Annotated in this window: 63 protein-coding genes and 1 pseudogene (2 of these 64 only partly in view); 6 read left to right on the forward strand and 58 right to left on the reverse strand. The window is 63.9% G+C overall.

From position 1 onward, the window contains the following. The 37 genes and pseudogenes from secY to LZ536_RS05135 form a co-directional block, all read right to left on the reverse strand. Positions 1-980: the 5' portion of a preprotein translocase subunit SecY gene (gene secY, locus LZ536_RS04955; protein WP_249847188.1), read on the reverse strand. Its footprint begins 391 nt before the window's first position; the window shows 980 of its 1371 coding nt (coding positions 1-980); the start codon lies at positions 978-980; the stop codon falls past the left edge of the window. Positions 981-1057: 77 nt separating this feature from the next. After that, on the reverse strand, positions 1058-1603 hold the full coding sequence (gene rplO / locus LZ536_RS04960; RefSeq protein ID WP_249847189.1) for a 50S ribosomal protein L15: 546 nt from the start codon (positions 1601-1603) through the stop codon (positions 1058-1060). A gap of 54 nt (positions 1604-1657) precedes the next feature. Then, positions 1658-1834, reverse strand: coding sequence for a 50S ribosomal protein L30 (gene rpmD, locus LZ536_RS04965; RefSeq protein ID WP_249847190.1), 177 nt, complete (start codon positions 1832-1834; stop codon positions 1658-1660). Positions 1835-1839: 5 nt separating this feature from the next. Continuing rightward, the gene (gene rpsE / locus LZ536_RS04970) at positions 1840-2592 is read right to left on the reverse strand and encodes a 30S ribosomal protein S5 (protein WP_249847191.1); all 753 of its coding nucleotides are present in this window, start codon (positions 2590-2592) and stop codon (positions 1840-1842) included. Next, positions 2592-2945, reverse strand: coding sequence for a 50S ribosomal protein L18 (rplR, locus tag LZ536_RS04975; protein WP_249847192.1), 354 nt, complete (start codon positions 2943-2945; stop codon positions 2592-2594). The genes rpsE and rplR overlap by 1 nt, the downstream gene beginning before the upstream one ends. Positions 2946-2948: 3 nt before the next feature. Continuing rightward, entirely contained in the window at positions 2949-3485 is a 537-nt protein-coding gene (gene rplF / locus LZ536_RS04980) for a 50S ribosomal protein L6 (protein ID WP_249847193.1), read from the reverse strand. Position 3486: 1 nt separating this feature from the next. Beyond that, on the reverse strand, positions 3487-3882 hold the full coding sequence (gene rpsH / locus LZ536_RS04985; protein ID WP_249847194.1) for a 30S ribosomal protein S8: 396 nt from the start codon (positions 3880-3882) through the stop codon (positions 3487-3489). 9 nt (positions 3883-3891) lie between these two features. Further along, positions 3892-4197, reverse strand: coding sequence for a 30S ribosomal protein S14 (gene rpsN, locus LZ536_RS04990; protein ID WP_249847195.1), 306 nt, complete (start codon positions 4195-4197; stop codon positions 3892-3894). 23 nt (positions 4198-4220) lie between these two features. Then, the gene (gene rplE / locus LZ536_RS04995; RefSeq protein ID WP_249847196.1) at positions 4221-4799 is read right to left on the reverse strand and encodes a 50S ribosomal protein L5; all 579 of its coding nucleotides are present in this window, start codon (positions 4797-4799) and stop codon (positions 4221-4223) included. After that, the gene (rplX, locus tag LZ536_RS05000) at positions 4792-5115 is read right to left on the reverse strand and encodes a 50S ribosomal protein L24 (RefSeq protein WP_249847197.1); all 324 of its coding nucleotides are present in this window, start codon (positions 5113-5115) and stop codon (positions 4792-4794) included. The genes rplE and rplX overlap by 8 nt, the downstream gene beginning before the upstream one ends. 2 nt (positions 5116-5117) lie before the next feature. Beyond that, positions 5118-5486: a 50S ribosomal protein L14 gene (gene rplN / locus LZ536_RS05005; protein ID WP_192588030.1), complete on the reverse strand. Its 369-nt coding sequence runs from the start codon at positions 5484-5486 to the stop codon at positions 5118-5120. 174 nt (positions 5487-5660) lie between these two features. After that, positions 5661-5900, reverse strand: a pseudogene (rpsQ, locus tag LZ536_RS05010) (30S ribosomal protein S17); the annotation flags it as partial. Between the two features lie 12 nt (positions 5901-5912). Beyond that, the gene (rpmC, locus tag LZ536_RS05015; protein WP_249847198.1) at positions 5913-6119 is read right to left on the reverse strand and encodes a 50S ribosomal protein L29; all 207 of its coding nucleotides are present in this window, start codon (positions 6117-6119) and stop codon (positions 5913-5915) included. A 1-nt stretch (position 6120) separates the two neighbouring features. Beyond that, positions 6121-6552: a 50S ribosomal protein L16 gene (gene rplP / locus LZ536_RS05020; RefSeq protein WP_249847199.1), complete on the reverse strand. Its 432-nt coding sequence runs from the start codon at positions 6550-6552 to the stop codon at positions 6121-6123. An 11-nt stretch (positions 6553-6563) separates the two neighbouring features. Next, entirely contained in the window at positions 6564-7271 is a 708-nt protein-coding gene (rpsC, locus tag LZ536_RS05025; protein ID WP_249847200.1) for a 30S ribosomal protein S3, read from the reverse strand. Beyond that, complete coding sequence (rplV, locus tag LZ536_RS05030) at positions 7271-7648, reverse strand: 50S ribosomal protein L22 (RefSeq protein ID WP_249847201.1); 378 nt, start codon at positions 7646-7648, stop codon at positions 7271-7273. Before rplV ends, rpsC begins: the two co-directional genes overlap by 1 nt. Further along, entirely contained in the window at positions 7648-7923 is a 276-nt protein-coding gene (gene rpsS / locus LZ536_RS05035) for a 30S ribosomal protein S19 (protein WP_249847202.1), read from the reverse strand. The genes rplV and rpsS overlap by 1 nt, the downstream gene beginning before the upstream one ends. A gap of 3 nt (positions 7924-7926) precedes the next feature. Then, positions 7927-8763 carry a 50S ribosomal protein L2 gene (gene rplB, locus LZ536_RS05040; RefSeq protein WP_249847203.1) on the reverse strand — a complete coding sequence of 279 codons (837 nt, stop codon included), beginning with the start codon at positions 8761-8763 and terminating at the stop codon, positions 7927-7929. A 3-nt stretch (positions 8764-8766) separates the two neighbouring features. Continuing rightward, positions 8767-9081, reverse strand: coding sequence for a 50S ribosomal protein L23 (locus LZ536_RS05045; protein WP_249847204.1), 315 nt, complete (start codon positions 9079-9081; stop codon positions 8767-8769). Beyond that, positions 9074-9700 (reverse strand): 50S ribosomal protein L4, encoded by a 627-nt coding sequence (gene rplD, locus LZ536_RS05050; RefSeq protein WP_249847205.1) that lies wholly within the window; start codon positions 9698-9700, stop codon positions 9074-9076. The genes LZ536_RS05045 and rplD overlap by 8 nt, the downstream gene beginning before the upstream one ends. Positions 9701-9703: 3 nt before the next feature. Next, positions 9704-10615, reverse strand: a complete 912-nt coding sequence (rplC, locus tag LZ536_RS05055; protein ID WP_249847206.1) for a 50S ribosomal protein L3 — start codon at positions 10613-10615, stop codon at positions 9704-9706. 210 nt (positions 10616-10825) lie between these two features. Further along, a complete protein-coding gene (gene rpsJ / locus LZ536_RS05060) occupies positions 10826-11137 on the reverse strand; it encodes a 30S ribosomal protein S10 (RefSeq protein ID WP_028969184.1) in 312 nt (103 codons plus the stop codon). Between the two features lie 164 nt (positions 11138-11301). Then, the gene (tuf, locus tag LZ536_RS05065; protein ID WP_249847207.1) at positions 11302-12492 is read right to left on the reverse strand and encodes an elongation factor Tu; all 1191 of its coding nucleotides are present in this window, start codon (positions 12490-12492) and stop codon (positions 11302-11304) included. Positions 12493-12566: 74 nt separating this feature from the next. Continuing rightward, the gene (fusA, locus tag LZ536_RS05070) at positions 12567-14660 is read right to left on the reverse strand and encodes an elongation factor G (RefSeq protein WP_249847208.1); all 2094 of its coding nucleotides are present in this window, start codon (positions 14658-14660) and stop codon (positions 12567-12569) included. A gap of 62 nt (positions 14661-14722) precedes the next feature. After that, complete coding sequence (gene rpsG, locus LZ536_RS05075) at positions 14723-15193, reverse strand: 30S ribosomal protein S7 (protein ID WP_249847209.1); 471 nt, start codon at positions 15191-15193, stop codon at positions 14723-14725. Positions 15194-15258: 65 nt separating this feature from the next. Next, positions 15259-15630 carry a 30S ribosomal protein S12 gene (rpsL, locus tag LZ536_RS05080; protein ID WP_028969180.1) on the reverse strand — a complete coding sequence of 124 codons (372 nt, stop codon included), beginning with the start codon at positions 15628-15630 and terminating at the stop codon, positions 15259-15261. A 250-nt stretch (positions 15631-15880) separates the two neighbouring features. Continuing rightward, positions 15881-16642, reverse strand: coding sequence for a MerR family transcriptional regulator (locus LZ536_RS05085; protein WP_249847210.1), 762 nt, complete (start codon positions 16640-16642; stop codon positions 15881-15883). Between the two features lie 34 nt (positions 16643-16676). Further along, positions 16677-17405, reverse strand: coding sequence for a sulfotransferase-like domain-containing protein (locus LZ536_RS05090; protein ID WP_249847211.1), 729 nt, complete (start codon positions 17403-17405; stop codon positions 16677-16679). Further along, entirely contained in the window at positions 17402-18331 is a 930-nt protein-coding gene (locus LZ536_RS05095; RefSeq protein WP_249847212.1) for an aminotransferase class IV, read from the reverse strand. Before LZ536_RS05095 ends, LZ536_RS05090 begins: the two co-directional genes overlap by 4 nt. A gap of 72 nt (positions 18332-18403) precedes the next feature. Next, positions 18404-18994, reverse strand: a complete 591-nt coding sequence (locus tag LZ536_RS05100; RefSeq protein ID WP_249847213.1) for a hypothetical protein — start codon at positions 18992-18994, stop codon at positions 18404-18406. A 58-nt stretch (positions 18995-19052) separates the two neighbouring features. Continuing rightward, entirely contained in the window at positions 19053-19454 is a 402-nt protein-coding gene (locus LZ536_RS05105; protein WP_249847214.1) for a cupin domain-containing protein, read from the reverse strand. Then, positions 19455-19769, reverse strand: coding sequence for a DUF3140 domain-containing protein (locus tag LZ536_RS05110; RefSeq protein WP_249847215.1), 315 nt, complete (start codon positions 19767-19769; stop codon positions 19455-19457). 76 nt (positions 19770-19845) lie between these two features. Further along, positions 19846-20793: a cation diffusion facilitator family transporter gene (locus LZ536_RS05115; protein ID WP_249847216.1), complete on the reverse strand. Its 948-nt coding sequence runs from the start codon at positions 20791-20793 to the stop codon at positions 19846-19848. A gap of 3 nt (positions 20794-20796) precedes the next feature. After that, a complete protein-coding gene (locus LZ536_RS05120) occupies positions 20797-21132 on the reverse strand; it encodes a hypothetical protein (protein WP_249847217.1) in 336 nt (111 codons plus the stop codon). A 16-nt stretch (positions 21133-21148) separates the two neighbouring features. Then, positions 21149-22564, reverse strand: coding sequence for a dihydrolipoyl dehydrogenase (gene lpdA, locus LZ536_RS05125; protein ID WP_249847218.1), 1416 nt, complete (start codon positions 22562-22564; stop codon positions 21149-21151). Further along, positions 22557-22943 carry an acyl-CoA thioesterase gene (locus LZ536_RS05130; RefSeq protein ID WP_249847219.1) on the reverse strand — a complete coding sequence of 129 codons (387 nt, stop codon included), beginning with the start codon at positions 22941-22943 and terminating at the stop codon, positions 22557-22559. The genes lpdA (LZ536_RS05125) and LZ536_RS05130 overlap by 8 nt, the downstream gene beginning before the upstream one ends. A gap of 221 nt (positions 22944-23164) precedes the next feature. Further along, complete coding sequence (locus LZ536_RS05135) at positions 23165-24463, reverse strand: pyruvate dehydrogenase complex dihydrolipoamide acetyltransferase (RefSeq protein ID WP_249847220.1); 1299 nt, start codon at positions 24461-24463, stop codon at positions 23165-23167. 102 nt (positions 24464-24565) lie between these two features. Here LZ536_RS05135 and LZ536_RS05140 point away from each other — a divergent pair, with 102 nt between their 5' ends. Further along, the gene (locus tag LZ536_RS05140; protein WP_249847221.1) at positions 24566-25042 is read left to right on the forward strand and encodes a universal stress protein; all 477 of its coding nucleotides are present in this window, start codon (positions 24566-24568) and stop codon (positions 25040-25042) included. Here the strand turns inward: LZ536_RS05140 and LZ536_RS05145 are convergent. The 3 genes from LZ536_RS05145 to LZ536_RS05155 are packed head-to-tail and all read right to left on the reverse strand — an operon-like array spanning position 25039 to position 26574. Then, on the reverse strand, positions 25039-25518 hold the full coding sequence (locus LZ536_RS05145) for a GAF domain-containing protein (protein WP_283938386.1): 480 nt from the start codon (positions 25516-25518) through the stop codon (positions 25039-25041). The genes LZ536_RS05140 and LZ536_RS05145 overlap by 4 nt on opposite strands. Beyond that, a complete protein-coding gene (gene arfB, locus LZ536_RS05150; protein WP_249847222.1) occupies positions 25518-25928 on the reverse strand; it encodes an alternative ribosome rescue aminoacyl-tRNA hydrolase ArfB in 411 nt (136 codons plus the stop codon). Before arfB ends, LZ536_RS05145 begins: the two co-directional genes overlap by 1 nt. Next, positions 25918-26574: an RluA family pseudouridine synthase gene (locus LZ536_RS05155; RefSeq protein ID WP_249847223.1), complete on the reverse strand. Its 657-nt coding sequence runs from the start codon at positions 26572-26574 to the stop codon at positions 25918-25920. The genes arfB and LZ536_RS05155 overlap by 11 nt, the downstream gene beginning before the upstream one ends. 172 nt (positions 26575-26746) lie before the next feature. Here LZ536_RS05155 and ctrA point away from each other — a divergent pair, with 172 nt between their 5' ends. Beyond that, positions 26747-27460, forward strand: a complete 714-nt coding sequence (gene ctrA, locus LZ536_RS05160) for a response regulator transcription factor CtrA (protein WP_249848561.1) — start codon at positions 26747-26749, stop codon at positions 27458-27460. Between the two features lie 57 nt (positions 27461-27517). Here ctrA and LZ536_RS05165 read toward each other — a convergent pair whose 3' ends face one another. Both LZ536_RS05165 and LZ536_RS05170 read right to left on the reverse strand, forming a co-directional pair. Continuing rightward, entirely contained in the window at positions 27518-28321 is an 804-nt protein-coding gene (locus tag LZ536_RS05165) for an arginyltransferase (RefSeq protein ID WP_249847224.1), read from the reverse strand. Positions 28322-28450: 129 nt separating this feature from the next. Next, complete coding sequence (locus tag LZ536_RS05170; protein ID WP_249847225.1) at positions 28451-29680, reverse strand: threonine ammonia-lyase; 1230 nt, start codon at positions 29678-29680, stop codon at positions 28451-28453. Positions 29681-29734: 54 nt separating this feature from the next. Between LZ536_RS05170 and LZ536_RS05175 the strand changes: the two genes are divergently transcribed. Continuing rightward, positions 29735-31387: an amidohydrolase gene (locus LZ536_RS05175; protein WP_249847226.1), complete on the forward strand. Its 1653-nt coding sequence runs from the start codon at positions 29735-29737 to the stop codon at positions 31385-31387. Here LZ536_RS05175 and LZ536_RS05180 read toward each other — a convergent pair. Genes LZ536_RS05180 through LZ536_RS05200 form a run of 5 tightly spaced genes read right to left on the reverse strand, consistent with a single transcriptional unit; the run spans position 31356 to position 38895 of the window. Next, positions 31356-33341 (reverse strand): protein-disulfide reductase DsbD family protein, encoded by a 1986-nt coding sequence (locus tag LZ536_RS05180; RefSeq protein ID WP_249847227.1) that lies wholly within the window; start codon positions 33339-33341, stop codon positions 31356-31358. The genes LZ536_RS05175 and LZ536_RS05180 overlap by 32 nt on opposite strands. Before the next feature lie 28 nt (positions 33342-33369). Beyond that, positions 33370-35976, reverse strand: a complete 2607-nt coding sequence (metH, locus tag LZ536_RS05185) for a methionine synthase (protein WP_249847228.1) — start codon at positions 35974-35976, stop codon at positions 33370-33372. Next, positions 35973-37022 (reverse strand): homocysteine S-methyltransferase family protein, encoded by a 1050-nt coding sequence (locus LZ536_RS05190; RefSeq protein ID WP_249847229.1) that lies wholly within the window; start codon positions 37020-37022, stop codon positions 35973-35975. The genes metH and LZ536_RS05190 overlap by 4 nt, the downstream gene beginning before the upstream one ends. Beyond that, positions 37019-37936 (reverse strand): methylenetetrahydrofolate reductase [NAD(P)H], encoded by a 918-nt coding sequence (gene metF, locus LZ536_RS05195; RefSeq protein ID WP_249847230.1) that lies wholly within the window; start codon positions 37934-37936, stop codon positions 37019-37021. The genes LZ536_RS05190 and metF overlap by 4 nt, the downstream gene beginning before the upstream one ends. Next, a complete protein-coding gene (locus tag LZ536_RS05200; RefSeq protein ID WP_249847231.1) occupies positions 37936-38895 on the reverse strand; it encodes an ArsR/SmtB family transcription factor in 960 nt (319 codons plus the stop codon). The genes metF and LZ536_RS05200 overlap by 1 nt, the downstream gene beginning before the upstream one ends. A 197-nt stretch (positions 38896-39092) precedes the next feature. Here LZ536_RS05200 and LZ536_RS05205 point away from each other — a divergent pair, with 197 nt between their 5' ends. Both LZ536_RS05205 and LZ536_RS13035 read left to right on the forward strand, forming a co-directional pair. Then, positions 39093-39344 (forward strand): circumsporozoite protein, encoded by a 252-nt coding sequence (locus tag LZ536_RS05205; protein ID WP_249847232.1) that lies wholly within the window; start codon positions 39093-39095, stop codon positions 39342-39344. Between the two features lie 95 nt (positions 39345-39439). Next, the gene (locus LZ536_RS13035; protein WP_283938387.1) at positions 39440-39574 is read left to right on the forward strand and encodes a hypothetical protein; all 135 of its coding nucleotides are present in this window, start codon (positions 39440-39442) and stop codon (positions 39572-39574) included. Here the strand turns inward: LZ536_RS13035 and LZ536_RS05210 are convergent, their stop codons facing one another. The 4 genes from LZ536_RS05210 to LZ536_RS05225 form a co-directional block, all read right to left on the reverse strand. After that, positions 39575-40297, reverse strand: a complete 723-nt coding sequence (locus tag LZ536_RS05210; RefSeq protein WP_249847233.1) for a glutaminyl-peptide cyclotransferase — start codon at positions 40295-40297, stop codon at positions 39575-39577. Positions 40298-40516: 219 nt separating this feature from the next. Then, on the reverse strand, positions 40517-42157 hold the full coding sequence (gene groL / locus LZ536_RS05215; RefSeq protein ID WP_249847234.1) for a chaperonin GroEL: 1641 nt from the start codon (positions 42155-42157) through the stop codon (positions 40517-40519). Between the two features lie 82 nt (positions 42158-42239). Then, positions 42240-42527 (reverse strand): co-chaperone GroES, encoded by a 288-nt coding sequence (groES, locus tag LZ536_RS05220; RefSeq protein ID WP_249847235.1) that lies wholly within the window; start codon positions 42525-42527, stop codon positions 42240-42242. A 97-nt stretch (positions 42528-42624) separates the two neighbouring features. Then, the gene (locus LZ536_RS05225) at positions 42625-44037 is read right to left on the reverse strand and encodes an MATE family efflux transporter (protein ID WP_249847236.1); all 1413 of its coding nucleotides are present in this window, start codon (positions 44035-44037) and stop codon (positions 42625-42627) included. Positions 44038-44153: 116 nt separating this feature from the next. On the opposite strand from LZ536_RS05225, the gene sppA reads away from it, so the two are divergent. Beyond that, positions 44154-46016: a signal peptide peptidase SppA gene (gene sppA / locus LZ536_RS05230; RefSeq protein WP_249847237.1), complete on the forward strand. Its 1863-nt coding sequence runs from the start codon at positions 44154-44156 to the stop codon at positions 46014-46016. On the opposite strand, the gene LZ536_RS05235 is transcribed toward sppA, so the two are convergent. The 7 genes from LZ536_RS05235 to LZ536_RS05265 form a co-directional block, all read right to left on the reverse strand. Beyond that, complete coding sequence (locus LZ536_RS05235) at positions 46005-46409, reverse strand: hypothetical protein (RefSeq protein WP_249847238.1); 405 nt, start codon at positions 46407-46409, stop codon at positions 46005-46007. The genes sppA and LZ536_RS05235 overlap by 12 nt on opposite strands. After that, positions 46409-47089, reverse strand: coding sequence for a PepSY domain-containing protein (locus LZ536_RS05240; protein WP_249847239.1), 681 nt, complete (start codon positions 47087-47089; stop codon positions 46409-46411). Before LZ536_RS05240 ends, LZ536_RS05235 begins: the two co-directional genes overlap by 1 nt. A 44-nt stretch (positions 47090-47133) precedes the next feature. Further along, positions 47134-48249: a phosphatase PAP2 family protein gene (locus LZ536_RS05245; protein ID WP_249847240.1), complete on the reverse strand. Its 1116-nt coding sequence runs from the start codon at positions 48247-48249 to the stop codon at positions 47134-47136. 86 nt (positions 48250-48335) lie between these two features. Next, positions 48336-49727 (reverse strand): dihydrolipoyl dehydrogenase, encoded by a 1392-nt coding sequence (lpdA, locus tag LZ536_RS05250; protein WP_249847241.1) that lies wholly within the window; start codon positions 49725-49727, stop codon positions 48336-48338. Positions 49728-49960: 233 nt separating this feature from the next. Next, the gene (gene odhB, locus LZ536_RS05255; RefSeq protein WP_249847242.1) at positions 49961-51274 is read right to left on the reverse strand and encodes a 2-oxoglutarate dehydrogenase complex dihydrolipoyllysine-residue succinyltransferase; all 1314 of its coding nucleotides are present in this window, start codon (positions 51272-51274) and stop codon (positions 49961-49963) included. 14 nt (positions 51275-51288) lie between these two features. Further along, positions 51289-54075 (reverse strand): 2-oxoglutarate dehydrogenase E1 component, encoded by a 2787-nt coding sequence (locus LZ536_RS05260; protein WP_249847243.1) that lies wholly within the window; start codon positions 54073-54075, stop codon positions 51289-51291. Positions 54076-54132: 57 nt separating this feature from the next. Further along, positions 54133-54248, reverse strand: partial view of a GIY-YIG nuclease family protein gene (locus LZ536_RS05265; RefSeq protein WP_283938388.1) — the 3' portion only. Its footprint extends 172 nt past the window's final position; only the last 116 of its 288 coding nucleotides appear in the window; its start codon lies beyond the right edge, outside the window; its stop codon occupies positions 54133-54135.

Here is a 54248-nt window from a genome sequence, read left to right on the forward strand (position 1 = left end):
GGCGAGCCGTGCTGAAGGAAGGTCGACACGGTGATCAGCCACTCGCTCGACGCGCTTTCGCTGCCGGCCGTACGGGCACCCGCCATCTGCAGGACGGTCAATGGCATCAGCAGCAGCGAGCTGGCGAAAATCGGCGGGATGACGCCGGCGGTGTTGATCTTGATCGGCAGGTGCGAGCGCTCCTGCTGCATCATGCCGCGGGCAGTCGCGCGCTTGGGATACTGCACCAGCACCCGACGCTGAGCGCGCTCCATGAAACAGATGAACAGGATGAGCGCGGCGCAAAGGACGATGATCCCGACGACCAGCAGCGGGTTCATGGAACCGGTGCGGCCACCCTCGAGCAGCTGGCCGATGACCTGCGGCAGGCGGGCGACGATGCCGGCCATGATGATCAGCGACACGCCGTTGCCGATGCCGCGGCTGGTGATCTGCTCGCCTATCCACATGAGGAACAGGGTGCCGCCGACAAGGCTGATGGTGGCCGCGATGCGGAACAGCATGCCGGGGATGACGACGGCGTTGATGCCCTGCTGGGCCCCGATGCTCTCAAGGCCGACGGCAATGAAATAGCCCTGCACCATGGTCAGGAGCACGGTCAGGTAACGCGTATATTGGTTGAGCTTCTTGCGGCCTGTCTCGCCTTCCTTCTTGAGCGCAGCCCAAGCCGGATAGAGGGTCGCGCCGAGCTGCACGACGATGGACGCGGTGATGTAGGGCATGACGCCCAGCGCGACGATCGACATGCGCTGCAACGCGCCGCCGGAGAAGGTGTTGAAGAAGTCGAGAACGCCGCCGGACTGCGTCTGGTACAGCGATTCCATGGCATGCGGGTCGATGCCGGGGATCGGCACGAACGACAGCAGGCGGAAAAGGATCAGGGCGCCAAGCGTGAACCACAAGCGGCGCTTGAGCTCGGTGGCCTTGGAAAAGCTCGCCAGGGAAATGTTGGAGGCGAGTTGTTCGGCTGCGGATGCCATTCGGTGTCCCTAGAAAACAAAAGGCGGCGACGGGCATCTGCCCCCCGCCGCCCGATATAGTGTGCCCAAGCCTGTTGTTAAGCTTTCGACTTGGTCGCCTTGTCGGCCAGGCGCGCCTCGCGGGCCTTGCCCTTCTTGGCGGCAGCCAGCTCGGCCGAATTCTTGCGCTCGATGAGCTCGATCGAACCGCCGAGCTTTTCGATCGCCTCGCGGGCGCCCTTCGACGCACCGGCAACCTTGAAGCTGGCCTTGGCCTTGAGCTCGCCCTTGCCGAGCAGGCGGACGCCGTCCTTGCCGCCACGGGCCAGGCCAGCGGCCTTCAGCGCGTCATGGTCAAGCAGGGCCTTGGCGTCGAGCTTGCCGGCATCAATCATCTTCTGGATCGCTCCGAGGTTCACCTCGGCATAATCCTTCGCGAAGATGTTGTTGAAGCCGCGCTTCGGCAGACGCATGTGGAGCGGCATCTGGCCGCCTTCGAAGCCCTTCACGGCGACGCCCGAACGGCTCTTCTGGCCCTTCTGGCCGCGGCCGGCGGTCTTGCCGAGACCCGAGCCGATACCGCGGCCCACACGGACGCGGCCCTTGCGGGCACCAGGATTGTCGCGGAGTTCGTTCAGTTTCATTTTATTGCACTCGCTTTCGCTTTTGTCGCGCAGGGCCGAGGCCCGATTTGAGGTTTAGCGCTCGACGCTCACCAGATGCTGCACCTTGCGGACCTGGCCAGCGACCTCAGGGGTCTCTTCCACTTCCACAGTGCGGTGCATCTTGTTGAGGCCGAGGCCGACGAGCGTCGCCCGCTGCGTCTTGTCGCGGCGGATCGGCGAGCCGGTCTGGGTGATCTTGATCTTCGCCATCACTTTTACTCCGTGATCGCTTCGGCCTGCGCCTCGGCTTCGGCGGCGCTGGCGCCACCACGGCCGAGCAGGTCGGAGACCTTCTTGCCACGGCGCTGAGCGACCGAACGGGGGCTGGTCTGATCCTTGAGCGCCTCGAAGGTCGCGCGGATCATGTTGTACGGGTTCGACGTGCCGACCGACTTGGTGACAACGTCGGCGACGCCCAGGCTCTCGAACACGGCGCGCATCGGACCGCCGGCGATGATGCCGGTACCGGACGGAGCCGAACGGACGGTGACCTTGCCGGCGCCGAAGTGGCCCTTACCGTCATGATGCAGCGTGCGGCCGTCGCGCAGCGGAACGCGGACCATCGCCTTCTTGGCGGCGGCGGTTGCCTTGCTGATCGCTTCCGGCACTTCGCGAGCCTTGCCATGGCCAAAGCCGGCGCGGCCCTTGCCGTCGCCAACGACGACGAGCGCGGCGAAACCGAAGCGCTTGCCGCCCTTCACGGTCTTGGAGACGCGGTTGATGTGGACGAGCTTCTCGATCAGCTCTTCGCCCTCTTCTTCCGCGTTGCGGCCGCCACGGCGGTCGTCGCGACGGCCACGGCCACCGCGGTCACCGCCACGTCCGCCGCCACCGCCGCGGCCACCACGGCCGCCGCGCGGAGCGCGAGCCTCGCGGCCTTCGGTGGGCTGCTGCTCGGGCTGGGCTTGGACTTCGGCGCCGGTGTCGGCGGCAGTCTCAACCTGCGGGGTTTCGTTTTCCTGCACCATTAGAACTCCAATCCGCCTTCACGGGCGGCATCGGCCAGGGCCTTCACCCGGCCATGGAAAAGGAAGCCGCCGCGGTCGAACACGACCCGGTCGACGCCCGCCTTCTTGGCGCGCTCCGCAAGGGCCTTGCCAACGGCGGCCGCGCTGTCGCGGGTGGCGCCGGTGCTGCCCTTAAGGTCCTTGTCGAGGCTCGAGGCCGAGGCAAGCGTCTTGCCGGCGGCATCGTCGATGACCTGCGCATAGATGTGACGGCCCGAGCGGTGGACCGACAGCCGTGGCTTGCCGGAAGCGCGCGCCCGAAGAGCGGTACGCACGCGACGGCGGCGACGATCGAAGAGAGAGAGTTTCGCCATGGCTTACTTCTTCTTGCCTTCTTTGCGGAAGATGTACTCGCCGCGATACTTGATGCCCTTGCCCTTGTAGGGCTCCGGCTTGCGCCAGCGGCGGATCTCGGCGGCGACCTGACCGACCTTCTGCCGGTCGATGCCGCTGATTTCGACGGTGTTGGGGTCCGGCGTCTTCACGTCGACGCCTTCCGGCACCGCGTAATTGACGTCGTGGCTGTAGCCCAGCTGCAGGCGCAGGTTACGGCCCTGGGCAGCGGCACGATAGCCGACGCCGGTGATCTCGAGGACCTTCGAAAAGCCCTCGGTCACGCCGGTGACCAGGTTCTGCACATTCGTGCGCTGCATGCCCCACGCGGCGCGGTTGCGCTGCGCATTGGTGATCGGGGTGACGCGGATTTCGCCCTCGGAAACCTCATACTTGATGAGGTCGTCGAGCAGCGGCATCGACAGCGTGCCCTTCGGGCCCTTGACGGTCAGGGTCTGGCCCTCGACCTCGGCGCTGACGCCCGAAGGCATCGCCACCGGCCTTTTGCCGATACGTGACATCTTAGAACACCTCCGCCAGCACTTCGCCGCCGACGTTCTGGTCGCGGGCTTCAGCATCGCTGAGCACGCCACGCGGCGTCGAGACGATCACGGTGCCAAGGCCGTTACGGATGCGCGGCAGTTCGCGCGCAGCCGAATAGACGCGGCGGCCAGGCTTGGACACGCGGACCAAGTGCTGGATGGCCGGCTGGCCTTCGAAATACTTCAGCTCGATGCGCAGGCCCTTCTGGCCAGCGACGGCTTCTTCGGAATAACCGCGGATATAGCCTTCGCGCTGAAGCACATCGAGCACATGGGCACGAAGCTTCGACGCCGGCGTCAGGATGGAATCCTTGCGCGCCTGCTGGCCATTGCGGATGCGGGTGAGCATATCACCCAGGGGATCGGTCATCGGCATAGCGTACCTTTACCAGCTCGACTTCGTGACGCCCGGGATCAGGCCCTTATTGGCCAGTTCCCGAAGCATGATCCGCGACAGGCGGAACTTGCGATAATAAGCGCGCGACCGTCCGGTCAGCTCGCAACGGTTGCGGATGCGCGTCGGATTGCCGTTGCGCGGCACCTCCGCCATCTTCAGGCGCGCGATCAGGCGCTCAGTCTCGTCGAGAGACTGGTCCTTCGCCTGCGCCTTGAGCTTCGCATACTTGGCCGCATATTTCGCGGTCAGCTTCTTGCGACGCTCGTTCTTGTTCACGGAACTCAGTTTCGCCATGACTTAAGTTCTCCAGGCGCCGCTTACGCGGCCTCTTTCTGTTCTTCCGCCGGGAACGGGAAGTTGAACAGGCGCAGCAGTTCGCGGGCCTCTTCATCCGTCTTGGCGGTGGTGGTTACGATGATGTCCATGCCCCGGACCTTGTCGATCTGGTCGTAGTTGATCTCGGGGAAGACGATCTGCTCTTTGAGGCCCATGGCGTAATTGCCACGGCCGTCGAACGACTTGGCGTTGAGGCCACGGAAGTCGCGGACGCGCGGCAGCGCGATGGTCACCAGGCGATCGAGGAACTCGAACATGCGGTCGCGGCGTAGGGTAACCTTGCAACCGATCGGCATGCCTTCACGCAGCTTGAACTGCGCGATCGACTTCTTCGCCTTGGTGATCACGGGCTTCTGGCCGGCGATCTGCTCCATCTCGGCCGCAGCGGCCTCGACCTTCTTCTTGTCCTGGGTCGCCTCGCCGACGCCCATGTTGATGACGATCTTTTCGAGCTTCGGAACCTCGAGACGGTTCTTGTAGCCGAACTTCTCCGTCATCGCCTTGACGATGCGGTCGTCGTAATCCTGCTTCAGGCGCGGCGTATATTTCGCGTCAGGCATCGATCTTCTCCCCGGACCGCGCGGCAACGCGGACCTTCTTGCCGTCCTTGGCAGTCTCGAAGCGGACGCGCGTGGCCTTGCCGTCCTTAGGGTCGACGATGGCGACCTTCGAAACGTGCAGCGGCGCTTCCTTGCGCTCGATCCCGCCCTGCGGGTTGATTTGCGAGGGCTTGCGGTGACGGGCAGCGACATTCACGCCCGAAACGACAACCTTCATGTCCTTCGGGATCGAACGGATGACTTCACCCGTGCGGCCCTTGTCCTTGCCGGACAGGACGACGACCTTGTCGCCCTTGCGGATCTTGGCGGCGGCCATGGTTACAGCACCTCCGGTGCAAGGCTGATGATCTTCATGTGCTTCTTCGCACGCAGCTCACGGACGACCGGGCCAAAGATACGGGTGCCGATCGGCTCCTCGTTCTTGTTGACCAGCACGGCCGCGTTCGAATCGAAGCGGATTACCGAGCCGTCGGGACGGCGGATGTCCTTGGCGGTGCGAACGATTACCGCGCGGTGAACGTCGCCCTTCTTCACGCGGCCGCGCGGAGCGGCTTCCTTGACGGAGACGACGATGATGTCGCCAACGCCAGCGGTACGGCGCTTCGAGCCGCCCAGCACCTTGATGCACTGAACGCGCTTGGCGCCGCTATTGTCCGCAACGTCCAGGTTGGACTGCATCTGGATCATGGTTCGACCCTACCCTTCACAAATCGCTACGGCTCAGGCGTCGGCTTCCGCCGACTCCTTGGCCTTCTTGCCGCCCTTGGACGCCTTGGCGTCCTTCTCGGCCTTGTCTTCCTTGGTCCCCTTCGACGGCACGGATGCCGGGACGTCGAGGTTGGCCTCGGCGATCGGCGTCACGGCCGCACCGATACGGTCGAGAACCGTCCAGCTCTTCAGCTTCGACAGCGGAGCGCATTCCTGGATGCGCACCTGCTCGCCCGTGTGGAAGGCATTGCCTTCGTCATGGGCATGGTACTTCTTCGACAGCTTGATGATCTTGCCGTACAGCGGGTGCTTCACCCGCCGCTCGACGCGGACCACCACGGTCTTGTCACCCTTGTCGGACACTACGGTGCCGGTCAGGACGCGCTTTGGCATCTCAATAACTCCTTACGCCTCGGCCGACGCGTTGGCGCGCTGGGTCTGGATCGTCTTGATGCGGGCGATGGTGCGGCGCACCTCTTTCACCCGCGACGGCTTCTCGAGCTGGTTGGTCGCTGCCTGGAAGCGCAGGTTGAAAGCCTCGCGCTTCAGTTCCGTCAGCTGGGTGGCCAGCTGGTCGTCGGTCTGGACCGTCAGTTCTTCTTTCTTGGCCATGTCACTCAGCCTCAATCATGGTTTCGCCAAGACGGGCGACCACCTTGGTCTTGATCGGCAGCTTTTCAGCAGCGCGCTCAAACGCGGTCTTGGCCAGGTGGCCCGGAACACCGTCGAGTTCGAACAGGATGCGGCCGGGCTTGACGCGGGCGACCCAGAATTCCGGCGAGCCCTTACCCGAGCCCATGCGGACTTCGGCCGGCTTCGACGACACGGGGACGTCTGGGAAAATGCGGATCCAAAGACGGCCGGAGCGCTTGATGTGGCGCGTGATCGCGCGGCGGGCCGCCTCGATCTGGCGCGCGGTGATCCGCTCCGGCTCCATGGCCTTGAGGCCAAAGGCGCCGAAGTTGAGTTCGGTCCCACCCTTGGCGTTGCCATGGATGCGGCCCTTGAAGGCCTTGCGGAACTTGGTGCGTTTCGGTTGCAGCATCTTCTAGTTCCTTAACGGCGGTCTTCGCGAGCCGGGCGAACACCCGACGTCTGCGCATCCATCATCAGGCGGTCCTGGGCGAGCGGGTCGTGACCCAGGATCTCACCCTTGAACACCCAGACTTTGACGCCGCACACGCCGTAAGCGGTGTGGGCCTGCGCCTCGGCATAATCGACGTTGCCGCGCAGCGTGTGCAGCGGCACGCGGCCTTCGCGGTACCATTCGGTGCGCGCGATCTCAGCACCGCCGAGACGGCCCGCGCACGTGATACGAATGCCCTCGGCGCCGAGGCGGAGAGCCGACTGCACGGCGCGCTTCATGGCGCGACGGAACGCAACGCGGCGCTCGAGCTGGTCGGCGACACCCTGCGCGACGAGGCGCGCATCGATTTCCGGCTTGCGGATTTCGACGATGTTGAGGCTGACTTCGCTGTCGGTCATCTTCGACAGGATCTTCTTCAGCTTCTCGATGTCCGAGCCCTTCTTGCCGATGATGACGCCCGGGCGGGCGGCATAGATCGACACGCGGCACAGCTTGGCCGGGCGCTCAATCACAACCTTGGAGATCGCCGCCTGCGGCAGGTTCTCCATGACGTAGCGACGGATCTTGAGGTCTTCGAGCAGCAGGCGGCCGTAATCCTGGCCTTCCGCGAACCAGCGGCTGTCCCAGGTACGGTTGATCTGCAGCCGGAGGCCGACCGGAGAGGATTTCTGACCCATTACGCTTCTTCCTGCTCGCGCACGACGACGCGGATTCGGCTGAACGGCTTGACGATCCGCGAAGAACGGCCGCGCGCACGGGTCGCGAAGCGCTTCATCGAGATCGACTTGCCGACGCTCGCCTCGCTGACGACCAGAGAGTCGACATCGAGGTTGTGATTGTTCTCGGCGTTGGCCACCGCCGAAGCGAGGACCTTGCGGACATCCTCGGCCATCGCCTTGGGCGAGAACTTGAGGATGTTCAGCGCTTCCTCGACCTTGCGGCCGCGGATGAGGCCGGCCACCAGGTTCAGCTTCTGGGCCGAACCACGGATGAGGTTGCCGACGGCCAGCGCTTCCTTATCGCCGACCTTGCGGGGGGCTACAGGCTTGGACATTAGCGCTTACCCTTCTTGTCGGCGGCGTGGCCCGGGAAGAAGCGGGTCGGCGCGAACTCGCCGAGCTTCATTCCGACCATGTCTTCGTTGACCGAGACCGGCACGAACTTGCGGCCGTTGTAGACGTTGAAGGTCAGGCCGACGAACTGCGGCAGGATCGTCGAACGGCGCGACCAGGTCTTGATCGGCGCACGGCCACCGGCTTCCTGAGCGGACTCCGCCTTCTTCAGGAGCGACAGCTCGACGAACGGACCTTTCCAGATGGAGCGAGCCATTGCTTAGCCCTTCTTCTTCGCGTGACGCGACCGGATGATGAACTTGTCGGTCGCCTTGTTGTGACGGGTGCGGGCACCCTTGGTCGGCTTGCCCCACGGGGTAACCGGATGACGGCCGCCCGAAGTCCGGCCTTCGCCACCGCCGTGCGGGTGGTCGACCGGGTTCTTGGCGACGCCGCGGGTCAGCGGGCGCTTGCCCATCCAGCGGGTGCGGCCTGCCTTGGCAAAGGTCTGGTTGGCGTTGTCCGGGTTGGACACCGCGCCGACCGTCGCCATGCAGTCCGAGCGGACGTAGCGCTGCTCGCCCGAGTTCAGGCGAACGATGACCATGCCCTTGTCGCGGCCGACGACCTGAACGTAGGTGCCTGCGGCACGAGCGATCTGGCCGCCCTTGCCGGGCTTCAGCTCGACGTTGTGGACAATGGTGCCGACCGGCATCTGGCCGATCTCCATCGCATTGCCGGGCTTCACGTCGACCTTCTTGCCGGCGATGACCTTGTCGCCCGGAGCCAGACGCTGCGGAGCGAGGATGTAGGCCTGTTCGCCGCCCTCGTAGGTGACGAGCGCGATGAATGCCGAACGGTTCGGGTCGTACTCGAGACGCTCGACGGTCGCGGCGACATCCCAGGTACGGCGCTTGAAGTCGATGATCCGGTACTTCTGCTTGTGACCGCCGGCGATGCCGCGCGACGTCACATGGCCCTTGTTGTTGCGGCCGCCGGTCTTGCGCTTGCCTTCAGTCAGCGCCTTGACGGGCTTGCCCTTCCACAGCGCCGACTTGTCGACCAGGATCAGGCCGCGGCGTGCCGGGGAAGTCGGCTTATATTGCTTCAATGCCATGACTTAGATCCCGCTCGTGATGTCGATCGAGTTGCCCTCGGCGAGGGTGACGATCGCCTTCTTGCTGTCCGACCGAGTGTAGGGACGGCCCTTCCACTTCTTGGTCTTGCCCTTGGTGACGATCGTGTTGACGCCGGTCACCTTGACGTTGAACAGCGCCTCGACGGCCGCCTTGATTTCGGGCTTCGACGCGGTCGAAGCGACCTTGAACACCACCGCATTCTGGTCCGACAACATGGTCGACTTTTCGGTGATGTGCGGCGCCATGACGACGTCGTAGTGGCGGTTCTCGACCGCTGCGGCTTGCTTCTTAGCCATTGAACCGGGCCTCCAGCTTTTCGACCGCGGCGCGGGTCAGGACCAGCGTCTCGTGGCGCATGATGTCGTAAACGTTGGCGCCCATGGCCGGCATCAAATTGACGCTCTGCAGGTTGGCCGAGGCGTGAGCGAACGAAACGTTCAGCGCATCACCGTCGATCACCAGCGCGGTCTTGCCGAAGCCGAGCTTGCCAAGCTGCGTGTGCAGGGCCTTGGTCTTGCCTTCCTTGACGTCGAGATTGTCGATGACGACCAGCTTGCCGTCCTTCGCCTTCGACGACAGGGCCATCTTCAGGCCAAGCGCACGGATTTTCTTGTTGAGGCTTGAGGTGAAGACGCGGGCACGCGGGCCGTGCGCCTTACCGCCGCCGACGAAGATCGGGGCGCGACGATCGCCGTGGCGAGCCGTGCCGCCGCCCTTCTGGCGACCGAACTTCTTGCCGGTGCGGGCAACGTCGCTGCGCTCACGCGCGGCGCGGGCCGGACCACGGCGGTTGATCAGCTGCCAGGTGACGACGCGGTGCAGAATGTCCGCACGCGGCTCGACACCGAAGATCTCGTCATTGAGATCGATGTCACCGCCCGTCTTGGCGTCGAGGGTCTGAACCTTGACCTTCATCGCTTAGCCTTCCTTGCTCTCGTCGGCGGCGGGGGCTTCACCCTCGTCGGCCGAACCGGCATCGTTGTTCTCTTCAGCCGCAGCAGCCTCTTCGGCAGCTGCTTCAGCGGCCGCACCGGCTTCCTGCTCGGCGGCGATGGCGGCGACTTCCTCGTCGCTCGGCAGCGCCGGAATTTCGTGGACCGCGGCCTCATCGACCAGGCCGGCAGCGGCGTGATCGACTTCGAGCTCCGGTGCATTTATGTCGAGGAGACCTGCCGGATAGGGCACGTTCTCGTTGCGCGGCAGCTTAATGGCGTCGGTGACCTGCAGCCAGCCACCCTTCGAACCGGGGACCGAGCCCTTGACGAAGATCAGGCCGCGGGCGGCGTCCGTGCGGACGATCTCGAGATTCTGCTGCGTGCGGTTGCGGGCGCCCATGTGGCCGGCCATCTTCTTGTTCTTGAAGACGCGGCCCGGGTCCTGGCGGTTACCGGTCGAACCGTGCGAACGGTGCGAGACGGACACGCCGTGGGTGGCGCGAAGACCACCGAAGCCCCAGCGCTTCATGGCGCCGGCGAAACCCTTGCCCTGGGTGATGCCGCTGATGTCGACATACTGGCCGGCGACAAAGTGGTCGGCCGAGATGGTCGCGCCGACGTCGAGGAGGGCATCCTCGGCGACGCGGAACTCGACGACGCGAGCCTTGGGCTCGACCGAAGCCTTGCCGAATGCAGCGCGCTGCGGCTTGGCGACGTTCTTCGCCTTCGCCTTGCCGGCGCCGAGGGCGACGGCCGTGTAGCCGTCCTTGTCCATTTCGCGACGGGCGACGACCTGTACGTCTTCCAGCTGCAGGACGGTAACCGGCACGTGCCGGCCGTCCGCCTGGAACAGGCGGGTCATGCCCATTTTCTTCGCGATCACGCCAGTGCGCATGACCAAATGCTCCCAACAGAGGCCCGCAAACCCCAATGGTCCACGGGCGTGCAGCCCAAAAAATGATGCGTGCCCCGCTTGGGCTATTCCCGACCGGAAGGACGGGATGCGGGGGACGCAGGCCGGGTGTCCCGAAGGACGCCCGCGGTATCCCTTATTGTTGCGTCAGCAGGATCGCCTCGGGGCGATTCAACCGCTGCGCGCTGGCCCTTAGGCCAGTTTGATCTCTACGTCTACACCCGCGGCGAGATCGAGCTTCATCAAAGCGTCGACCGTCTGCGGCGTCGGCTGGACGATGTCGAGAAGCCGCTTGTAGGTGCGGACCTCGAACTGCTCGCGCGACTTCTTGTCGACGTGTGGCGAGCGGTTGACGGTGAACTTCTCGATGCGCGTCGGCAGCGGAATGGGACCGCGAATAAGAGCACCCGTACGACGAGCCGTATCGGCGATGTCGCCAGTTGCCTGGTCAAGCACTCGATGATCGAACGCCTTCAGGCGAATCCGGATGTTCTGCGTTTCCATGTCCACTTACCGATGCGAAAGAGCCAAGCCCCCGAAGGAGCAAACCAAACAGGCAAGGACGCCGCTAGACCTTTCGGCCTGAACGCCGCCTTACACTATACTCAAAAGCGATCCGCGCGACCCTCTGGAACAAGTCCGGAGAATCGCGCGGAAGGCGCCCTATATTACTTCGTGATCTCGGCGACAACCCCTGCGCCGACGGTCCGGCCGCCTTCGCGGATCGCGAAGCGCAGGCCCTGGTCCATGGCGATCGGGGCGATCAGCTTGACGCCCAGGTTCACGTTGTCGCCCGGCATCACCATTTCGGTGCCGGCCGGCAGCTCGACTTCGCCCGTCACGTCGGTCGTGCGGAAGTAGAACTGCGGACGATAGTTGGCGAAGAACGGCGTGTGACGGCCGCCCTCGTCCTTCGACAGGACGTAGACCTCAGCCTTAAAGTCGGTGTGCGGCTTGATCGAGCCCGGCTTGCAGAGAACCTGGCCACGCTCGACGTCCTCACGGCCGATGCCGCGGATCAGAGCGCCGATGTTGTCGCCGGCTTCACCCTGGTCGAGCAGCTTGCGGAACATTTCGACGCCGGTGACGACGGTCTTCTGGGTGTCGCGGATGCCGACAATCTCGACTTCCTCGCCAACCTTGACGACGCCGGTCTCGACGCGGCCGGTCACGACCGTGCCGCGGCCCGAGATCGAGAACACGTCTTCGATCGGCATCAGGAACGGCTTGTCCAGCGGACGCTCCGGCTGCGGGATCCACTCGTCGACGGCGGCCATCAGCTTCAGGATGGCTTCCTTGCCGATCTCCGGGTTCTTGTCTTCCAGGGCGGCGAGAGCCGAACCGGCGACGATCGGAATGTTGTCGCCGTCGAAGTCCCGCTTCGAAAGCTCTTCGCGGATTTCCAGCTCGACGAGCTCGAGCAGCTCGGGATCGTCAACCTGGTCGACCTTGTTCAGGAAGACGACCATGGTCGGAACGCCGACCTGCTTGGCGAGCAGGATGTGCTCCTTGGTCTGGGGCATCGGGCCGTCAGCGGCCGACACGACGAGGATCGCGCCGTCCATCTGGGCGGCACCGGTGATCATGTTCTTCACATAGTCGGCGTGGCCTGGGCAATCGACGTGCGCATAGTGACGCTTGTCGGTCTCGTACTCGACGTGCGCGGTCGAGATCGTGATGCCGCGCTCGCGCTCTTCCGGAGCCTTGTCGATGTTCGCATAGTCGACGAACGTCGCGCCGCCGCTCTCGGCCAGAACCTTGGTGATCGCCGCGGTCAACGACGTCTTGCCATGGTCGACGTGACCGATGGTGCCGATGTTGCAGTGCGGCTTCGTCCGCTCAAACTTTGCCTTAGCCATTTTAAGCCTCTTCTACGTTAAAAACCGGGGCGCCCGCCCATGGTGCGAGCGCGCCCATAGCCACAAAAAACCGGTTACGCCAGCTTCGCCTTCACTTCGTCGGCGACGTTCTGCGGCACCTCGTCATAATGCGAGAACTGCATGCTGTACTGGGCCCGGCCCTGCGTGAACGAGCGCAGCTGGTTCACATAGCCGAACATATTGGCAAGCGGGACCATGGCTTCAACCGCCTGGGCGTTGCCGCGGGTGTCGGTGCCCTGGATCTGGCCGCGCCGGGAGTTGAGGTCGCCGATGACGTCGCCGAGGTAATCCTCGGGGGTCACGACCTCGACCTTCATGATCGGCTCGAGCAGCTTGATGCCGGCCTTCTGGGCCGCTTCACGCATCGCGCCGCGCGCGCAGATTTCGAATGCCAGCGCCGATGAGTCGACGTCGTGGTACTTGCCGTCGACCAGGTGCACTTCGAAATCGATGATCGGGAAGCCGATCAGCGATCCGGTTTCCGCGGTCTCCCGCAGGCCCTTCTCGACCGACGGAATGTATTCCTTCGGAACGTTGCCGCCCTTGATCTCGTCGAAGAACTGGAAGCCCGACCCGCGCTCGCCCGGGACGACGCTGATCTTGATTTCGCCGAACTGGCCGGAGCCGCCCGACTGCTTCTTGTGCGTGTAGGTGAGGTCCACCGGCTTCGCGAGATACTCGCGATAGGCGACCTGCGGAGCGCCGACATTAGCCTCGACCTTGAACTCGCGCTTCATGCGGTCGACCAGGATCTCCAGGTGGAGTTCGCCCATGCCCTTGATGATGGTCTGGCCGGACTCATGGTCGGTCGTCACGCGGAACGACGGGTCCTCGCGCGCCAGGCGATTGAGCGCGACGCCCATCTTTTCCTGGTCGGCCTTGGTCTTCGGTTCGACCGACAGCTCGATGACGGGATCCGGAAACTCCATGCGCTCCAGGATGATCGGCGCGGTGGTCGCGCACAGCGTGTCGCCGGTGGTCGTGTCCTTGAGACCGGCCAGCGCAACGATGTCGCCGGCGTAGGCGATCTGGATGTCCTCGCGCTCGTTCGCATGCATCAGCAGCATGCGGCCGACCTTTTCCTTCTTGTCCTTGACCGAGTTCTGGACCTGCGAGGAGGTTTCCAGCTTGCCCGAATAGATGCGGGCGAAGGTCAGGGTGCCGACGAACGGGTCGTTCATGATCTTGAACGCCAGAGCCGAGAACGGCGCGTTGTCGTCCGACGGGCGCGAATCTTCGTCGCCATTGGGCAGGATGCCCTTGATGGCAGGCACGTCGATCGGGCTCGGCAGATAGTCGACGACCGCGTCGAGCAGCGGCTGGACGCCCTTGTTCTTGAACGCCGAACCGCAGACCACCGGAACGAAGGCCATCGCCAGCGTGCCCTTGCGGATCAGCTTCTTGAGCGTCGCCGTGTCCGGCTCATTGCCTTCCAGATACGCTTCCATCGCGTCATCGTCCTGCTCGACAGCAAGCTCGATGAGGTTGGTGCGCGCTTCCGCGGCCTTGTCCTTCAGGTCGTCCGGAATTTCCTGATATTCGAACTTCGCGCCCAGGCTCTCCTCGAGCCAGATGATGGCGCGGTTCTCGACCAGGTCGACGAGGCCCTTGAAGCCGCCTTCGATCCCGATCGGGAGATACAGGACGGCCGGGCGCGCGCCGAGACGATCGATGATCGACTGGACGCAATATTCGAAGTTCGCACCGGTGCGGTCGAGCTTGTTGACGAAGCACATGCGCGGCACGCCGTACTTGTCGGCCTGGCGCCACACCGTCTCCGACTGCGGCTCAACGCCGGCCACGCCGTCGAAACAGGCAACCGCGCCGTCCAGCACGCGCAGCGAACGCTCGACCTCAATGGTGAAGTCGACGTGACCCGGCGTATCGATGATGTTGATGCGGTGCTCGGGGCCCTTGCCCTCTTCGGCACGCCACACGCAGGTCGTCGCGGCCGACGTGATCGTGATGCCGCGCTCCTGCTCCTGCTCCATCCAGTCCATGGTGGCGGTGCCTTCGTGGACTTCGCCGATCTTGTAGGACTTGCCGGTGTAGTAAAGGATGCGCTCGGTCGTCGTCGTCTTGCCGGCGTCGATGTGCGCCATGATGCCGATGTTGCGATAGAGTTCGAGCGGATGGCTGCGGGCCATTGATAATCTCCAATTCCGGTGGCCGCCGCGGATGGCGGCCCCGGGTTACAAAATGAATTCGGTTACCAGCGGTAGTGCGAGAAGGCGCGGTTCGCTTCCGCCATGCGGTGCGTGTCCTCGCGCTTCTTCACGGCGTTGCCGCGGTTCTGCGAAGCGTCCATCAGCTCGCCCGACAGGCGGCCGGCCATGGTCTTCTCCGAACGGGCGCGGGCGGCCGAGATGAGCCAGCGGATGGCCAGCGCCTGGGCGCGCTCGACGCGGACTTCGACCGGCACCTGGTAGGTGGCACCGCCGACGCGGCGGCTGCGGACTTCGATGCCCGGCTTCACGTTGTTGAGCGCATCGTGGAAGACCTGGATGGGGTCCTTCTTGAGGCGGGTCTCGACGGTCTCGAGGGCACCATAAACGATGCTCTCGGCGACGGACTTCTTGCCGTCGAGCATGACCGAATTCATGAACTTCGACAGGACGATATCTCCGAACTTCGGATCGGGGAGGATCTCGCGCTTCTCTGGGCGACGACGACGGGACATTGCGTTATTCCTTTATCTGAGCGGCGCGCCTGCCGTTTTTCAGGCGGCGCGGCCGACGAACCAGCTTACTTCGGGCGCTTGGCGCCGTACTTCGACCGCGACTGACGACGGTCCTTCACACCCTGCGTGTCGAGCACGCCGCGAAGCACGTGGTAGCGCACACCCGGAAGGTCGCGCACACGGCCGCCACGGATCAGCACGACGCTGTGCTCCTGGAGGTTGTGGCCCTCGCCCGGGATGTAGCTGATGACTTCGCGCTGGTTGGTCAGGCGGACCTTGGCAACCTTGCGCAGAGCCGAGTTCGGCTTCTTCGGGGTAGTCGTATAAACGCGAGTGCAAACGCCGCGCTTCTGCGGGTTCTGTTCCATCGCAGGGACCTTCGACTTGGCCTTCTGCGGTTCGCGACCCTTGCGGATCAGCTGGTTAATCGTCGGCATGAAGCCTTCACCTTTCAACTGCGGTTACTTTGCCCAAAGCAAAAAGCGTGAAAGCGTCGGCCAGCCTGTCGGCAAACCGGGCCTTCACGTCCTTGAGCAATGTTCAGCTCTTGCCCGCCGGGTGTGAATCACACGATCCGCGGACGAGCGGCCCCCTAAGGGACTTTGCTTTTAAGGTCAACGGGCGAGGTACCGACGGCCCCACATCCCGGTTGAATGGAATGTAGGACCGCCGGCGCCCGTAACAAGGTCAGGAGGCACGGCGGCGGCCGATCTCCTGGATGAAGGCGAAGACCTCGGTCGAAAAGGGCGCCTGGACGTCGCCCTTCCACTCGCCCATCCGCTCGTAGAGCTTTGTCGCTCCCTGCATCATCTGCGGCGTCGCCACCGCCTTGAACGGCGCCAGCAATTCCTGCCACTCGTCATACAGTTTCTGCGCCTCCGGGCTGTCCGGCCCCAGCGGCATCGCCGCCGCGACCTTGTCGCCCAGCGCCTTCCACTGCCGGTTGTACGCCTCATGGTCGATTCCACCCGGCACGCCCTGGCCATGCTCGGCCCAGTGCGCCTGCTCCTCTTTCGAGAAGTAACGGTCGGTGATCTTGTCCCACTGCTCTTTCGACATGCTCAATTCCTCATTCCTGATCAGCGAGCAGAAGGTCGCGGCATCGACGGGCTCGCCGCGGTCGATGCGTGACTTGACGGATCGGAGCAGGCCCTCGGCTTCTTTCAGCTCTGCCTTGCGCTCGGCAATGGCGGCCAGCTGGGCGTCGATGAGTTGCTCCAGGTTGAGCGATCCGCGCCCGGTCAGCTTCGCGATCTGCGACAGCGTCAGCCCGGCGCGCTTCAGCGCGACAATGAGGTTCAGCCGCTCCAACTCTGCGGAGCCATAAAGCCGCCGCCCGCTGTACGTCCTGAGCGGCGCCACCAGCCCCTGCGCCTCGTAGTAACGCAAGGCGCGGCTGGTGAAGCCGGTGCGGCGGCAGACTTCGGAGATGTCGAGCGGCTGTTCCATAAACACCGCTATAGCGCTTGACGTTACGTCAACTTCAAGCGGTGATTTTGTGCTCCGCCAGCCGCTCGTAATATGGCCGGCAATGGTCGGCGACGCGCCTGCCTTCGTCATCCAGCGCCGCCTGGTCACCGTCGGGTATCCCAAATCCCGTGCTCGCCGCCACCGCATCGTACCAGTGCGACGCCCAGATTCCGTCGGTCTCGCGAATCCCCGGCGCCCAGCTTAGCATCACCGGATCCCAGGCAATGCCGAGCGCCTCGCACAGCTTCTCCAACATCGCCGCCGGATCGGCGAGGATGTCGGCGCTGTCGACGACCGGCGGCGCATGCCCCAGCCGGCTCGCCTCGCGCTCGAAATATTCGACCTGACGCTCGACGCCGAGATGATCCGGGCGCACCGCCACTCGCTTGGCGGCATAGCTCGCCACCACCCGCGCCGGATCGCGGATCAGGAAGGCGTGCCTCAGGCCCGGCAGATCCTCATGGTCGACCGGCCCCACCATATGGTGCGCCATATGCTTCTGATACCAGATGGGCGCGCCAGTCGGGCACGGCCCCGCCATCGTCCGCGCCACGCTTAGCCAGTCGCAGTCCATCGAGCCGATGACCTCGTCAGCCATGGGCTGCGGGTCGCGGGTCTGCTTCAAATAGGCGCCATAAAAGGGCTCGTCCGAGACGAACGTATCCGCCCGCGACCCGAAGCTTCGCATCATCGCCGTGGAGAGGTTTCGCGGCCCCGACCACATGGCGATGCGGATGGTCACGGCCTGTCCTGAGTTCCGTCGAAGGGGCGCTTCTGATCCGCGATGTCCCGATCCATGCGTTCGATGTAGAGTCGTTGCAGCCGCTCGACCATCGGTCCCCGGCATTCGAGCTTCCGTCCATCCACTTCACGCACCGGTACAATGCCGGCAAAGGTGCCGGTCACGAACGCCTCGTCCGCCCCGTAGACATCCGTCAGAGAGAAGTCCTTTTCGACGGCCGGAATTCCGGCTTCGCGCGCGACTTCGAGCGCAAGCTGCCGGGTAATGCCGCCGAGGCAATATTTGCCGCTAGACGTCCAGACTTCTCCCCTGCGGACGATGAAGAAATGCGTGGAGTTGCACGTCGCCACAAACCCGTGCGGGTCGAGCATCAAAGCTTCGTCAGCCTCCGCCTGTGTCGCCTGGATGGAGGCGAGAATGCAGTTGAGCTTGGAATGCGAATTGATCTTCTGATCCTGCACCGCTGGGTCGCCCCGGCGGACGTGGACTGTGAAGAGCTTCAGGCCGCGCTCGTAGATCGCCGGGTCGGGTTCCTTATATTCGGCAATGATGACCACGGTCGGCGCACCGACGACCACGCGCGGGTCCTGGTAAGGCGTCGAGCGAATGCCGCGCGTCACCATCAACCGCACATGGACGCCGTTGGTCATCCCATTGGCGTCGATGGTCTCGTAGAGCCGCCGCGCAAGGTCATCGCGCGACAGGCCAAGGTCCATGGCAATCGCCTTGGCGCCTTCGAACAGCCGATCGAGGTGCCGGTCTAGGAAGGCGGCGGTCGCATCCTGGACGCGAAGCCCTTCCCAGACGCCGTCGCCCAGCATGAACCCGCTATCGAAGACGGAAACCACCGCCTCCGCTCGCGGCTTCAGCTCGCCATTGACGTTGATGAGGATCGAGGCGTTGCGGGGGTCGGAAACGTCATGCATCGACTGGGCCATGGCCCAGTGGTGCAGCGTCAAAGCACACTTGGCAACTGGGCGGTCTCGCGCCCGAAAAAGTTAAAGGCCCAGCCTGCCCCTTTTCCCAAAGGTCGGGCGCTGCTGGAACGGGACCGGCTTGGTCTCGAACAGTGGCGCGATCGGGGCGTGAAGTTCCTCCTCGATCGCGGTGCGGTCGGGGAAGTCCGTCGGGACCTCCGGCTCAAGCATATCCGGCTCGACTGCCTGGGGTTCGACCGTTTCGGGTTCGACAGTTTCGGGTCCGATCGCCTCCGATGCTTCAGGCTGTGCGACCTCGGTTACGACGGTGACCTCCTGAACCGTAGCCTTCTTTTTCCGGCTTGGTTTCTTTGCTTTCGGCGCTTCCTCCGGCTTGGCTGGCTCGAAAGCGACGACGGGCTCAGGCTCGGCGGGTATGAAATGCACGACCGGCAGATCTGACTCGTCCGGCAGGGCCGGCGCATCGGCTACCGGCTTGGGACTGCGCATGTCGGTAAGGTGCCACAACCCATAGAGGCCAGTGGCCACAGCGGCCGGAAGGAATGCCGTTGCATAGGTTTGCATCCACGCCGCAACGCAGGATGCGGCGACCGTCAATGTGCAGAGGACCTCAAACGCAATCCTTCCGCGGGACTGGCGAATGCTGTGCATTGGCTCTCTCCCAATGGATTGGATTACACCGCTGAAACCTTCTTAAACGGTTAATGCTCTACTCGGTCGCCTTGCCGTCCCACCTCTCGGCGGGGTGACGGGCCTCCGCCTCCTCTTTTGTTGACTGGACGACCTGATCCAAATGCTCTGGCGGGCCGTAGAGCGTGTAGAGCTTCAAGGGCCTGTCCCCGGTGTTGCGGACATTGTGCCGTGCACCAGCCGGGACGATGATGCCGCTGCCATCCTCGACGTCATAGGTGTTGTCGTCGATGTCGACTTGGCCATTGCCTTCCTCGATCCGGAAGAATTGGTCACGGCCCTTGTGGACCTCTGAACCGATGTCGCATCCCTCCGGAAGGCTCATCAGCACCAGCTGCAAATGATGGCCGGTATAGAGCACGCGCCGGAAGTCGGAATTGTCGGTGGTCTGCTTCTCGATGTCGTCGTGATAGCCCTTCACTCAATCCTCCTTCGTGGGATCGTGACCCCAGTTCATCAGGCTGTAGCGCCAGCGCGACGTGTAGATGTTCTCGGGACGTTGCGCCTTATGGCGATGTACGTAGCCCACGACCTTGCGCATATGGGCAAAATCCCCGTCGGCGAGATCGTCATCCGGCTTCTTCAGGATACGGACGATGTGACGGCCGCTGGCATGGCCGACGCTTTCGGTCGCGCCATCGCGGCGAAATCCGACGCTGCGGCTTTGCTCGGTCTTGAGCCAGCGATCGAGCTCGCCGGCGGTCATGTTGACCGCCTGGTCAAACTCCCTGCGCACTTTCGCCCTGTCCATGTTCGTCCAATGCGCAGAGCGGCAGCGGGTTGCAACGCGCGCCTTCTGCAGTCCGAATTGGCTAAATTAGCGCTGCGCCTTCTTCCGTCCGGCATTGATCGGCGGCGCTGCGCGGGCGGATGTAGAGCCGACGGATGATCGGAAACCGCCGTTCGCATTCAAGCTCGATGTCGCAGACCAGACGCTCGACATCGCGCGCCGAGATATGGTCTTCGAAATCGACCGAGAGCATGGCAGTGATCTGATCCGGAGCGCTGTGGACAGTCAGCACTTCACCCACCGACGTTACGCCGTCCCGGCGCTCGACCATTTCGTGGATCGCGGTTACCAGCTCCGGATCGGCGGCTTCGCCAATCAGAAGCGCCTTGGACTCATATGCAAGCAGTGCCGCGGTGAATCCCAGGATGCAGCCGATTACGATCGAGGCCATGCCGTCGTAGCGCGGGTCTCCCGTGATCTGGCTAACACCCAGACCGATGGCGGCTGCAAGAATGCCGACCATAGCCGCGCCATTTTCGAGGAGGACGATGAAGCCCGGCGGGTCTTTCGACTGAATGATGGCTTGGACCCACCCCAGTTTGCCCTTGGCCTGGTTGAAGTCCTTAAACGCCTCCAGCGTCGAACCTCCCTCCAGCAGGAAGGCGACGAGCAGCACGCCATAGGCGATGATCGGGCTGACTGCTGGCTCCGGATCGGCGATGTGGATGATGCCCTCGTACACCGACACACCCGCGCCCAGGGCGAACACGAGCACGGCGACCACAAAGCTCCAGAAGTAGATTTCGCGCCCGTAGCCGAATGGATGCAATTTGTCCGGCGGACGGCGCGACGCCTTGCGTCCCCAAAGCAGCAGCAGTTGGTTCGAACTGTCGACGACCGAGTGCACGCCTTCGGTCAGCATCGCCGACGAGCCCGTTAGCGCCGCCGCGACGAACTTCGACACTGCAATACCCATGTTCGCCGCGAAGGCGATCCACAAAGTCCGGTTGTTATGCGGTTCGGTGTTCAAGGATCAGTCGCCCGCTACCAGCCGATCCGGCACTTCATAAACCTCAGCGCCACCGACCCGGATGATCGTCGTTTCGCCGTTCCGCTCGACCTCAAGGCGTCCGCCGGCATCTGTGAACTTGGCGACGCCCTTCTGAAAGTAGATGATGCGTTGATGGCCATCGGCTGCGGTCGCGTAAGCCGAGATTTTTCCATCCCCGCGCGGCACGAGCGCCAACTGGCAACGGCCGGCTGGGCCCTCCTTGACCGTACGGCAAGCAATTGAGTCATAGCGAACGGTGGCCGCGACTGCCGGGTCCATGGCCGGTGCCGCCAGCGCCATCAAAATCAGTCCAATCATCGGGAAACTGGCTCCATCAAATGTGCAGGACGCGGCCGTAAGCCGCCAGCACGCTCTCGTGCATCATCTCACTGAGCGTCGGGTGCGGATAGACGGTTTCGATGAAATCCTGCTCGACGAGTTCGGCCTGCTTGCCGACCGTATAGCCCTGGATCAATTCGGTGACCTCGGCGCCGATCATGTGCGCGCCGAGCAGTTCGCCGGTCTTGGCGTCGAAGACCGTCTTCACGAAGCCCTCGGTCTCGCCAAGCGCGATGGCTTTGCCATTGCCGATGAAGGGGAACTTGCCGACCTTCACTTCGTGGCCAGCCTCCTTGGCCTTGGCTTCGGTCAGGCCGACGGACGCGACCTGCGGGTGGCAATAGGTGCAGCCGGGGATGTTCTTGGGGTCCATGGCGTGTGGATGAACGTCCTTGTTGCCAAGCTGTTGAGCAATCGCCTCGACGGCGATGATGCCCTCGTGGCTCGCCTTGTGCGCCAGCCAGGGCGGAGCGGTGACGTCGCCGATGGCCGAAATGCCGGCCACATTGGTCCGGCACATGGCGTCCGTGTCGATATGGCCCTTGGTGGTTTTGATCCCGAGCTTCTCCAGACCGATATTCTCGGTGTTGGGGGCGATGCCGACCGCGACGATGCAATGGCTGAAGCGCTTTTCCTCGACCTTGCCGTCCTTGGTCGTGATCTTGGCGGCGACGCCCTTGGCATCAGCCTTCAGGCTGTCGACACCGGCCGAGGTCAGAAGAGTCATGCCCTGCTTGGCAAGGCTCTTGGCGAGAAAGTCGCTGACCTCCGCGTCCTCCACAGGTACCACCCGGTCGAGCATTTCCACGACCGTCACCTTCGCACCCATGTCATTGTAAAAGCTAGCAAATTCGATCCCGATCGCGCCCGATCCGATGACCAATAGCTCGGTCGGCATTTCCGGCGGCGTCATCGCATGGCGATAGGTCCAGATCTTCTTCCCATCGCTCTCAGCAAACGGCAGCTCGCGCGCCCTGGCGCCGGTCGCGATGATGATGTGCTTGGCTTGCAGATCCGTTGTCTTTGAATCCGCTGCAGTGACCGTCATCTTGCCCGGCGCGGTGATCGTCCCGGTACCCATATGCACCGTGATCTTGTTCTTCTTCATCAGGTGCGTGACGCCCTGATTAAGCTGCTTGGCGACAGCGCGGCTCCGGGCAACGATCTTCGCCAGGTCCGGCTTCACGTCGCCGGCAATCAGGCCGAAGCTGTCGGCATGTCGCATGTGGTGAAGCATCTCGCCCGAGCGCAGCAACGCCTTGGTCGGGATGCAGCCCCAGTTGAGGCAGATGCCGCCGAGGTTCTCGCGCTCGACGATCGCCGTCTTGAGGCCGAGCTGTGCGGCGCGGATCGCGGCGACATAGCCGCCGGGGCCAGAGCCGAGGACGATGAGATCGTAGGTTTCAGCCATTGCTTTCCTCTTTGGCCGCAATCTCCCGCGGCTTGTCTTGTCCGTCGAGCGCGACGAAGGTGAATTCGCCTTCCGCGACGACCTTCTCTTTGTCTCCGTCCCGCTCGCGCGCGATCGCTTCGGCCTTCAGCGTCAGCGACGTCCGGCCTTGCTTCAACAAGTCGACGTAGACGCTAAGCTCGTCGCCGACCGACATCGCGCCGGGAAATTTAATCGCCTCGGCTGCCACAAGAATTGCCTTGCCGCTCGAATGCCGCGACGCGAACGATCCGCAGGCCAGCCCCATCTGTCCCATCAGCCATCCACCGAACACACCGCCGTACGGATTGGTGTCCGACGGCATTGCCGTGACGCGAATGAGGGGAGCACGCTCGACCAAGATCGCTCTAGTTTCGATGCCAATTCATGAGCAGGCGAAGCGCGATCGCCGAGCCCAAGGCGAGGGGGATCGAAAACAACAGTCCGGGCGAGTCGGAAACAGGACGCACCGTCCCCCACCCTGCGAACGAATGAAGCCAGACCCCATTCTGGCCGCCGAAGAACAAGGGCAGCGCGAAGCCGAGGATCGCACCGATGAAGAGGGCCGGAAGCCACTTCATCTCAAGCGACCAGGCCCAGCGGTTTCTCGCAGAGTTCCTTGAAGACCTTCATCAGCCGTGCGCCGTCGGCGCCGTCGATGGCGCGATGATCGAAGCTGCCGGTCGCCGACATAACGGTCGCAATCTGCAGGCTGTCGTTGATGACATAGGGCCGCTTCTCGCCAGCGCCGATCGCCATGATCATGCCCTGCGGCGGATTGATAACGGCCTCGAAATGCTTGATGCCGAACATGCCCATGTTCGACAGACTAGCGGTGCCGCCCTGATATTCGGCGGGCTGTAACTTACCATCCTTGGCGCGGCTCGCGAGGTCGTGCATCTCTGTCGAGATCTTCGACAGCGTCTTGCTGTTCGCGTCCGCGACGATCGGCGTAATCAGGCCATTGGGAATGCTGACCGCCACTGAAATGTCGGCCCGGCTGTACTTGATGAGGTTGTCACCCCCGAAACTGACGTTGCATTCCGGCACTTCGATCAACGCCAGCGCAAGTGCCTTGATCAGCATGTCATTGACGCTGAGCTTGACGCCGCGACTTTCCAGAGACGCATTCAGCTCGCCGCGTAGCTTCAGAAGCGCATCCAGCTGTACGTCGAGGGTCAGGTAAATGTGCGGGACCTGTTGCTTGGACTCGGTCAGGCGGCGCGCAATCGTCTTGCGCATATTCGAAAGCTTGATGACCTCGTTCGGGATTTCGAGGGGCTCGACATGCGCGGGCGCGGCCGCAAGCGTCGGCGCTCCAGTTGCCGGCGCAGCCATCGCGCCGCCGCCAGCCTTGCCGAGATCGGCGCGGACGATGCGGCCGCCTGGACCGCTGCCGGTCAGCGTCGACAAATCAATGCCCTGGGCTTCTGCCAGGCGGCGGGCCAACGGCGAAGCCTTTATTCGGTCTCCAGCTGCCCGCGCAGAGGTCGCTGCCGGTTGAGCCGGAGCAGCAGGCGTCGCTACAGGCGCTGGCGGTGGAGGGGCCGGCTCAGCCATCACGGGAGCCGGACCCTGTTCGTTCTTAACCGCGGGGGCTGCGGCTGGCGCGGCCTTGGCCGCGGCACCGACGTCCTCACCCTCACCCGCCATCAGCGCAATCGGTGCGCCGACCTTCACGCCATCGGTGCCCTCCGGGACCAGAATTTTGGCAATCGTGCCTTCGTCGACGGCTTCGAATTCCATGGTCGCCTTGTCCGTCTCGATTTCGGCAAGAATGTCGCCGGACGACACGGCGTCGCCCTCCTTGACCAGCCATTTGGCGAGCGTTCCCTCCTCCATGGTCGGGGACAGAGCGGGCATCTTGAGTTCGATGGGCATGGGACTCTTTCGCGTTGGCGGTCGTCGCGGGGCACAAACTCCAAAGCTAGCATTGGGTCAAGGCGGGTTGCCAAGGAGACGGGTTTAGCGCAGCACATCGCCGTGACCGGGGCATCGGCAGAAAAGCGCACGTATCTCGTCGTCATCGACGATAGCCCCGAAGCACGCGTGGCCCTCCAGTTCGCCGCCCGTCGCGCAGCCAAGACCAATGGCGCAGTCGAAGTGCTGGCAATCGTCGAGCCACAGGATTTCGTCCAATGGGGTGGTGTCCAGGCCGCCATCGAAGAAGAGCAGCGTCTGCGCATCGAAGCCAGCGTCGCGGCGGCGGTCGGAGAAATCATGGATGCCGCCGGAATCCAGCCGCACATCATCGTCCGGTCCGGTGAACCCGTGCAGGTCGTCCGCACGCTAATTGGCACACGCGACGAGATTGCCGCATTGGTCCTTGGTGCCGCGCCTTCTGGAAATCCCGGACCGCTCGTGTCCAACCTGACCGGCAACGATGCCGGCAAGCTGCCCTGCCCGGTGATGATTATTCCGGGATCGCTCCCGTCGGAGCGGATCGAGAAGCTGAGCTAAAGGACCCGCGACAGGAATTCGGCGATCGGCCGGAGCCCGGCCTCATCCTCTCCGTCGAACCGCGCGTGCAGCGGACTATCGATATCGAGCACGCCTAATACTTCGCCATCGCGGATCAGCGGCAGGACAATCTCGCTGTTAGACGCACTGTCGCAGGCGATGTGGCCGGGAAAGGCGTGAACATCCTCGACCCTCTGCACCTGCCGCGTCTCGGCGGCAGCCCCGCAGACGCCCGAACCAAATGCGATGCGGATGCACGCCGGGCGGCCTTGGAACGGTCCGAGCACCAGTTCACCATCGACATTCCGGTAGAAACCCACCCAATTCACGTCGGGCAAGCTTTCCCAGATCAGGCCCGCAGCATTCGCCATATTGGCAACGGAGTCGGTTTCATCGCCGATGAGCGCTTCCAGCATCTGCGCGAGGTCACGGTAGAGCGTCGGCTTGTCGGCAGCAGCAATCTTGAAGTCATACATCAGTCGAAACTCACCTTTCCCCGGCCCTGCTTGACGGCGCTGCGCTGCTTCTTTGAATCGACCCGCTTCGCCTTGGCTGACCGCGACGGCTTCGTTGGCCGTCGTTTCGCCTGAACGATATGGGCCTCGGCAATCATTTCCGCCAGTCTTTGCCGGGCGTCGGCGCGGTTCGCTTCCTGGGTTCGGAAGCGGCGCGCAGTAATCAACAATTCGCCGCTACTGGTCATCCGGCTACCCGCGATGCGCTTCAAATTCTCATAGGCGTGGGGCGACAATCCAAGCTTGAAGACATCCGCGCGCAATTGGCAGGCCGTCGCGACCTTGTTGACGTTCTGGCCGCCAGGCCCGGTCGCGGCGAGAAACTTCTCGCTCAGCGCATCCTCGGGAATCTCCACATCCTCAGGCCGCATTGATGAAGTCCAGCCAAAGCCCGAAGGTGTCGGGGACGGGCGCAACGACATCAATTGCAGGCTTCGTGCCGCGCGGGACAACAATCCGCCAACTATGCAGGAGCATCGGGCCGCCGCCGGAGCCATAAACCGGATCACCAACAATCGCCGCTCCCAGGCCGCGGGCCGCGTGGACCCGGATCTGGTGCGTCCGCCCGGTCAGTGGCTTGAACTCGATCAAGCTCAAGCCATCGCGCTCGGCGAGTTTTTTCCATCGCGTCTGAGCGCTCTTGCCCTTGTCGTCGGGCACCATCCGCCAGCCTGCTTCGGCGGTCGAAAATTTCGCGAGCGGCAGATCGATCACGCCGGCCTCGGCCTCGGGCACACCGGCGACCACGGCGAGGTAGGTTTTCTTGACCGTTCCGGATTCAAACGCCTGCTGGAATTTTGCCCGTGCCTTGGGATTGCGCGCCAGCAGCAGGCATCCCGATGTATCTTGGTCCAGACGATGCATCGCCACCGGTTCGCGCTGGAAACCCAGCTTAAGTTCGTCCGCCCGGACCGCGACACTATCGCCGCCCGCGCGCGGAGTATCGACCGGCAACCCCGCCGGCTTGTCGATGACGATCGCTTCTGCGTCGACGTAAAGGATGCGGTCTTCGAGCATATCTTCTTCAATGGCGGTGTTGCACGTTGGACTCAATTGCGCCGTTTTCGACCGATTACAGAACTTTAGGGCTTATTAACCTTTTCACTGCAGACAGGTCATGGTTAATGAACGCTTCAAGGCCGTTAAGAGCTCGTAACGCTTCTTAATGCCGAGAAACGGGGGAATGAACATGCGGGTTCTGCTGATCGAGGACGAGGCGACCATCGCCAAGAGCATCGAGCTGATGCTCTCCACCGAGGGTTTCAACGTCTACACCACCGACCTGGGCGAAGAGGGCTTGGACCTCGGAAAGCTCTACGATTACGACATCATCCTCCTGGACCTGAACCTGCCGGATATGCACGGCTATGACGTGCTGAAAAAGCTTCGCACCGCGAAGGTCGGTACGCCGGTCCTGATCCTGTCCGGTTTGAACGAGATGGATTCCAAGGTCCGTGCGCTGGGCTTCGGTGCCGACGATTATGTCACCAAGCCGTTCCACCGTGACGAGCTGGTCGCCCGCATTCATGCGATCGTGCGCCGCTCGAAGGGGCATTCGCAATCGGTCATCCGCACCGGCAAGCTGGCCGTCAATCTCGACGCCAAGACGGTCGAGGTCGATGGCGCCCGCGTGCACCTGACCGGCAAGGAATATGCGATGCTGGAGCTGCTTTCGCTCCGCAAGGGCACGACGCTGACCAAGGAAATGTTCCTGAACCATCTTTACGGCGGCATGGACGAGCCCGAACTCAAGATTATCGACGTCTTCATCTGCAAGCTGCGCAAGAAACTCTCGCTGGCTTGCGGTGGCGACAATTACATCGAGACCGTCTGGGGCCGCGGCTATGTGCTGCGCGATGCCGAGGGCGATACGGTGAGTGAGCCGCAGGCGGCTGTAGCGTAAGTCCAGTACTTCGAGTGGGGGTGTGACGGCGGGGCGGAAACGCTCCGCCGTTTTCCTTTAGGCGTCGACCAGCGTCCGTTCCGGCCGGATCCTGAAAGGCAGCGACTGTTCCGTCACCGGCTCTTCCGGTTCACCCAAACGACGCCAGCCATCGCGGCCAAGGCGCTCGAGAGGCCGGAAGCTGGTTTTGTAAGCCATGCGATCCGAGCCTTCGACCCAATAGCCGAGATAAACATGCGGCAAGCCGGCACGGGCGGCGCGAATGATATGATCGAGGATGATGTAGGTCCCCAGCCCCTTGCGGGCGCCTGGCCCCACATCGAAGAAACTGTAGATCATGCTGAGCCCATCCGACTGCTGGTCGGAGAGGCAAGCGCCGATCAACTTGCCCGGACGGCCATCAACCGACGGTTCGCGATATTCGACGACATAGGTGCGGACCGGGGTCTGCTCGACCATGTCGGCAAAATCATGCTCATCCATGTCAGCCATGCCGCCGCCGGGATGGCGCACCGCCAGATATTTGCGGAGCAGCGCATATTGCTCCTCGGTCGTCCAGGGCCGGCATGCCGAAACCTCGATATCCGAATGCTTGCGGATGAGCTTGCGCTGCGTGGCGCTGGGCATAAACTCGTCGGCCAGCACCCGGACCGAGACGCAGGCCGAGCAATCGATGCAGCTGGGACGATAGGCGACCGACTGGCTGCGGCGGAAGCCGATACGGCCAAGAGCCTCGTTCAGTTCGCTGGAGTTGCGGCCATTGAGCTCAGTGAAGACCTTCCGCTCCACCTTGCCCGGCAAATAGGGGCACGGTGACGGATTGGTCACGAAGAACTTGGGAAAGCGAAATGGTGCGCTCACCCGCCCGGCCTCCAATAGTTACTCAACCCTTTATGAGACCGGTAAACGCGAAAGGAAAGATTTGGGTCACCCAAAAGAAGGTTAAAGTGAAGGACTGTCCCGCCAAAGGACAGGTTTGGGCGATTTTGGCTAGTCGAGCTCGGCCCGGTCGACCTGGAAGCCTGCATCCTCGAGCCGCTTCACCAATGTATCGATGGCCCGTGAGTCGCGCGCTTCGCATTCGACCTCAATGACCGTGTCCTTGGCCGGCAGGCGCGTGAAGATGCGATGGTGCTCGACCTCGATGATATTGACACCGCACTCATGAAATTTGGCGGTGATGGCGGCCAAGGCTCCCGGCTGGTCATGGGCGGCGATTTTCAGGCGGGCGATACGGCCGCAGCGGACGAGCTCACGAACCAGTACATTGGCCAACAAATGGGTGTCGATGTTGCCGCCGCAGAGAATGGTGCCGACGGTGCGGCCCCGAAACCGCTCGGGTTCGGCGAGGATGGCCGCGAGGCCCGCTGCGCCCGCCCCTTCGACAACGCTCTTTTCCAGGCTGACGAGCAAGGCGACCGCATGCTCGATGTCGCGCTCGGCAACAAGGTCGATCCGATCGACCTTGTCCTTGATGATGGCGCGGGTGAGCTCGCCGGGCTCCTTGACGGCGATGCCCTCGGCCAAAGTGTCGCCGCCAATCTTGCCGGCCGTCCCTTCGACGACATTCTTCATCGACGGATAGAGCTCGGCCTCGACGCCGATGACCTCGATACGGGGATTAATCGACTTGGCGGCAATCGCCGTTCCCGAAATCAAGCCGCCACCGCCGATCGGCACTACCAAAGTGTCGAGCGTCGGCACTTCAGCCAGCATTTCCAATGCACAGGTGCCGGCGCCGGCAATGATCTGCCCGTCGTCGAACGGGTGGACGAACACAAAGCCGTTCTCGGCCTCCAACTCGCGGGCGTAAGCATAAGCGTCGTCGAACATGGCGCCATGCAGGACAACGCGGGCGCCATGACTCTCTGTCTGGGTTACTTTCACGGTTGGCGTCGCCTTGGGCATGACGATGGTGACCGGAATGCCGAGCCGCCTGCCATGATAGGCGACGGCCTGGGCGTGATTACCGGCCGAGGCCGCGATAACGCCGCGCTTCCGCTCCTCGTCGGTCAACTGCAGCAACTTGTTGAGCGCACCCCGCTCCTTGTAGGCAGAGGTGAACTGTAAGTTCTCGAACTTCAGCCAAATGTCCGCCTCAACCATCTCCGAGAGCACCCGGCTGTGCAGCATAGGTGTCTTGACGACTGCGCCGTCGATGCGTGTCGCGGCGGCGCGGATGTCATCGATGGTCGGGCGAGTGCTGGTCGGGGCGTCCATGGCGGCATCGCCTAAACCTTCCGCACCGGCCAAACAATGCTATGCCGCGCGGCCATGAAGATGCATTTCCTGGCGCTTGGCGCCCTGCTCGCGTCCACCGCGGCCTCGGCCGACATCCTGATCAGCAACGTCAACGGCATCCAGGCCGATGCCAATGGCAATGTTGAGCACTTCACCGGCATCCTGATCGGCAATGATGGGAAGGTGAAACGGCTGCTGCACGGCGAAATGCTGAAGCTGCGCGACACGGATGTGGTGGACGGCCGCGGCCAGACCGTCATGCCCGGCCTGATCGACGCTCATGGCCACTTCATGGAGCTCGGCTACGCGGCTCTGCAGCTCGACCTCACCGGAACTTCCTCGCTCGCTGACCTGCAGGGGCGGCTGAAGGCCTATGCCGCCGCCAATCCGCAGGCGCGCTGGATCGTCGGGCGCGGCTGGAACCAGGAATTGTGGCCGGTGAAGAATTTCCCGACTGCCGCCGATCTCGACGCGGTGGTCAGCGACCGCCCGGTTGTTTTGCGCCGGGTCGACGGCCACGCCCTTGTCGCCAACAGCACGGCCATGCGCGCCGCGGGCGTCAGCGCATCAACGCCCGCGCCAGCCGGCGGGCGGGTCGAGAACGGCTTGTTCGTCGACAATGCGATGGATCTGATCGAGCCCAAAATTCCACAGGCCACGGACGCGGAAGCCGATGCTGCCGCGGCCAAAGCCCAGGAAATCATGCTCGGCTTCGGCCTGACCGCTGCGGGCGACATGGGCACCGACCCGAGTGGCTGGGCCGCGATGAACCGGGCCGGCGAGGCGGGACGCCTGAACGTCCGGATTATGTCTTATTCGTTCGGCCTAGACACATTGAAGGCGATCGCGCTCAGCGCGCCGACGGACTGGAAGTACGGGGATCGCCTGCACATGGGAGGCGTTAAATTCTACGCCGACGGCGCTCTCGGTTCGCGCGGAGCGTGGTTGAAGCAGCCCTATTCGGACAAGCCCGACACGCACGGCCTGAAGTTTCACAGTGATGCGGAAATGCGCGACATCACCGGCAAGGCGGCGGCCATGGGCTTCCAGGTCGCGACGCACGCCATCGGAGATGCAGCCAACGCACAAGCGATCGCCGACTATGAGGGCCTGTCGCGGCAATATGGCACGGACAGACGCTGGCGGATCGAGCATGCGCAGGTCGTCGATCCGATCGACATCCCGCGCATAGCCAAGGCCGGAATCATCGCGTCGATGCAGCCAACCCATCAGACCAGCGACCGGCTGATGGCCGAAAAACGCCTCGGCCCCGACCGGCTTGCCGGCGCCTACGCCTGGACGACGATCCTGAATTCCGGTGCAAAGCTGGCCTTCGGCTCCGACTTTCCGGTCGAAAGCCCCAACCCGTTCCCCGGTATCAGCGCGGCGATCAGCCGGCAGGACCTAAACGGTCAGCCGCCCGGCGGCTGGCGGCCCCAGGAGAGTGTATCGCTTGGCCGCGCCCTCCACGGCTTCTCGCGCGGTGCGGCCTATGCGGGGTTCGCGGAGGATCGGATCGGCAGCCTTGATCCTGGCATGTGGGCCGACTTCATCTTCGTTGACCGCGATCCGACCAAAGTTGATCCGCAGTCGCTTGGCCATACCCAGGTCCTGGAGACTTGGGTCGCTGGCAAGAAGGTCTGGGCGAAGTCGTCTAAGGGCGCCGGCGCCGAGCGCGGTCTATAAGCAAAGACGGCGTCAGCACTTGAGGGAGTTCTTCAACATGCCCTGACGGCTCGTACCAAAGATAAAGTGGCACGCCGGCGCGACCTCGGCTTTCGAGGAAGCGTGTGATCGCGGGGTCGCCGTTCGTCCAGTCGCCCGCAACGACCTTGACCCCTACCTGCTTGAAGACATCGCGTACGGCGTCGCGATCGATCGCCCCCGCCTCATTGGCCTTGCAAGACAGGCACCAGTCGGCCGTGAAATAGACGAAGACGGGCTTCCCTTGGGCGAGATAGGACGCCACCTTCGCTTCGCTCCAGGTTTCGGCCCCAGCGACGGGGCGCGCGGAAACCGCGGAGTGTGCGGGCAGCTTTTCCGTCGCCAGAACGGCGAGCACGGCGGACAGCCCCAACGTAGCGAAGCCAAAACTCAGGCCCCTCCGTTGCAACCTGCCGAAGACAAAGAGCAATGCGGTGAGCGCGATGACGGAAACAATTGCAACTGCCAGTGCTGGATAGCCGCCGATGCGCCAGAGCAACCAGGCGCAGCCTGCAGCCGTGAGCGCCATCGGGATTGCGAGGACCCGCTGGAGCGTGGCCATCCATGGACCCGGCTTGGGCAGCTTGCGGCGAAAGGCTGGAACGAACGCCACTACCAGGAACGGCAGCGCCAGGCCGAACCCCAAGGCCGCGAAAACCAGAATCGATCCTTGGAGCGGCAGGAGCAATGCCGTGCCTAATGCCGCGCCCAGGAACGGGCCGGCGCATGGGGTGGCGACGAACGCCGCCAACGCACCGGTAGCGAAGCTGCCTGCCGGGCGAGCGCTGCCGCCAAGCACGGGCAGCTCGAAGACCCTCAGGAGGTTGAGTGTGATCGCCGTCACCAACAGCAACAAGACAAGGATGGTGCGCGGGTCCTGAAGCTGGAACGCCCAGCCCGCAGCGCTGCCACCCGCGCGGATTGCGAGCAGGAGGCCGCCCAGCGCGCCGGTGCCGATGATCGCGCCTGCGGTGTAGGCGAGCGCGTCGCGACGGGCCTCGCGCTCATCGCCGCCGGCCCGCGCCAGGTGCGAGGCCTTCAGCGCCAAAATCGGAAAGACACAGGGCATCAGGTTGAGCAGAAGGCCGCCCGCAAGTGCGCCTAGCACCGCCCACCACATGGCATTAACATCAAACCCGCCAACCTCTGTGCCGCCGGTCGGCACAGCGCCGGGAATGGCCTTGAATTCGAAGCCCTGGGCGTCGCCCAGCGCCACCACGCCCGCAAAAGTCGCGGGTTCACCACGTTTGCGCTTCAACTCCGCAACCAGCGTATCGCCGGTCCGCCGGAAGCTCTGGGGGGCGGCATAATCAACGGGGCCGTTGTCGAGCGGGAAGAGATAGGACTTCCCGACCGCGACGCTGGCCGGAAGCGGGATCGCCACACTCAGCATGTCGCCGCTGAGCGCGAAACGCGCCTGCGCTGCAAGCGGCCTCGGCAATTGCTGCCGCCATTGATCGAACCGCGCCTGGTCGGTCGCCGGGCCATCGGCGACCGGAACGTCCAGCGAAAAGCTGCCGTGCTCCGGGACGCAAACTTCGTCTGTGCAGGCCAGCCATTGTGCATTGGCGCTGATGGGCAGCGAACCACTGGCGTTCGCCGGTACCTTCAACCTGACCAGCACCGCATAATCGTGCTCGTAAACATAGTTCATCAGGCCGGCGATCGTCAGCCTGTCGGGCACCGGGTAGCGCAGTGGTCCGACGCTTGCTCCAGGAGGCAGCTGCCATTCCACTTTCATCGGCAGGCCGGCGTCGCCGGGGTTCTGCCAATAGCCGTGCCAACCCTTTTGGGTGTGCATGACGATGGCGAGGTCGACCTCGCCGTCGGGCTTTGCCGGGCCTTCGGCGACCAGTTCGGGCTGGATGGCATTGACGCGATCCTGCGCAGTGGCGGGAGCCGCAAGAAGCAACAATAGGAACAGGAACCGGATCATGGGCCGCTGGCTAAGCGAGATGCCGAGCTTAGTCGAGATTGGGCCTGAGCCAGCGGGTCGCGGTCTCGATATCGACGCCGCGCCGTTCGGCATAATCGGCGAGCTGGTCCTGTCCGATCTTGGCGACCCCGAAATACTGGCTGTCGCGATGACCGAAGTAGAAGCCGGAGACCGCCGAGGCCGGCAGCATGGCGAAATTGTCGGTGAGGGTAACTCCTGCCGGATCTTCGCCGAGCAACGGAAACAGCAGTGGTTTCAAACTATGGTCCGGGCAGGCCGGATAGCCCGGGGCGGGGCGGATGCCGCTGTAGGATTCCCGGATCAGATCCTGGTTGGAAAGCTGCTCGGTCGCGGCATAGCCCCAGAGATTCTCGCGGACATGCTGGTGAAGGCGCTCGGCAAAGGCTTCGGCAAGGCGGTCGGCCAGCGCCTTGAGCAAAATGTCAGAATAATCGTCGTTGTTTGCGCGGAAACGGTCGAGGTGCGGCTGGATTCCGTGAATTCCGACCGCGAAACCGCCAATCCAGTCTTCGCCGTCCGGATCGATGAAATCGGCGAGGCACATGTTGGCGCGCCCTTCCCGCTTCTTTATCTGCTGGCGGAGGAAGGGGATGCGGACCTCTTCATTGCCGGCAAGCACCCAGACGTCATCGCCGTCGCGGCGGCAGCGCCACAGGCCGACCGTGCCGCGCGGCTGCAGCCAATGCTCGACGATGATGCGGTTCAGCATCTCCTGCGCGTCTTCGAAAAGGTTGCGGGCGCTTTCGCCGACGACTGGATCGTCAAGGATCGCCGGATAGGTGCCGGCGAGTTCCCAGGCGCGGAAGAAGGGCGTCCAGTCGATGTTCGAGCGCAGATCGCGAAGCGGCCATTCGCCGAACTGGTGAATGCCGGGCTTTAGCGGCGGCGGCGCCTTGCCTTCGGGATCGTAGGCGAACCCATTGGCCCGAGCATCGGCGATGGTTGCCAAATCCTTGTCGCCGCGGCCGGCACGAGACTGACGCAGTGCCTCGTAGTCTGCGGCGGTGCCGTCGATCAGCTCGGCGCGTTGCGGTCCGCTGCTGACCAGAGCGGATGCGACGCCGACGGCGCGACTGGCATCGAGTACGTGGATGACCGGGCCCGAATAGGCTGGAGCAATCCTGAGCGCCGTATGGGCGCGGCTCGTGGTCGCGCCGCCGATCAGCAGCGGCAGGTTCATGCCCGCCCGCTCCATCTCGCCCGCCACGGTGACCATTTCGTCCAGCGACGGCGTGATGAGCCCCGAGAGCCCGATAATGTCCGCATTATTGTCGTTCGCGGACTGGAGGATCTCCGTCCACGGCGTCATGACGCCGAGGTCGACGACTTCGTAGCCATTACACTGCAGCACGACGCCGACGATGTTCTTGCCGATGTCGTGGACGTCGCCCTTCACCGTCGCCATCACGATCCTGCCCTTGCCCTTGGCGCTTTCGTCCTTTTCGGCCTCGATGAAGGGCAAGAGATGGGCGACCGCGCGTTTCATGACGCGAGCCGACTTCACCACCTGTGGCAGGAACATCTTGCCGGAGCCGAACAGGTCGCCGACGACGTTCATGCCGTCCATCAGAGGGCCTTCGATGACGTGGATCGGGCGCTCGGCGGCCTGCCGCGCCTCTTCCGTGTCCTCGACGATATGGGCGTCAATGCCCTTAACGAGGGCGTGGGCGAGCCGCTGGGCAACCGGCCACGCGCGCCACTCGGCTTCCTTCTTTTCGGTCGCCGGGTCGACGTGCTTGAAGCGCTCGGCGATCGTGATCAGCCGCTCGGTTGCATCGTCGCGGCGGTCGAGGATCACGTCCTCGCAGGCGTCGCGAAGCTCAGGGTCGATCTGGTCGTAGACGTCCAATTGCCCGGCGTTGACGATGCCCATGTCCATTCCCGCCGGAATGGCGTGGTAGAGGAAGACGCTGTGCATCGCCCGGCGCACGGGCTCGTTGCCGCGGAACGAGAAACTGAGGTTCGAGAGGCCGCCCGAGATGTGGACGCCGGGGCAAGTTGCGCGAATTTCGCGGGCCGCGTCGATGAAGTCCAATGCGTAGCGGCGGTGCTCGTCGATACCGGTGGCGACGGCGAAAACGTTAGGATCGAAGATGATGTCCTCGGCCGGAAAACCGTTGGATGTCAGCAGCTTGTAGGCGCGCTGGCAGATTTCGACCTTGCGGGCGGCGCTGTCGGCCTGGCCGGTCTCGTCGAACGCCATGACGACGACGGCGGCGCCATAGGCACGAACGGTACTGGCCTGTTCGAGGAACGCTTCCTCACCTTCCTTGAGGCTGATCGAATTGACGATCGGCTTGCCGGAAACGCACTTGAGACCCGCTTCGATGACGCTCCACTTGGAGCTGTCGATCATGACGGGCACGCGGGCGATGTCGGGTTCGGCGGCAATGCGCTTCAGGAAGATGGTCATCGCCTGGACGCCGTCCAGCAAGGCCTCGTCCATGTTGACGTCGACGATCTGGGCGCCCGCTTCGACCTGCTGCCGGGCGACTTCCACGGCCGCGTCATAGTCGCCGGCGAGGACCAGCTTCTTGAATTTGGCGGAGCCGGTGACGTTGGTCCGCTCACCGATATTGACGAAACGCGCGCCGGCGCTGGCGAAATCACTCACGCGGCGAGCACCATCGGTTCGAGGCCGGCAAGCAAAGTATGGCCGTTGGTGTGCGGAATGGCGCGCGGCGAGGCGCCCGCTACGACCTTCGCGATGGCAGCGATATGCTCCGGCGTCGTGCCGCAACAGCCGCCGACGACGTTGACGAGGCCATCATCCAGCCACTCGCGCACCTGGGCGGCGGTCTCCTCGGCAGCTTCGTCATATTCGCCGAGCTCGTTGGGCAGGCCGGCATTGGGATAGGCCATGACAAGGGTGTCCGCTTGCGCCGACAAAGCCGCAAGGTGGGGACGCAGTTGCTGGGCGCCGAAGGAGCAGTTGAGGCCGATGGTCAGCGGCCTTGCGTGGCGGACGCTGGCCCAGAAGGCTTCGACCGTATGGCCGGAGAGATTGCGACCGGAGAGGTCGGTCAGGGTCATGGAAATCATGATCGGCAACTCGCGACCCAAGGCCCGCTCCGCCTCCAGCGCAGCCATGATTGCCGCCTTGGCGTTCAAGGTGTCGAAGATCGTCTCGATAAGGACGAGGTCGATACCGCCTTCGACCAGCGCGTCGATCTGCTCGCGGTAGACCGCCTTTACCGTGTCGAAATCGACTTCGCGGAAGGCGGGGTCATTGACGTTGGGCGACAGCGAGAGCGTCTTGTTGGTCGGCCCGAGGGCGCCCGCGACCCAACGCGGCCTGCCGTCCTTTGCCGCCCAGCGATCGGCAACGGTGCGGGTGATGCGCGCCGCTGCCCGGTTGATGTCGTCGACATAGGCCTCGGCGCCATAATCGGCCTGGCTGATGGCGTTGGCGTTAAAGGTGTTGGTGGCGAGGACGTCGGCGCCGGCGGCGGCGAAGCGCTCGCAAATGTCTTCGATCACGCCCGGGCAGGTGAGATTGAGCAGGTCGTTATTGCCGCGCTGGTCGCGGCTGAGGCCGAGATCACCGCCGTAGGTGCAGCCGTCGAGCTTTTCGGCCTGGATGAGCGTGCCGTAGGCGCCGTCCTTGACCAGGATGCGCTTGGCGGCTTCAGAACGGAACGAGGCGGCGGGCGTGCTCATGCCGCCGCCTTCGCCCGGACGCCGAGCAGGTGGCAGATGGCGTAAGCCAGCTCGGCCCGATTCAGGGTATAGAAGTGGAAGTGACGGACGCCGCCCGCATAGAGCTGCCCGCACAGCTCGGCGGCGACGGTGGCGGCGACCAATTGGCGCGCGGCAGGACGCTCATCGAGGCCTTCAAAGGCGTGATCTAGCCAGTCGGGGATCGACGCGCCGCACTGGGCCGCGAACTTGCGCGCCTGGGCCACGTTGGTGACCGGCAGGATGCCGGGGACTATCTCGACATCGAGGCCCGACGCCGCGACGCGGTCGCGGAAGTCGAAGAAGCATTCCGCCGAGAAGAAGAATTGGGTGATGGCCCGGTCGGCGCCGGCATCGACCTTCCGTTTCAGATGATCGAGGTCGGCCTGGCTGCTCGCTGCCTCCGGATGGCATTCCGGGTAGCAGGCGACGCTGAGATCGAAGGGTGCGACCTTCTTCAGGCCGGCCACGAGCTCGGCGGCATCGCGATAGCCGTCGGGATGGGCTTCGAACCTGGTGCCGGTTTCGGGCGGATCGCCGCGCAAGGCGACGATGTTGCGGACGCCGAGATCCCAATAGTCCCTGGCGATGGCATCAACCTCGTCGCGGCTGGAGCCGACGCAAGTCAGATGCGCCGCCGGAGTGAGGTCAGTCTCCTTGAGGATCCGCTCAACGGTGGCGTGAGTGCGCTCACGGGTGGAGCCGCCAGCGCCGTAAGTCACCGAGACGAACCGAGGACCCAAGGGCTCCAGCGTCTTGATCGCCTCCCACAGGGTGTCGGCCATCTTTTCGGACTTTGGCGGGAAGAATTCGAAGCTGACTTCGATATCGCCCCGCGCTTCCGCAAACAGCGGCACGCAATCGGGATGCGGAGGAATTTTCGGGGCACTGGCCATTACGCGGCTTTCCGTTCGGCAAGCGCGGTCTTGACGCCGCGCCAAAGGGCGACGGTCAATTCGCCGCCGGGAAGATGTTCGGTCATATCGGGCTCGAGACCGGCGCCGGCGAACCAGCCGGCCATGGCGTCGTCGGTGAAACCGAGGCGCAGGTGCGCGTCGCGAATCCGGAGGTCCTCGCGCTCATGAGCGGCGAAATCGATGACGAGCAGCCTGCCGCCCTCGCGCAGGACGCGCGCAGCTTCAGCAAGCGCGGCAGCCGGATTCTGGGCGTAATGCAACACCTGGTGGATGACGACGCTGTCGGCGCTGCTGTCGGGCAGCGGCAAAGCGTACATGTCCGCCTGTCGCAGGCTGGACGAAATGCCGGCTGCTTCCAGCTTGACGCGGGCGAGGCGCAGCATTTCCGAGCTCTTGTCGACGCCGGTCGCCTGCGCCGCCTTGGGACCGAGCAACTCGATCATCCGGCCAGTGCCGGTGCCGATATCCACGAGGCGACCGACGGGCTGGTCCGACAGCGCTTTCTGGATGGCCTTTTCGACCATGCTTTCGGCGACATGGAGCGAGCGGATCGAATCCCAGACCTCGGCATGGGCGGAGAAATAGCGGTTGGCAGCGTCGGCGCGATCGGCGCGGACAGCAGCGAGGCGCGCGGCGTCGGCATTCAGGACATTGCGGCTCGCCGAGTCCAGCCATTGGTCGATGAGGTCGAAAACCGCCTGGGTCCGCGCTTCGACCGTCAGGGCGAGGAAGACCCAGCTGCCTTCCTTGTGGCGATCGAGGAGGCCAGCGTCGCCGAGGATTTTGACGTGACGGGAAACGCGGGGCTGGCTCTGGCCGAGCACCTGCGCGAGCTCGCCAACCGACAATTCCATAGTCCGCAGCAACGCCAGGATGCGGACCCGCGAGGGGTCGGCAAGCGCCTGGAAAAGTTCGGCGATCGGCAGGTTTGCGGTCACGTCATAAGGATATAAAGAAATCTTTATATGCGTCAATCAACAGTCACGCCGCCGAAACGAAATTTTCAGTGCGATGCGGAATCCCGATTGCGCGACGCAAAAAGCCTATTTACACCCCGTCGCTGGCCTGACCGAATTTTGCGGCAGGCCGAGCCCAGTTGCCACAGAAGTGGCAAAGTTGAAGGAATGGAACGATCATGAAGAAGGTTGCACTGACCGTTGCGGTCCTGACGCTCGGCCTGGCCGCGTGCCAGCCCAAGGCCGAAGACAACAACACCGTCGCCGACAACACTGCCGACGTCGCCGCCAACACTGCCGATGTCGCCGCCAATGCGGCCGACAACGCGCTCGACGCGGCCGGCAATGCGGTCGAGAACGCCGGCAACGCCGTTGACAACGCATCGAATGCGGTCGCCAACGCTGCCGACAACACGACGAACGCGCACTAAGCCGTTCGCTCTCTTTAGAGAGCACGCAAGGAGGGCCGCACGGGAAACCGGGCGGCCCTTTCTTGTTATTCGCCCGAGGTGGTACTTCGGGCCAGATGAAGAAAATCTGGTTCGCGATTGCCCTCGTGCTTGCCGGCTGCGGCGAGAAGCGGCCCCCTGCCCCCACCGCCGAGCAGAACGATCAGCTCAACGAGGCGGAGAACATGCTGAACGAGGAAGCGGGGAAGTAGTCAGGCGCAGGCCTTGAGCTTGATCTCGAAGAGTTTCGGCCAGTTCTTTCCCGTGACGAACAGGCGGCGGCCTTTGGCGTCCCAGGCGATGCCGTTGAGGACGCTGTCGATGCCGGTGGCGCCTGCGGTCTCGCGGAGGCCCTTCAAGTCGACGACATGGCGGATCGCGCCTGTGGCGGAATCGATGCGGACGATGAAGTCGGTCATCCAAACATTGGCCCAGATTTCGCCGTTGATGGCTTCCAGCTCGTTGACGCGGGCGAGCAGCTTGCCCTGGTAGGTGACCTGCACGCTGCCCGTCTGGGTCATGGTTGCGGGATCGTAAAAGCGCAAAGTCGGCGAGCCGTCGCTCGCCACGATGCGCTGGCCGAGCATGGTCATGCCCCAGCCTTCGGCAGAAAAGCGGAAGGTGCCGAGCGGCTTAAGGTCGCTGAGCCGCCAGCGATGGCCGATACCATCCTTCCAGGTCAGCGAGATCAGCTGGTTCTTCCAGATGACAATGCCCTCGCCGAACTGGTTTCCGGGATATTTGGATTGGGCGATGGCCTTGCCGGTGGCGAGGTTGATACGGGCGACCTTGGAGCGCCCCTCCATGCCGGTGCCTTCGTAGAGGTGGCCGTTGTGGAAGAGGAGCCCCTCGGTGAAGGAGCTGGGGTCGTGCGGATAGCTATGCACGATTTCATAGCCGCAGACGGGGACGGCAGGCTGGTCGGGGACAAACACAGGCGGTGGCTAGGGCAGCGGCGATGAACGGGCAATGGCGCAAAAGAAAGGGCCGGAGGATTACTCCGCCGGCCCTTCCATTTCTGTCTGGCGAAGCCGGCGCGGAGTGAATCCGCGCCGTCGGTCCTGTCCGCTTTGCGGCAGGCCGTCCGGCCTTCGACGAGTCCGGAGCCAGCTAGCTCACCTGTCGGTTCGCGTCGCTCGCTCCGGCCGTCTCGGCTAGAAATCCATGCCGCCCATTCCGCCCATGCCACCGCCCATCGGCATGGCCGGCTTGTCCTCGGGGACTTCCGACACCGCCGCTTCGGTGGTGATGAGCAGGCCGGCGACGGACGCCGCGTCCTGGAGGGCGGTGCGGACGACCTTGGTCGGGTCGATCACGCCGGCCTGGACCAGGTTCTCGTAGGTGTCGGTGGCGGCGTTGAAGCCACGGGTCTCGTCGCCTTCGCGCAGCAGGTTGCCGGCCACGACCGCACCGTCGACGCCCGCATTCTGAGCGATCTGGCGAAGCGGGGCTTCGATCGCCTTGCGAACGATGTCGACGCCGCGCGTCTGGTCGTCATTGCTGCCCTTGAGGCCGTCGAGCGCCTTGATCGCATAGAGCAGGGCCGTGCCGCCGCCCGGGACGATGCCTTCCTCGACCGCGGCGCGGGTCGCGTGGAGAGCGTCGTCGACGCGGTCCTTGCGCTCCTTCACCTCGACCTCGGTGGCGCCGCCGACCTTGATCACGGCAACGCCGCCGGCGAGCTTGGCGAGACGCTCCTGGAGCTTCTCGCGGTCGTAGTCGCTGGTGGTGTTGTCGATCTGCTGGCGGATCGCGGCCGTACGGCCCTCGATCTGCTCATGCGTGCCGGCGCCGTCGACGATGGTGGTGTTGTCCTTGTCGATGACGACCTTCTTGGCGGTGCCGAGCATCGCCGTCGTGACGTTCTCGAGCTTGATGCCGAGATCCTCCGAGATCATCTCGCCGCCCGTCAGGATGGCGATGTCCTCGAGCATCGCCTTGCGGCGATCGCCGAAGCCCGGCGCCTTGACGGCGGCGACCTTGAGGCCACCGCGCAGCTTGTTGACGACCAGGGTCGCCAGCGCTTCGCCTTCGATGTCCTCGGCGATGATCAGCAGCGGACGGCCCGACTGGACGACCGCTTCCAGGATCGGGAGCATCGCCTGCAGGTTGCTGAGCTTCTTCTCGTGGATGAGGATGAACGGCTCGTTCAATTCGACCTGCATCTTCTCCGGGTTGGTGATGAAGTAGGGCGAAAGGTAGCCGCGGTCGAACTGCATGCCTTCGACGACGTCGAGCTCGAACTCGAGGCCCTTGGCTTCCTCGACGGTGATGACGCCTTCCTTGCCGACCTTTTCCATGGCCTCGGCGATCTTCTCGCCGACTTCCTTGTCACCATTGGCCGAGATGATGCCGACCTGGGCGATTTCGGAAGAACCGGAAACCGGCTTCGAGCGGCCCTTGAGGTCTTCGACGACCTTGGAAACGGCAAGGTCGACGCCGCGCTTCAGGTCCATCGGGTTCATGCCGGCCGCAACCGACTTCATGCCCTCACGGACGATCGCCTGAGCGAGAACCGTGGCGGTGGTGGTGCCGTCCCCGGCGATGTCGTTGGTCTTCGAAGCGACTTCGCGGACCATCTGCGCGCCCATGTTCTCGAACTTGTCCTTAAGCTCGATTTCCTTGGCGACGGTGACGCCGTCCTTGGTGATGCGCGGAGCGCCGAAGCTCTTGTCGATGACGACGTTGCGGCCCTTGGGGCCCAAAGTCACCTTGACCGCATCGGCGAGGATGTCGACGCCGCGCAGGATGCGCTCACGCGCGTCGCGGCTGAATTTCACGTCCTTGGCTGCCATCTGGCTACCCTTTCAGTTTCTTAAGTTCGCTAAAGTCTCAAAAGTCTTGGGATGAGGCGCCATTTTCGCGCCCCTCCGAAAGTCAGCCGACGATCCCGAGGATGTCGCTTTCCTTCATGATGATCAGGTCTTCACCGTCGATCTTCACCTCGGTGCCCGACCATTTGCCGAACAGGATGCGGTCACCGGCCTTGACGTCGAGCGGCGAAACCTTGCCCTCTTCGCTCTTGGCACCGGCGCCGACGGCGACGACTTCGCCTTCCTGCGGCTTTTCCTTGGCGCTGTCGGGAATGATGATCCCGCCCGCGGACTTCTCTTCGGCCTCGACCCGGCGGACGAGGACGCGATCATGAAGCGGCCTGAAACCCATATTGCTTTGCCCCTTGCTAAAGGTTGCGTTGAACATTTGCGCTGGCACTCAGACTCAGAGAGTGCCAACTCGCGGGGCGCATATGGGTCGCGGGCTCCTACACGTCAACCGGTGCCCGTCGCGGAATTAAATCGAGCCGTCCGCGGCGGCTCCAGCGCCAGAGCATCAGCACCGCGACGGCAGCCAGGCCGCCGGCCAGGCCGGTCCAGACGCCAACGCCCTGCCAGCCGCCCCAGAAGGCCAGTGCCGCGCCGCCACCGAGGCCAACGACCCAATAGCCGAAGGCGGCATAGTACATTGGCACCCTTGTATCCTGGAGACCGCGGAGCATGGCGGCGCCGACCACCTGGGCACCGTCGGCCAACTGGAAAATGGCGGCGATGAAAAGAAACTTGACCGCGAGGTCGAGGACCGGCGCGTTCTCCGGTTTCGCCGCATCGAGGAATATTGACGCGAGATCGCGCGGGAACAGCCAGATGGCGAGCGCCGCGACCGACATGAACCCCATGGCCATGACGAGGCTGGCAGACCCCGCGCGGCTGACCCAAGACGGATCCTTTGCACCAAAAGCGAGGCCGACGCGGATCGTGGTCGCCTGACTGATGCCAAGGGGGACCATGAAAGTGATCGCGGCAATCTGCAGGGCGATGGCATGTGCGGCGACCGACGTCTCGCTGATCAGGCCCATCAGATAGACGGCGGCGCTGAATACCGTCACCTCAAAGGCCAAGGTGAACGCGATGGGGACGCCGACGCGGATGATGGTCGCCAGCCGTTCCCAGTCGGGCTTGAACAGGCGGCCGAAGACGTGAAACCGGCTCGTCTTCGGGTGGATGAGCACGATCCCAATGAGGACGAACATCATCAGATAGGACGTAATGCTGCTGGCGATGCCGGCACCGACCAGCCCCAGCCGCGGCAGGCCCCAGTGACCGAAGATCAAGCCCCAATCCAAAGCGGCATTGATGAAGATGCCCGCGACGATGACCGCAAGCGCGATCCCGGCATTGCCGAGCGCCGCGACAAAGTTGCGCAGCGCGACGATGATCAGCGCCGGCAGGAGCGCCCATTGCAGTGCGCGCATGAACTCGCCGCTGTGCCGGGCGAGCTGCGGGTCCTGGCCAAGGGCCAGCAAGACCGCTTCGGTGTGCCAGAGGATCAACCAGGCGGGGATTGCGAACAGCACGGCGGCCCAGATTGCCATGCGGACCGTGCGCCTCACTTCGCGGACCGAGTGCTTGCGGGCGCCAAGTTCGGCCGCGATCAGCGGGGCGGCGGCGGTGATGAGGCCCGTGCCGGTGAACAACAACACGCTGTAAAGGTTCACCGCCAGCGCGGACGCCGCCAATTGCGGCGCTCCCAGCCAGCCGACCATGACGACGTCGGTCGAATAGATGGCGGTCTGGGCGAGGTTGGCGAGAACGAGCGGCAGCGCGAGCTGGAAAGTCTCGCGAAGCTCGTCACGCCATCGCGGCGGCGCGTCTGGAAATGGGTGGTCGTCGCGCTGCATCGTGTCGAGCGCCTAGCAGGATAGGCCGGGCCGTCCAGCCGCTCCCCGTCGAAAATCATTGGTGGCGCCCCTATCTGTCCGCTAGCCAGTGGGCGAACAGATAGAGGGTCGTGTGCATGCGCTTCGTGGGTGCAATCTGGAAATTGCTGGTCGGCATCAAGGACGCGCTTGTCCTGGTGTTCATGCTGATCTTCTTCAGCCTGCTCTACATGGGCCTGAAGTCGAGCCCGAACAGAGTCGGCGAAGGCGTCCTGGTCATGGACCTTCGCGGCACGATCACGGAGCAGCCGTCGGCGCCGAGCACCAGCGAACTATTGGCCGGAACACAACGCCTGCAGGAATATAGCCGCGGCGAACTGGTCGAAGCGCTCGACAATGCCAAGGACGACGACCGGGTGAAGGCCGTTGCCCTAGACCTCGACGGCTTCCTCGGCGGCGGCCAGGTGGCCATCAGCGACGTGGGCGCGGCGATCGACCGGGTCCGCAAGTCGGGCAAGAAGGTCGTCGCCTACGCCGCCGGCTATTCCGACGACGGATATCAGCTGGCGTCCCACGCCTCGGAAATCTGGCTTCACCCGCTTGGCGCGGTCGCGGTCGCCGGACCGGGCGGGCAGCACCTCTATTACAAGGGGCTGATGGATAAGCTTGGCATTACGGCCAACGTTTACCGGGTCGGAACATACAAGGCGGCGGTGGAGCCCTACACGCGCAGCGACATGTCCCCCGAAGCGCGGGAAAACAACCAGGCGCTGGCCGGCGCATTGCTCGAAACCTGGCGCGAAGACGTGCTGAAGGCGCGCCCGGCGGCAGGGATCGATACCTACCTGAAGGACCCGGGCGCGGTGCTCGACAGCGCGGGCGGCGACCTCGGCAAGGCGGCGCTGGCGGCGAAGCTGGTCGACAAGCTGGGCGAACGCCGCTCGTTCGAGGCACGGCTGGCAGAACTCGGCGGCCGCGACGACAGGAAGGTGGGCGGCTTCAAGTCTATCGGCCTCGACGATTACATCGGCGATGTCGTCGAGAGTAACCCGAAGGGCCCGATCGGCGTCGTCACCGTCGCCGGCGAAATCGTCGACGGCAAGGCGAAGCTCGGCACCGCTGGCGGCGACAGCATCGCTTCGGCCATCGAAAAGGGCCTGCGCGAAGACAATCTGAAAGCACTGGTGGTCCGCGTCGATTCCCCGGGCGGTTCGGTGCTGGCGTCCGAGCGCATCCGCCAGGCCTTGCTGGGCGCCAAGGCTCGCAAGATCCCGGTCGTCGTATCGATGGGCAGCGTTGCCGCATCGGGCGGTTATTGGGTCTCGACGGCGGGCGATTACGTTTACGCGGAGCCTTCGACCATTACCGGATCGATCGGCGTGTTCGGCATCCTGCCGAGCTTCCAGGGCACTTTGGCCAAGCTCGGCCTCGGCGCCGACGGCGTGAAGACGACGCCGTTATCGGGCGAGCCCGACGTCTTCCACGGCCCGAGCCCGGAAGCCGGCAAGCTGATCCAGGCCGGGGTCGACGGTGTTTATCGCAACTTCCTAGGCATCGTCGCCGAGGCCCGGCACAAGAGCCCGGCCGACATCGACCGCATCGCCCAGGGCCGCGTCTGGGACGGCGGTTCGGCCCGCCAACTCGGCCTGGTCGATGGCTTCGGCGGGATGGACGAAGCGATCGCCAAGGCCGCGGAGCTGGCGCATCTCGGCAAGGAGCGCGGCGTCCGCTACCTGGAGCGGCCCAAGAGCTTCACCGAGGAAATCATGGCGGCGCTGGCCGGCGAAGAGGATGCAGGCACGCAGCCGACCGACGCACTGGCGACCTTGGCCCCTGCCCCGCAGTGGCAGCTGGAAGCGGCATTGGCGGAACTGAAGTCGATCCTCAGCGGTCCGTCGATACAGGCGCGGTGTCTCGACTGCGCGCCGGTGGCGCCGGTCGCGGCGAGAGCGAAGGACGCGGGTTTCGTGCAGGCCGTTTTGGGGTGGCTAGCGAGCTAAAGTGAAACGACGTACCGCCTTTTCGGCCGGCGTCGTTACCTCATAGCCATCGCCGAGCATTCGCCACTTGGTGTCGATGGGTTGCGGCGGTGAGCCCGGGCCGGCGCGCATCGAGCCGGTGAAGCTGATCACTTTGTCGGCAACGGTGGCGCTGCCGCCGCCGACGCCCCCCAATGAGTTCACATAAGTGAACACAATCGATTTGCCGTCGAAGCTGTAGATGGTCTCGCCTTCGTAGACCGACTTGCCGTCGTGGGTGACGACGTGGACGTCGCGGACGTGGGCCCCCTTCCACATGTCGGTGAAGCAATGGGTGTCGACGTCCTGCGGCGCCAGCTGGGTCTGCCAGCAGTGGCCGAGCAAAGTGGCGAAGATTGCGAGGGCCGGCTCCATCACTGCTCGGCCTTCCGCCGGCGGATGGTCATGGGCAGGAGGATCAAAGCCAGGATCACCGTCGTCACGGAAATCAGGGCGAAGGTGATAATCCAGGGGTTGTGCGTGTCCTCGCGGCCGGCCGGATCCATGATGTGCAGGCCCCACATGAAATCGTAGAAGCGCCACCAGCGGGTGCGTTTGGCAATGATCTCGCCCGACGCATCGACATAGAAATGCGCCCCATCGGACATGGTGATGAGCCAGGCCTTTACCGGCTTGCGAAGTTCGAGCGGCGGGCGGTCCGGATCGACGCGCGCAACAGAGAGCGCATGGGCCTTGCCGGTGTAGCGTTTCATGAACTCCAGCAGCGCAAGCGGCCCCGAAACGTCGGAATAGAAAGCGCCCGTCGCCGGATTGGCGAGACGGGTGCTGCCGTCGGCCAAGGTGACGACCCAGATGGGGCCGCCGACGCGCTGCTGGAGTGACAGCGACTTGAAAGGGATGCCTTCAAGAGCAGGCGGCACCGGCGGAGCGGCGAGGCGGATGGGGGCCTGCGGGCGGATCAAGGCCTCGCCGCGCACTTCCTCGATCGGCTTCAAGACCATCACCACGCCGGAGACGGTCCAGAAGAGCATGGGGATGGCAACGAGCCAGCCGAGCCAAATGTGCCAGCGGCGCAGGCGCCTACGATTGATCATGAGCTACTGAGCCTCCCGGTGCGGGAAGGTTTAACGGGCCTTGGCTAGATTGCCACCGGCTCCGGCTCGAAATCGGGCAATTCGGGCTCTGGCGCCTTTTCGCCGCGCAACCGGAGTGCCTGGGTATAGCCGACACGGTCGAGGTAGCGGCCGGCGGCGTACCAGATGCCGGCGATCATCAGGCCCGAAGCGATGCCGTCGATTGCGTAATGCCAGCCGAGGTGGATCGAGCCGATCCAGATAAGCGCGGCGAAGGTCCAGGCGGCGATGCGGATGGGCTTTGCCATGCGGGCAGTCGTCAAAGCGTAGAGGATGGCGATCGCATTGTGCATCGACGGCATGGCCGAGATGCCCATGGCGAAACCGGCCTGGTGCGCGGCATGGTGCCGCCAGAGGACGCCCTGCCAATAATAAGCGTTGAGGAGGTGGCCACCCTCGTGGATCTCCTTCAGCCGGGCCATGAGCGGTGCGAATTCAGGCGCCGATACGGCGCCGATCTGCTGGGCAAAGCACGGGCCTGCCGAGGCGAAGACATAGCCGCCGACGACGCCGATCAGCATCCAGGCGGCGGCGAAGGACAGGAAGAAGCGGGCACGCTCGTAGCGCGGCGCCAGCGCGGCATAAGCGACGACCGCCGCGTACAGCGCCATCACCCAATAGGTGTAGCTCTTGTCGATCATCTTGGTGAGGAACGGGCTGCCGAAGACAGCGTGGGTGAACTGCCAGGGCTGGTAGCCGAGGAAGAGAAATTTGTCCGCGGCGGCAAGACGATCGTCCCAGCTGAAGTCGCGGAAGACCGGCATCAGCATCTTCAATGTGCCGAACGAGGCCATCAGGATCGGAACCAGAAGGACCGGGATGACGCCGGCGAGGATGAGGGCGGGAGAGCGGATATGGCCTGTGACCAGGGCCCAAAGGCCTCGGAACGGGTTCCACGTCTTCAGCCACAAGGCGCGCAGCACGAAGAGGCCGCCTGCCAGCCAGAGCGCGTAGCGGGCGTTCTGGAAGACCGCGAGGAAGTAGAGATAGAAGATCCGATAGGGCGGCAGGCCGGCGCGATGGCTGAACCAGCCGGCGACGACGAGCGCGAGCAGGGTCATCGCGCCAAGCGCGGCAAGCCATCGATATTCTTCGCTTTCGCGACGCCAGTCGAGCGTCATGGACGCGTCCCCACCCCTAGAGTGTCAGATTTATGACAGCGAAGGGGCGCTCGCTAGCGAGAAAAATTCACGCGTCAATCGGCATCTTAGATGTGAATAGGCTTTCCAGCCACCGCCATCGCCGCTTCCTTGATCGCTTCCGAATGGGTCGGATGGGCGTGGCAGGTATAGGCGATGTCCTCACTGGTAGCGCCGAATTCCATGGCCTGAGCGGCCTGTGCGATCATGGTCCCGGCGACGGACGCGATGCACCAGACACCTAGCACACGATCGGTCTTGGCGTCGGCAATGACTTTCACGAAGCCGTCAGGCTCATGGTTGGTCTTGGCGCGCGAATTGGCGAGCATCGGGAACTTGCCGACCTTGACCTCGCCCTTCTCCTTCGCCTGCTCCTCGGTCAGGCCGACACCGGCGATTTCGGGCCATGTGTAGACTACCGAGGGAATAACGTCGTGGTTCACGATGCCGGTGAGCCCCGCGATATTCTCGGCGACGGCAATGCCTTCGTCCTCCGCCTTGTGGGCAAGCATGGGGCCGGGGATGACGTCGCCTATCGCCCAGACGCCTGCCGCCTTGGTGCGGAAGTCGTGGTCGGTCTCGATCTGGCCGCGCTGGTTCAATTGAAGGCCGATCTTGTCGAGACCGAGGCCTTCGGTGTTCGGCCGGCGGCCGATGGATACGAGGACGCAATCGGCCTCAAGCGTTTCGGCCGCGCCGCCCTTGGCGGGCTCCATCGTCAGGGTCGCCTTGCCGCCGTTGACGTCGACCTTGGTGACCTTGGTGCCGAGCTTGAACTCGAAGCCCTGCTTCTTGAGGATCTTGTTCGATTCCTTGCGGACCTCGCCGTCGAAGCCGGGCAGGATCTGGTCGAGGAATTCGACGCAGGTGACTTTGGCGCCGAGCCGCCGCCAGACCGAGCCGAGCTCCAGCCCGATGACGCCGCCGCCGATCACGACCATGTGCTCGGGCACTCTGGGGAGCTCCAGCGCGCCTGTGGAATCGACGACGACTTTCTGGTCGATCTCGACGCCCGGGAGCGGGGTGACCGACGAACCGGTAGCGATGACGATATTCTTGGCGGTGACGGTCCGGTCGCCGACCTTGACGGTATTGGGACCAGTGAAGGTGCCGAGACCTTTAAGCCATTCGACCTTGTTCTTCTTGAACAGGAACTCGATGCCGCCGGTCAATTGCTTGACCGCGTCCTTGCGCTGGCCGTGCATGGTGTCGAGGTCGAGTTCCGGCGTGACCTTGATGCCGAGCTTGGCGAAGGCGCCGTTGGCGGCGGCGTCATAATATTCCGACGCGTGCAGCATCGCCTTCGACGGGATGCAGCCAACATTGAGGCAGGTGCCGCCAAGCGTTTCGCGGCTTTCGGCACAGGCGGTCTTCAAGCCAAGCTGCGCGGCGCGGATGGCGGCGACGTAGCCGCCGGGGCCGGCGCCAATCACCAGGACGTCGAAATCAAAATCAGCCATTTAAACCTTCTAGAATAATGAATTGATCAACACACCCATCAGAGCGATCAGTGTTAACCCACCGACGTAAATCACAAGGCTCTTAAGCACCAAGATCGAGAGTTTCGCATATCCGTGTTCTAGAATGACCTCCCTTGCGAATTCGCGCTCTTGAAACCACTCAAATGCCGTGATGGCGAAACCGGCAACAGTTCCTGAGATGATTGCCCATTCAAGCGCGAACAATGAGGGCATTACAGATCGATCAGCAGGCGCGTCGGGTCCTCGATCGCTTCCTTGACGCGGACGAGGAAGGTGACCGCCTCGCGGCCGTCGATCAGGCGGTGATCGTAGGACAGTGCAAGGTACATCATCGGGCGGATGACGACCTGACCGTCCTTGGCGACCGGACGCTCCTCGATCCGGTGCATGCCGAGCACGGCCGACTGCGGCGGGTTGATGATCGGTGTCGACAAGAGCGAGCCGAAGACGCCGCCATTGGAGATGGTGAAGGTGCCGCCGGACATTTCGTCCATGGTCAGCGTGCCTTCCTTCGCCTTCTTGCCGTAGGCCGCGATCGATTTCTCGATTTCGGCGAAACTCATGGCGTCGGCGTTGCGGATGACCGGAACGACGAGGCCCTTGGGCGCGGAGACGGCGACCGAGACGTCGAGATAGTCATGGTAGACGATCTCGTCGCCCTGGATGCTGGCATTGACCGAGGGCACGTCGCGGGCAGCGAGCGCGCAGGCCTTCACGAAGAAGCCCATGAAGCCGAGGCGGATGCCGTGCTTCTTCTCGAACAAGTCCTTGTAGCGGGCCCGCGCGTCGATCACGGCCGACATATCGACGTCGTTGAAAGTGGTCAGGAGCGCAGCGGTGTTCTGCGCGTCCTTGAGGCGGGCCGCGATGGTCTGGCGCAGCCGCGACATCTTGACGCGCTCTTCGTTTCTGCTCCCCGGCGAAGGCCGGGGCCCAGGAGACGGAGTCTGCTGTGCTTCAGCGGCGGGAGCTTTCGCCTGCGGCGCCTGGGCCCCGGCCTGCGCCGGGGAACGGGCTTCGGGCTCGTGAACGGGTGCCATCTTTGCCTGCGCCGCGGCGAGGACATCGTCCTTGGTAATGCGGCCGTCCTTGCCGGTGCCATTGATCTGCGAAGGGTCGACGTGGTGCTCCAGAACCGCGCGGCGCACCGCCGGCGAGAGGGTCAGATCGGCATGCTCATCCGTCGGCGCGTGAGCATCTTCGCGCGGAAGCGGCGTTTCGGCGGGGCCCGGCGGGTTGGTAGAAGCATCGGCGACTTCCTTGGCCGGAGCGGCGACGGCTGCACCGCCACCTTCGCCCACGCGGGCAATGACTGCGCCGACTTCGACGGTATCGCCTTCCTTGACCAATTGCTCGGCAAGCGTGCCGGCGACCGGGGCATTGACCTCGACCGAGACCTTGTCGGTTTCAAGGCTGGCGATGGGTTCATCGGCGGCGACCGTATCGCCCGGCTGCTTGAGCCATTGGCCAAGCGTCGCCTCGGTGATCGATTCTCCAAGCGCCGGAACTTTGACGTCGGTCGACATGCGCTTCCTTCTTGCTAGCTGGCTTTGGCTTGCTGCTGCGGCTGGCCCGTATGGCCGAGCGCCGAAGCAATCAAGGCCGCCTGCTCGGCGGCGTGGCGCTTGGCGAGGCCGGTGGCCGGCGATGCCGAGGCTTCGCGGCCCGCGTAGCGCGGCCGCAGCAAATGACCGGCCTCGTTCAAGCAATTCTCAATCAGGCTTTCGACGAAGAACCAGCAGCCGTTGTTGCGCGGCTCTTCCTGCGCCCAAACCAGTTCTTCGAGCTGGGTCATCGCCTTCAGGCGCTTGACCAACGGCTCCGACGGGAACGGATAAATCTGCTCGATGCGGATGATCTCGGTGCCGTTTGCACCCGCCTTGTCGCGCGCTTCCAGCAACTCGTAGGCGAGCTTGCCGGTGCAGAGGACAAGCCGCTTGGTCGTTCCCTCTGCCGGCGGCGTCGGGTCGGAAATGATGCGGCGGAAATGGCTGTCGCCAGTGAAGTCGGCGCGGCTCGACACCGCCATCTTGTGCCGGAGCAGCGACTTCGGCGTCATGATGACCAGCGGCTTGCGGAAGTCACGGCGCATCTGGCGGCGCAACAGGTGGAAATAGTTGGCCGGCGTGGTGCAGTTGGCGACCTGCATATTGTCCTCGGCGCAAAGCTGCAGGTAGCGTTCGAGGCGGGCGGAACTATGTTCCGGCCCCTGCCCTTCGAAGCCGTGCGGCAACAGCAGGACAAGGCCGCTGGCGCGCAGCCACTTGGCCTCGCCCGCGGCGATGAACTGGTCGATCATCACCTGGGCGCCATTGGCAAAATCGCCGAACTGCGCTTCCCAGAGAACGAGGGTACGCGGATCGGCGAGCGAATAGCCGTATTCGAAGCCGAGCACGCCGAATTCGGACAGCGGACTGTCGCGCACTTCGAAGATGCCGCCGCCCTCGATGGTGGTCAGCGGCACATATTTGTGGCCATCGCTCTGGTCGACCCAGACGGCGTGGCGCTGGCTGAAGGTGCCGCGGCCTGAATCCTGACCCGACAGGCGGACGCAATTGCCCTCCGCGACCAACGAACCGAAAGCCAAGGCCTCGCCGGTCGCCCAGTCGATACCCTCGCCGCTCTCCAGCGCCTGCTTCTTGGCTTCGAGGATGCGGCCCAGGGTCTTGTGGATCGCGAGCCCTTCGGGGACGGTCGTCAGCACCTTTGTCAGGCTGTCAAACTCGCCCTCGTCCAGCGCCGTTACGGTGTTGCGGCGAGCCATGACCGGCTCGTCGGGTTTGCCGAGGCCCGCCCAGCGGCCTTCGAACCAGTCGGCCTTGTTGGGCAAATAGCTGGAGCCGGCTTCGAATTCCTGCTCGAGAAGCGCAGTGAAATCGCTGGTCAGCTTGTCGATGCCCGGCTGGTCGATGACACCTTCGGCGACCAACTTCTTGCCGTAGATCTCGCTGATCGGCGGGTGAGTCTTGATCGCGGCGTACATCAGCGGCTGGGTGAAGCTTGGCTCATCACCCTCGTTGTGGCCGAAGCGGCGGTAGCACCACATGTCGATAACGATGTCGCGGTTGAAGCACTGCCGGAACTCGATCGCCAGCTTGCAGCAGAAGGTGACCGCCTCGGGGTCGTCGCCGTTGACGTGCAGGATCGGCGCCTGGACCGACTTGGCGACGTCGGACGGATAGGGCGATGAACGGGCGAATTGGGGCGAGGTCGTGAAGCCGACCTGGTTGTTGATCACGAAATGGATCGTGCCGCCGGTCTCGTAGCCCGGAAGGCCGGAGAAGCCGAAGCATTCGGCGACAATGCCCTGGCCCGCGAAGGCCGCGTCACCGTGCAGGAGCATCGGCAGGACCGTGTCGCCTTCCCTGTCGCCCTTGTAAGTCTGGACCGCGCGGGCCTTGCCGAGGACGACAGGATCGACGGCCTCGAGGTGCGACGGGTTGGGCATCAGCGACAGATGGACGCTGACGCCGTCGAACTCACGGTCGCTGCTGGTGCCGAGGTGGTATTTGACGTCGCCCGACCCGCCGACATCCGCCGGGTTGGTGGCGCCGCCCGCAAACTCATGGAAGATGGCGCGGTAGGGCTTGCCCATGACGTTGGAGAGGACGTTGAGACGGCCGCGGTGGGCCATGCCGACGACGACCTCCTCGACGCCGGTGAGGCCGCCGTATTTGATGACAGCTTCCAGCGCCGGGATCATGGATTCGCCGCCGTCGAGGCCAAAGCGCTTGGTGCCGACGTACTTCCTGGCGAGGAATTTTTCCCACTGCTCGCCGTGGATGACCTTTTCGAGGATCGAGCGCTTGCCCTCGGGCGTGAACTGGACGGTTTCTTCCGCACCCTCGATCCGATCCTGGATGAAGCGCCGCTCCTCCAGGTCGTTAATGTGCATATATTCGAAGCCGATGTGGCCGCAGTAGGTCGACTGCAGGACGTCGACGATCTGGCGGATGCTCGCCTGCGCGAAGCCGAGCGCGCCGCCGATGTAGATCGGCCGGTCAAGATCGGTCGAGCCGAAGCCGTGGAACTCCGGCGTCAGGTCGGCCGGCAGCTCGCTGTGATGGAGGCCGAGCGGATCGAGCTTTGAAGCCAAATGCCCGCGCACGCGATAGGTGCGGATCAGCATCATCGCCCGAATGCTGTCGTCGGCGGCGCGGCGGACCGCGTCGGGATCGGCGCCGGCGGCCTGGGCCGCGGCCCTTGCCTTCTCGGCGACCACGGCGATCTCCGACTGCGTCGGGTCGAGGCCGGCATTCACCGGGTCGAGTTCGCTCACCGGCCAGTTCGGCCGTGTCCAGCTCGGTCCCGGTTCGAATTCGTGCATGCTCAACCTTCTTGTTCCCCGGCGGAAGCCGGGGTCCAGGCCCGGCGCGAGCCGGGGTCAGAATAAAGTCGGATAGAGATCATTCCATTCAAGGTTCGTTTCCTCGATCAGCCGAATCTTCCAACTTCGCTTCCATTCCTTCATCTGCAGTTCCCGCTGGCGCGCTTGCTGCA

This window comes from Sphingomonas alba (assembly GCF_023516555.1).
In the GTDB taxonomy this organism is placed as follows: domain Bacteria; phylum Pseudomonadota; class Alphaproteobacteria; order Sphingomonadales; family Sphingomonadaceae; genus Sphingomicrobium; species Sphingomicrobium album.

What these genes read in the sequence shown, in the direction of transcription:
- LZ536_RS05170 (WP_249847225.1), bottom strand. Translation starts at nt 29,680, where the DNA reads ATGGACGCCCCGACCAGCACTCGCCCGACCATCGATGACATCCGCGCC.
- rpsN (WP_249847195.1), bottom strand. Translation starts at nt 4,197, where the DNA reads ATGGCGAAACTGAGTTCCGTGAACAAGAACGAGCGTCGCAAGAAGCTG.
- rpsJ (WP_028969184.1), bottom strand. Translation starts at nt 11,137, where the DNA reads ATGGAAACGCAGAACATCCGGATTCGCCTGAAGGCGTTCGATCATCGA.
- LZ536_RS05085 (WP_249847210.1), bottom strand. Translation starts at nt 16,642, where the DNA reads ATGGAACAGCCGCTCGACATCTCCGAAGTCTGCCGCCGCACCGGCTTC.
- LZ536_RS05235 (WP_249847238.1), bottom strand. Translation starts at nt 46,409, where the DNA reads ATGGAGCCGGCCCTCGCAATCTTCGCCACTTTGCTCGGCCACTGCTGG.
- sppA (WP_249847237.1), top strand. Translation starts at nt 44,154, where the DNA reads ATGCGCTTCGTGGGTGCAATCTGGAAATTGCTGGTCGGCATCAAGGAC.
- tuf (WP_249847207.1), bottom strand. Translation starts at nt 12,492, where the DNA reads ATGGCTAAGGCAAAGTTTGAGCGGACGAAGCCGCACTGCAACATCGGC.
- rplE (WP_249847196.1), bottom strand. Translation starts at nt 4,799, where the DNA reads ATGCCTGACGCGAAATATACGCCGCGCCTGAAGCAGGATTACGACGAC.
- rplO (WP_249847189.1), bottom strand. Translation starts at nt 1,603, where the DNA reads ATGAAACTGAACGAACTCCGCGACAATCCTGGTGCCCGCAAGGGCCGC.
- rpsG (WP_249847209.1), bottom strand. Translation starts at nt 15,193, where the DNA reads ATGTCCCGTCGTCGTCGCCCAGAGAAGCGCGAGATCCTCCCCGATCCG.
- arfB (WP_249847222.1), bottom strand. Translation starts at nt 25,928, where the DNA reads ATGCGGCCTGAGGATGTGGAGATTCCCGAGGATGCGCTGAGCGAGAAG.
- rpmC (WP_249847198.1), bottom strand. Translation starts at nt 6,119, where the DNA reads ATGGCCAAGAAAGAAGAACTGACGGTCCAGACCGACGACCAGCTGGCC.
- LZ536_RS05095 (WP_249847212.1), bottom strand. Translation starts at nt 18,331, where the DNA reads ATGCATGACGTTTCCGACCCCCGCAACGCCTCGATCCTCATCAACGTC.
- LZ536_RS05245 (WP_249847240.1), bottom strand. Translation starts at nt 48,249, where the DNA reads ATGACGCTCGACTGGCGTCGCGAAAGCGAAGAATATCGATGGCTTGCC.
- LZ536_RS05135 (WP_249847220.1), bottom strand. Translation starts at nt 24,463, where the DNA reads ATGCCCATCGAACTCAAGATGCCCGCTCTGTCCCCGACCATGGAGGAG.
- rplN (WP_192588030.1), bottom strand. Translation starts at nt 5,486, where the DNA reads ATGATCCAGATGCAGTCCAACCTGGACGTTGCGGACAATAGCGGCGCC.
- LZ536_RS05190 (WP_249847229.1), bottom strand. Translation starts at nt 37,022, where the DNA reads ATGAGCACGCCCGCCGCCTCGTTCCGTTCTGAAGCCGCCAAGCGCATC.
- rpsH (WP_249847194.1), bottom strand. Translation starts at nt 3,882, where the DNA reads ATGCCGATGACCGATCCCCTGGGTGATATGCTCACCCGCATCCGCAAT.
- rpsL (WP_028969180.1), bottom strand. Translation starts at nt 15,630, where the DNA reads ATGCCGACGATTAACCAGCTGATCCGCAAGGGTCGCGAACCGCAGAAG.
- rplF (WP_249847193.1), bottom strand. Translation starts at nt 3,485, where the DNA reads ATGTCACGTATCGGCAAAAGGCCGGTGGCGATGCCTTCGGGCGTCAGC.
- rplB (WP_249847203.1), bottom strand. Translation starts at nt 8,763, where the DNA reads ATGGCATTGAAGCAATATAAGCCGACTTCCCCGGCACGCCGCGGCCTG.
- rpsS (WP_249847202.1), bottom strand. Translation starts at nt 7,923, where the DNA reads ATGGCTCGCTCCATCTGGAAAGGTCCGTTCGTCGAGCTGTCGCTCCTG.
- ctrA (WP_249848561.1), top strand. Translation starts at nt 26,747, where the DNA reads ATGCGGGTTCTGCTGATCGAGGACGAGGCGACCATCGCCAAGAGCATC.
- LZ536_RS05120 (WP_249847217.1), bottom strand. Translation starts at nt 21,132, where the DNA reads ATGATTGGACTGATTTTGATGGCGCTGGCGGCACCGGCCATGGACCCG.
- rplV (WP_249847201.1), bottom strand. Translation starts at nt 7,648, where the DNA reads ATGTCCAAGCCTGTAGCCCCCCGCAAGGTCGGCGATAAGGAAGCGCTG.
- LZ536_RS05225 (WP_249847236.1), bottom strand. Translation starts at nt 44,037, where the DNA reads ATGCAGCGCGACGACCACCCATTTCCAGACGCGCCGCCGCGATGGCGT.
- odhB (WP_249847242.1), bottom strand. Translation starts at nt 51,274, where the DNA reads ATGTCGACCGACGTCAAAGTTCCGGCGCTTGGAGAATCGATCACCGAG.
- LZ536_RS05180 (WP_249847227.1), bottom strand. Translation starts at nt 33,341, where the DNA reads ATGATCCGGTTCCTGTTCCTATTGTTGCTTCTTGCGGCTCCCGCCACT.
- rplD (WP_249847205.1), bottom strand. Translation starts at nt 9,700, where the DNA reads ATGAAGGTCAAGGTTCAGACCCTCGACGCCAAGACGGGCGGTGACATC.
- lpdA (WP_249847241.1), bottom strand. Translation starts at nt 49,727, where the DNA reads ATGGCTGATTTTGATTTCGACGTCCTGGTGATTGGCGCCGGCCCCGGC.
- LZ536_RS05205 (WP_249847232.1), top strand. Translation starts at nt 39,093, where the DNA reads ATGAAGAAGGTTGCACTGACCGTTGCGGTCCTGACGCTCGGCCTGGCC.
- LZ536_RS05045 (WP_249847204.1), bottom strand. Translation starts at nt 9,081, where the DNA reads ATGGCTAAGAAGCAAGCCGCAGCGGTCGAGAACCGCCACTACGACGTC.
- LZ536_RS05145 (WP_283938386.1), bottom strand. Translation starts at nt 25,518, where the DNA reads ATGTATGACTTCAAGATTGCTGCTGCCGACAAGCCGACGCTCTACCGT.
- LZ536_RS05155 (WP_249847223.1), bottom strand. Translation starts at nt 26,574, where the DNA reads ATGCTCGAAGACCGCATCCTTTACGTCGACGCAGAAGCGATCGTCATC.
- rpsC (WP_249847200.1), bottom strand. Translation starts at nt 7,271, where the DNA reads ATGGGTCAGAAATCCTCTCCGGTCGGCCTCCGGCTGCAGATCAACCGT.
- groES (WP_249847235.1), bottom strand. Translation starts at nt 42,527, where the DNA reads ATGGGTTTCAGGCCGCTTCATGATCGCGTCCTCGTCCGCCGGGTCGAG.
- rplP (WP_249847199.1), bottom strand. Translation starts at nt 6,552, where the DNA reads ATGCTGCAACCGAAACGCACCAAGTTCCGCAAGGCCTTCAAGGGCCGC.
- rplR (WP_249847192.1), bottom strand. Translation starts at nt 2,945, where the DNA reads ATGGCGAAACTCTCTCTCTTCGATCGTCGCCGCCGTCGCGTGCGTACC.
- rpmD (WP_249847190.1), bottom strand. Translation starts at nt 1,834, where the DNA reads ATGGCGAAGATCAAGATCACCCAGACCGGCTCGCCGATCCGCCGCGAC.
- metF (WP_249847230.1), bottom strand. Translation starts at nt 37,936, where the DNA reads ATGGCCAGTGCCCCGAAAATTCCTCCGCATCCCGATTGCGTGCCGCTG.
- fusA (WP_249847208.1), bottom strand. Translation starts at nt 14,660, where the DNA reads ATGGCCCGCAGCCATCCGCTCGAACTCTATCGCAACATCGGCATCATG.
- LZ536_RS13035 (WP_283938387.1), top strand. Translation starts at nt 39,440, where the DNA reads ATGAAGAAAATCTGGTTCGCGATTGCCCTCGTGCTTGCCGGCTGCGGC.
- LZ536_RS05260 (WP_249847243.1), bottom strand. Translation starts at nt 54,075, where the DNA reads ATGCACGAATTCGAACCGGGACCGAGCTGGACACGGCCGAACTGGCCG.
- groL (WP_249847234.1), bottom strand. Translation starts at nt 42,157, where the DNA reads ATGGCAGCCAAGGACGTGAAATTCAGCCGCGACGCGCGTGAGCGCATC.
- LZ536_RS05240 (WP_249847239.1), bottom strand. Translation starts at nt 47,089, where the DNA reads ATGATCAATCGTAGGCGCCTGCGCCGCTGGCACATTTGGCTCGGCTGG.
- LZ536_RS05175 (WP_249847226.1), top strand. Translation starts at nt 29,735, where the DNA reads ATGAAGATGCATTTCCTGGCGCTTGGCGCCCTGCTCGCGTCCACCGCG.
- rplC (WP_249847206.1), bottom strand. Translation starts at nt 10,615, where the DNA reads ATGCGCACTGGCGTGATCGCGAAGAAAATGGGCATGACCCGCCTGTTC.
- rpsE (WP_249847191.1), bottom strand. Translation starts at nt 2,592, where the DNA reads ATGGTGCAGGAAAACGAAACCCCGCAGGTTGAGACTGCCGCCGACACC.
- rplX (WP_249847197.1), bottom strand. Translation starts at nt 5,115, where the DNA reads ATGGCCGCCGCCAAGATCCGCAAGGGCGACAAGGTCGTCGTCCTGTCC.
- lpdA (WP_249847218.1), bottom strand. Translation starts at nt 22,564, where the DNA reads ATGGCTGAAACCTACGATCTCATCGTCCTCGGCTCTGGCCCCGGCGGC.
- LZ536_RS05100 (WP_249847213.1), bottom strand. Translation starts at nt 18,994, where the DNA reads ATGCACAGCATTCGCCAGTCCCGCGGAAGGATTGCGTTTGAGGTCCTC.